This is a genomic window from Methylobacterium sp. 13MFTsu3.1M2 (assembly GCF_900112625.1).
Taxonomy (GTDB): domain Bacteria; phylum Pseudomonadota; class Alphaproteobacteria; order Rhizobiales; family Beijerinckiaceae; genus Methylobacterium.
In genome coordinates this window covers 1-54597 of record NZ_FOMM01000018.1, presented here as the reverse complement: position 1 = coordinate 54597, position 54597 = coordinate 1, and the positions used below count along the sequence as shown (strand labels likewise).

The 54597-nt window shown below is 73.1% G+C and carries 57 protein-coding genes (1 of these 57 only partly in view); 37 read left to right on the top strand and 20 right to left on the bottom strand.

Annotation, left to right across the window (positions count from 1 at the left end):
- Positions 1–747: the 3' portion of an RluA family pseudouridine synthase gene (locus tag BM314_RS18625; protein ID WP_091979458.1), read on the top strand. Its footprint begins 654 nt before the window's first position; 747 of the gene's 1401 nt are visible here — the last part of the coding sequence; the start codon falls outside the window, past its left edge; it ends in the stop codon at positions 745–747.
- Here BM314_RS18625 and BM314_RS18620 read toward each other — a convergent pair.
- A complete protein-coding gene (locus BM314_RS18620) occupies positions 714–1427 on the bottom strand; it encodes an alpha/beta fold hydrolase (RefSeq protein WP_091979457.1) in 714 nt (237 codons plus the stop codon). The genes BM314_RS18625 and BM314_RS18620 overlap by 34 nt on opposite strands.
- A 201-nt stretch (positions 1428–1628) precedes the next feature.
- On the opposite strand from BM314_RS18620, the gene BM314_RS18615 reads away from it, so the two are divergent.
- The 4 genes from BM314_RS18615 (at position 1629) to BM314_RS29995 (ending at position 4066) form a co-directional block, all read left to right on the top strand.
- Complete coding sequence (locus BM314_RS18615) at positions 1629–2009, top strand: hypothetical protein (RefSeq protein WP_020093661.1); 381 nt, start codon at positions 1629–1631, stop codon at positions 2007–2009.
- 94 nt (positions 2010–2103) lie between these two features.
- Positions 2104–2769 (top strand): HAD-IA family hydrolase, encoded by a 666-nt coding sequence (locus BM314_RS18610; RefSeq protein WP_020093660.1) that lies wholly within the window; start codon positions 2104–2106, stop codon positions 2767–2769.
- A gap of 46 nt (positions 2770–2815) precedes the next feature.
- Positions 2816–3607, top strand: a complete 792-nt coding sequence (locus BM314_RS18605; RefSeq protein WP_091979455.1) for an ATP12 family chaperone protein — start codon at positions 2816–2818, stop codon at positions 3605–3607.
- A 138-nt stretch (positions 3608–3745) separates the two neighbouring features.
- Positions 3746–4066, top strand: coding sequence for a hypothetical protein (locus BM314_RS29995; protein WP_139237842.1), 321 nt, complete (start codon positions 3746–3748; stop codon positions 4064–4066).
- Positions 4067–4078: 12 nt separating this feature from the next.
- Here BM314_RS29995 and BM314_RS18600 read toward each other — a convergent pair whose 3' ends face one another.
- Complete coding sequence (locus BM314_RS18600; RefSeq protein ID WP_091681331.1) at positions 4079–4570, bottom strand: glutathione peroxidase; 492 nt, start codon at positions 4568–4570, stop codon at positions 4079–4081.
- Between the two features lie 225 nt (positions 4571–4795).
- Between BM314_RS18600 and BM314_RS18595 the strand changes: the two genes are divergently transcribed.
- On the top strand, positions 4796–5056 hold the full coding sequence (locus BM314_RS18595; protein WP_091979454.1) for a DUF6894 family protein: 261 nt from the start codon (positions 4796–4798) through the stop codon (positions 5054–5056).
- Positions 5057–5086: 30 nt separating this feature from the next.
- Here the strand turns inward: BM314_RS18595 and BM314_RS18590 are convergent, their stop codons facing one another.
- Positions 5087–5620, bottom strand: a complete 534-nt coding sequence (locus BM314_RS18590) for a hypothetical protein (RefSeq protein WP_042671766.1) — start codon at positions 5618–5620, stop codon at positions 5087–5089.
- 146 nt (positions 5621–5766) lie between these two features.
- Here BM314_RS18590 and BM314_RS18585 point away from each other — a divergent pair, with 146 nt between their 5' ends.
- Positions 5767–7155, top strand: coding sequence for an aminotransferase (locus BM314_RS18585; protein ID WP_091979452.1), 1389 nt, complete (start codon positions 5767–5769; stop codon positions 7153–7155).
- A 63-nt stretch (positions 7156–7218) separates the two neighbouring features.
- Here BM314_RS18585 and BM314_RS18580 read toward each other — a convergent pair whose 3' ends face one another.
- Both BM314_RS18580 and BM314_RS18575 read right to left on the bottom strand, forming a co-directional pair.
- A complete protein-coding gene (locus BM314_RS18580; protein ID WP_091681339.1) occupies positions 7219–8541 on the bottom strand; it encodes an HlyC/CorC family transporter in 1323 nt (440 codons plus the stop codon).
- A gap of 60 nt (positions 8542–8601) precedes the next feature.
- Positions 8602–10191, bottom strand: coding sequence for a hypothetical protein (locus tag BM314_RS18575; protein WP_091979450.1), 1590 nt, complete (start codon positions 10189–10191; stop codon positions 8602–8604).
- Positions 10192–10383: 192 nt separating this feature from the next.
- On the opposite strand from BM314_RS18575, the gene BM314_RS18570 reads away from it, so the two are divergent.
- From BM314_RS18570 to BM314_RS18540, 7 genes are all read left to right on the top strand, one after another.
- The gene (locus BM314_RS18570; RefSeq protein WP_091979449.1) at positions 10384–10782 is read left to right on the top strand and encodes a DUF3775 domain-containing protein; all 399 of its coding nucleotides are present in this window, start codon (positions 10384–10386) and stop codon (positions 10780–10782) included.
- Positions 10783–10806: 24 nt separating this feature from the next.
- Positions 10807–12096, top strand: a complete 1290-nt coding sequence (locus BM314_RS18565; protein ID WP_091979447.1) for an App1 family protein — start codon at positions 10807–10809, stop codon at positions 12094–12096.
- Between the two features lie 124 nt (positions 12097–12220).
- Complete coding sequence (locus tag BM314_RS18560; RefSeq protein WP_091979445.1) at positions 12221–13333, top strand: alpha/beta hydrolase; 1113 nt, start codon at positions 12221–12223, stop codon at positions 13331–13333.
- Positions 13334–13482: 149 nt separating this feature from the next.
- Positions 13483–13740, top strand: a complete 258-nt coding sequence (locus BM314_RS18555) for a hypothetical protein (protein ID WP_020093648.1) — start codon at positions 13483–13485, stop codon at positions 13738–13740.
- 55 nt (positions 13741–13795) lie between these two features.
- Positions 13796–14965: an MFS transporter gene (locus BM314_RS18550; protein ID WP_091979444.1), complete on the top strand. Its 1170-nt coding sequence runs from the start codon at positions 13796–13798 to the stop codon at positions 14963–14965.
- Between the two features lie 65 nt (positions 14966–15030).
- The gene (locus BM314_RS18545) at positions 15031–17220 is read left to right on the top strand and encodes a primosomal protein N' (RefSeq protein WP_042671779.1); all 2190 of its coding nucleotides are present in this window, start codon (positions 15031–15033) and stop codon (positions 17218–17220) included.
- 177 nt (positions 17221–17397) lie between these two features.
- Positions 17398–17760 (top strand): SpoIIAA family protein, encoded by a 363-nt coding sequence (locus tag BM314_RS18540; protein ID WP_020093645.1) that lies wholly within the window; start codon positions 17398–17400, stop codon positions 17758–17760.
- 6 nt (positions 17761–17766) lie between these two features.
- Here the strand turns inward: BM314_RS18540 and BM314_RS18535 are convergent, their stop codons facing one another.
- From BM314_RS18535 to BM314_RS18510, 6 genes are all read right to left on the bottom strand, one after another.
- Positions 17767–18156: a hypothetical protein gene (locus tag BM314_RS18535; RefSeq protein WP_020093644.1), complete on the bottom strand. Its 390-nt coding sequence runs from the start codon at positions 18154–18156 to the stop codon at positions 17767–17769.
- 500 nt (positions 18157–18656) lie between these two features.
- Positions 18657–18863: a Trm112 family protein gene (locus BM314_RS18530; RefSeq protein WP_020093643.1), complete on the bottom strand. Its 207-nt coding sequence runs from the start codon at positions 18861–18863 to the stop codon at positions 18657–18659.
- Between the two features lie 12 nt (positions 18864–18875).
- Positions 18876–19541, bottom strand: coding sequence for an LON peptidase substrate-binding domain-containing protein (locus BM314_RS18525; protein ID WP_020093642.1), 666 nt, complete (start codon positions 19539–19541; stop codon positions 18876–18878).
- A gap of 49 nt (positions 19542–19590) precedes the next feature.
- Entirely contained in the window at positions 19591–20505 is a 915-nt protein-coding gene (gene trxA / locus BM314_RS18520) for a thioredoxin (protein WP_020093641.1), read from the bottom strand.
- Between the two features lie 82 nt (positions 20506–20587).
- Positions 20588–21055 carry a hypothetical protein gene (locus BM314_RS18515; RefSeq protein WP_091979442.1) on the bottom strand — a complete coding sequence of 156 codons (468 nt, stop codon included), beginning with the start codon at positions 21053–21055 and terminating at the stop codon, positions 20588–20590.
- Between the two features lie 165 nt (positions 21056–21220).
- Positions 21221–22198 (bottom strand): glutathione S-transferase family protein, encoded by a 978-nt coding sequence (locus tag BM314_RS18510; protein WP_091979441.1) that lies wholly within the window; start codon positions 22196–22198, stop codon positions 21221–21223.
- A gap of 213 nt (positions 22199–22411) precedes the next feature.
- On the opposite strand from BM314_RS18510, the gene BM314_RS18505 reads away from it, so the two are divergent.
- A complete protein-coding gene (locus tag BM314_RS18505; protein ID WP_042671783.1) occupies positions 22412–22636 on the top strand; it encodes a hypothetical protein in 225 nt (74 codons plus the stop codon).
- Here the strand turns inward: BM314_RS18505 and BM314_RS18500 are convergent.
- Positions 22630–23598, bottom strand: a complete 969-nt coding sequence (locus BM314_RS18500) for an alginate O-acetyltransferase AlgX-related protein (RefSeq protein ID WP_091979439.1) — start codon at positions 23596–23598, stop codon at positions 22630–22632. The two genes, BM314_RS18505 and BM314_RS18500, sit on opposite strands and share 7 nt — an antisense overlap.
- Before the next feature lie 72 nt (positions 23599–23670).
- Between BM314_RS18500 and BM314_RS18495 the strand changes: the two genes are divergently transcribed.
- The 5 genes from BM314_RS18495 (at position 23671) to BM314_RS18475 (ending at position 28005) form a co-directional block, all read left to right on the top strand.
- Entirely contained in the window at positions 23671–24804 is a 1134-nt protein-coding gene (locus tag BM314_RS18495; protein WP_348272737.1) for an SPL family radical SAM protein, read from the top strand.
- Positions 24805–24830: 26 nt separating this feature from the next.
- The gene (locus BM314_RS18490; RefSeq protein ID WP_091979437.1) at positions 24831–25349 is read left to right on the top strand and encodes a 2'-5' RNA ligase family protein; all 519 of its coding nucleotides are present in this window, start codon (positions 24831–24833) and stop codon (positions 25347–25349) included.
- A gap of 31 nt (positions 25350–25380) precedes the next feature.
- Entirely contained in the window at positions 25381–26139 is a 759-nt protein-coding gene (locus BM314_RS18485; RefSeq protein WP_020093634.1) for a phosphatase PAP2 family protein, read from the top strand.
- Positions 26140–26241: 102 nt separating this feature from the next.
- A complete protein-coding gene (locus BM314_RS18480; protein ID WP_091979436.1) occupies positions 26242–26610 on the top strand; it encodes a PilZ domain-containing protein in 369 nt (122 codons plus the stop codon).
- An 84-nt stretch (positions 26611–26694) separates the two neighbouring features.
- Positions 26695–28005, top strand: a complete 1311-nt coding sequence (locus BM314_RS18475; protein ID WP_091924915.1) for a Gfo/Idh/MocA family protein — start codon at positions 26695–26697, stop codon at positions 28003–28005.
- A 6-nt stretch (positions 28006–28011) separates the two neighbouring features.
- On the opposite strand, the gene flgH is transcribed toward BM314_RS18475, so the two are convergent.
- From flgH to flgF, 4 genes are read right to left on the bottom strand one after another with little or no spacing between them, the layout of a single operon-like run.
- The gene (flgH, locus tag BM314_RS18470) at positions 28012–28761 is read right to left on the bottom strand and encodes a flagellar basal body L-ring protein FlgH (protein ID WP_020093631.1); all 750 of its coding nucleotides are present in this window, start codon (positions 28759–28761) and stop codon (positions 28012–28014) included.
- A gap of 36 nt (positions 28762–28797) precedes the next feature.
- Positions 28798–29940, bottom strand: a complete 1143-nt coding sequence (flgA, locus tag BM314_RS18465; RefSeq protein WP_170868142.1) for a flagellar basal body P-ring formation chaperone FlgA — start codon at positions 29938–29940, stop codon at positions 28798–28800.
- Positions 29941–29975: 35 nt separating this feature from the next.
- Complete coding sequence (flgG, locus tag BM314_RS18460) at positions 29976–30767, bottom strand: flagellar basal-body rod protein FlgG (RefSeq protein WP_020093629.1); 792 nt, start codon at positions 30765–30767, stop codon at positions 29976–29978.
- Between the two features lie 13 nt (positions 30768–30780).
- Positions 30781–31521 (bottom strand): flagellar basal-body rod protein FlgF, encoded by a 741-nt coding sequence (gene flgF, locus BM314_RS18455; protein WP_042671790.1) that lies wholly within the window; start codon positions 31519–31521, stop codon positions 30781–30783.
- A 255-nt stretch (positions 31522–31776) separates the two neighbouring features.
- Here flgF and fliL point away from each other — a divergent pair, with 255 nt between their 5' ends.
- From fliL to BM314_RS18415, 8 genes are all read left to right on the top strand, one after another.
- Positions 31777–32331 carry a flagellar basal body-associated protein FliL gene (gene fliL / locus BM314_RS18450; protein WP_020093627.1) on the top strand — a complete coding sequence of 185 codons (555 nt, stop codon included), beginning with the start codon at positions 31777–31779 and terminating at the stop codon, positions 32329–32331.
- 64 nt (positions 32332–32395) lie between these two features.
- Positions 32396–33613: a flagellar motor switch protein FliM gene (gene fliM / locus BM314_RS18445; protein WP_091681367.1), complete on the top strand. Its 1218-nt coding sequence runs from the start codon at positions 32396–32398 to the stop codon at positions 33611–33613.
- Between the two features lie 19 nt (positions 33614–33632).
- A complete protein-coding gene (locus BM314_RS18440; protein ID WP_020093625.1) occupies positions 33633–34163 on the top strand; it encodes a DUF6468 domain-containing protein in 531 nt (176 codons plus the stop codon).
- Positions 34160–35026: a MotE family protein gene (locus BM314_RS18435; protein ID WP_244539974.1), complete on the top strand. Its 867-nt coding sequence runs from the start codon at positions 34160–34162 to the stop codon at positions 35024–35026. Before BM314_RS18440 ends, BM314_RS18435 begins: the two co-directional genes overlap by 4 nt.
- A 133-nt stretch (positions 35027–35159) precedes the next feature.
- Complete coding sequence (locus BM314_RS18430; protein WP_091979434.1) at positions 35160–36797, top strand: ABC transporter ATP-binding protein; 1638 nt, start codon at positions 35160–35162, stop codon at positions 36795–36797.
- A gap of 2 nt (positions 36798–36799) precedes the next feature.
- On the top strand, positions 36800–38020 hold the full coding sequence (locus tag BM314_RS18425) for a phosphopentomutase (RefSeq protein WP_091979432.1): 1221 nt from the start codon (positions 36800–36802) through the stop codon (positions 38018–38020).
- A 12-nt stretch (positions 38021–38032) separates the two neighbouring features.
- Positions 38033–38224 carry a DUF1192 domain-containing protein gene (locus BM314_RS18420; protein ID WP_012317818.1) on the top strand — a complete coding sequence of 64 codons (192 nt, stop codon included), beginning with the start codon at positions 38033–38035 and terminating at the stop codon, positions 38222–38224.
- 3 nt (positions 38225–38227) lie between these two features.
- Positions 38228–39526 (top strand): leucine-rich repeat-containing protein kinase family protein, encoded by a 1299-nt coding sequence (locus tag BM314_RS18415; protein WP_091979431.1) that lies wholly within the window; start codon positions 38228–38230, stop codon positions 39524–39526.
- A 39-nt stretch (positions 39527–39565) separates the two neighbouring features.
- On the opposite strand, the gene BM314_RS18410 is transcribed toward BM314_RS18415, so the two are convergent.
- On the bottom strand, positions 39566–40165 hold the full coding sequence (locus BM314_RS18410) for a cysteine hydrolase family protein (protein WP_091979430.1): 600 nt from the start codon (positions 40163–40165) through the stop codon (positions 39566–39568).
- Between the two features lie 171 nt (positions 40166–40336).
- On the opposite strand from BM314_RS18410, the gene BM314_RS18405 reads away from it, so the two are divergent.
- From BM314_RS18405 to BM314_RS18395, 3 genes are all read left to right on the top strand, one after another.
- Positions 40337–41323, top strand: coding sequence for a lytic transglycosylase domain-containing protein (locus BM314_RS18405; protein ID WP_091979428.1), 987 nt, complete (start codon positions 40337–40339; stop codon positions 41321–41323).
- Between the two features lie 83 nt (positions 41324–41406).
- Entirely contained in the window at positions 41407–42309 is a 903-nt protein-coding gene (locus BM314_RS18400; RefSeq protein ID WP_091979427.1) for an alpha/beta hydrolase, read from the top strand.
- Positions 42310–42435: 126 nt separating this feature from the next.
- On the top strand, positions 42436–43761 hold the full coding sequence (locus BM314_RS18395; protein WP_091979425.1) for an O-antigen ligase family protein: 1326 nt from the start codon (positions 42436–42438) through the stop codon (positions 43759–43761).
- A gap of 362 nt (positions 43762–44123) precedes the next feature.
- On the opposite strand, the gene BM314_RS18390 is transcribed toward BM314_RS18395, so the two are convergent.
- Complete coding sequence (locus tag BM314_RS18390) at positions 44124–45857, bottom strand: pyrroloquinoline quinone-dependent dehydrogenase (RefSeq protein WP_244539978.1); 1734 nt, start codon at positions 45855–45857, stop codon at positions 44124–44126.
- An 83-nt stretch (positions 45858–45940) separates the two neighbouring features.
- Complete coding sequence (locus BM314_RS18385) at positions 45941–46474, bottom strand: ankyrin repeat domain-containing protein (RefSeq protein WP_091979421.1); 534 nt, start codon at positions 46472–46474, stop codon at positions 45941–45943.
- A gap of 134 nt (positions 46475–46608) precedes the next feature.
- Here BM314_RS18385 and BM314_RS18380 point away from each other — a divergent pair, with 134 nt between their 5' ends.
- Complete coding sequence (locus tag BM314_RS18380; RefSeq protein ID WP_042674712.1) at positions 46609–46827, top strand: hypothetical protein; 219 nt, start codon at positions 46609–46611, stop codon at positions 46825–46827.
- Between the two features lie 16 nt (positions 46828–46843).
- On the opposite strand, the gene uvrB is transcribed toward BM314_RS18380, so the two are convergent.
- Complete coding sequence (uvrB, locus tag BM314_RS18375) at positions 46844–49597, bottom strand: excinuclease ABC subunit UvrB (RefSeq protein ID WP_091979419.1); 2754 nt, start codon at positions 49595–49597, stop codon at positions 46844–46846.
- Between the two features lie 301 nt (positions 49598–49898).
- Between uvrB and BM314_RS18370 the strand changes: the two genes are divergently transcribed.
- The 5 genes from BM314_RS18370 to BM314_RS18350 form a co-directional block, all read left to right on the top strand.
- Positions 49899–50516: a hypothetical protein gene (locus BM314_RS18370; RefSeq protein ID WP_020093612.1), complete on the top strand. Its 618-nt coding sequence runs from the start codon at positions 49899–49901 to the stop codon at positions 50514–50516.
- Positions 50503–50892 carry a transcriptional regulator gene (locus BM314_RS18365; RefSeq protein ID WP_020093611.1) on the top strand — a complete coding sequence of 130 codons (390 nt, stop codon included), beginning with the start codon at positions 50503–50505 and terminating at the stop codon, positions 50890–50892. The genes BM314_RS18370 and BM314_RS18365 overlap by 14 nt, the downstream gene beginning before the upstream one ends.
- A gap of 76 nt (positions 50893–50968) precedes the next feature.
- A complete protein-coding gene (locus tag BM314_RS18360; RefSeq protein ID WP_091979417.1) occupies positions 50969–51691 on the top strand; it encodes a di-trans,poly-cis-decaprenylcistransferase in 723 nt (240 codons plus the stop codon).
- Between the two features lie 43 nt (positions 51692–51734).
- On the top strand, positions 51735–52958 hold the full coding sequence (gene coaBC / locus BM314_RS18355; RefSeq protein WP_091979415.1) for a bifunctional phosphopantothenoylcysteine decarboxylase/phosphopantothenate--cysteine ligase CoaBC: 1224 nt from the start codon (positions 51735–51737) through the stop codon (positions 52956–52958).
- A gap of 303 nt (positions 52959–53261) precedes the next feature.
- Positions 53262–54597 (top strand): HAMP domain-containing protein (locus BM314_RS18350; protein ID WP_139237841.1); only part of this gene is annotated, 1336 nt, incomplete at its 3' end.

Here is a 54597-nt window from a genome sequence, read left to right as displayed (position 1 = left end):
GACGCCGCCTTCATCCGGTCGCTGATCCTCTACGAGGATGCCGACATGATGATCCTCAACAAGCCCTTCGGCCTCGCGGTCCAGGGCGGTTCGGGGACGGTCCGGCACGTGGACGGCCTGCTCGCCGCCCTCACGGGTTCGGACGGCCAGAAGCCGCGCCTCGTCCACCGGCTGGACAAGGACACGGCCGGGTGCCTGATCATCGCCAAGACCCGGCTCGCCGCCGCGACGCTGGCCAAGAGCTTCCGGTCCCGGGCGGCGCGGAAGATCTACTGGGCGCTCACCGCGGGCGTGCCGCGGGTCCGGCAGGGGCGCGTCTCGACCTACCTCGCCAAGGAGGAGCCCACCGACGCGGACGCGCGGATGCGGGTCGCCAAGCACGGCGACGAGGGCGCGAGCCACGCGCTGACCTACTACGCGATGGTCGATCAGGCGGCCCAGAAGCTGTCCTGGCTGTCGTTCAAGCCGGTCACCGGCCGCACGCACCAGCTGCGCGCCCACGCGGCCCATATCGGCCACCCGATCGTGGGCGACCCGAAATACTTCTCCGTCGAGAACTGGGAGCTGCCGGGCGGCATCCAGAACCGCCTCCACCTGCTCGCCCGGCGGATCGTCATCCCGCACCCGCGGACCGGCAAGCCGGTCGACGTGAGCGCGCCGCTCCCGCCCCACATGGCGCAGAGCTGGAACCTCCTGGGCTTCGACGCCGCCCGCTACGACCCGATCGTCGAGGCTCCGGAGGCCTGAGCCCGCAGCCAGGGCACGATCGCGTCCGCCATCGCGTCCGGGCCCTCGAGCGGCAGCATGTGGCCCGACCCGTCGATCACCCTCAGCGTCGCGCCCGGGATGCCATCGCGGAGCTCCCGCGCCTCGTCGAGGCTGCGCAGGGCGTCCTGGGCCGCCGCCACGACCAGGGTCGGGCAGCCGATCGCGCCGAGGCGGTCGCCATCGGATTCGCGCGCCTGCCCGGCCTGGCGCAGGAAGACCTCTCCGCCGAGCCGGTCGCCCATCTGCCGGATCCGGCTCAGGAGGGCGCCGTCGCCGGCGCGGTCCGGGTGCACCGACTGGAGGATCGCCGACCGGCTGAGGCCCCGGTAGCCCTGCTGGCGGATATGGGCGACGGCGGCGGCCTTCCGGCGCGCCTGGGCCGGCGTGTCGGCCCGCGACGAGGTGGCGACGAGGACCAGCGCCTCCACCCGGTCCGGCACGAGCCGGGCGACCGCGCGGGCGACGTAGCCGCCCATGGAGAAGCCCACGAGCCCGAAGCGCGGCGGCGCCTCCGCGACGACGCGGCGCGCCATGTCGGCGATGGCGGCGTCCCGCGCGAGGTCGCCGTGCGTGATCGGACCCACCTCGGCGAGGCGCGCGACCACGTCCGACCAGAGGTCGGCATCGGTCATGAAGCCGGGCAGCAGCACGAGGTTCATCGCCGGATCATCCTTCCCGTCCCCCAGATAACCGTCACGCGAGCGCCCGTCAGCGCCGCGGCATCTCCGGTGAAAGTCGGGTGCGGTCCGGGCGTCCCGCGCGGCGCATGCCTTGGCAACCGGCCGCGCCGCCTCATATGCTGCCCCGCGCCCCGCCGATCCGCCGCGGGGCCTGTTCCCGGCGGTTCGAGACCCTGACACATGAAGCTCGCGATGCTGGCCTGCCTCGCCGCCCTGTGCCTCACCGGGCCGATCGCGCATGCCGCGCCGGGCGAGACGACCAGGGCGGCGCCGACGGCGAACGGCACCCACCCCCCCGAGACGGCGACCCCGCATCCGGCCCCGGCGCCCGCCCCGGGCGCGGCGCCCGCGCAGGCCGCCCCGCGTACCGCCAACAGTGCCCGCGCGGAGCGCCGGCGGCGCTCCTACGCGGCCTGCAACCGCGCCTCGCATCAGCGCGGGTTGCGCGGCGGCAAGCGCCGGCGCTTCCTGATCCGGTGCCGGCTCGGCTACGAGCGGACCCGGATCCCCGGCGGCCAGCCCGCCGCGGCCGCGCCGGCCCAGCCGGGCCGGAAGCCGTGACGGGGACCCGCCTCCTTTCACCCGCGCCGTCGGGGCGGCTCGCGGCGCGACTACCGGCGCGACTACCGGCGCGACTTCCGGCGCGTCAGTCGCGATGAGGCTCGTCGTCTTCGACGTCGACGGCACCCTCGTCGACAGCCAGCACCTGATCGTGGCGGCCCAGGAGGTGGCGTTCGCGGAGAACGGCCTGCCGGCGCCCGGGCGACGGGAGGCCCTGTCGGTGGTCGGCCTGTCGCTGCCGCAAGCCTTCCGGCGCCTCGTCGGCGAGGACGGCCCGGTCGCGGAACTCTCGGAGAGCTACAAGCAGGCCTACAACCGCCTGCGGCTCGACCCCGCCCACGAGGAGCCCCTGTTCCCCGGCATGGCCGACCTGCTGACCCGGCTGCACGGGCGCTCCGACGTGCTGATCGGCCTCGCCACCGGGAAGTCGCGGCGCGGTGTCGACCGGCTGATCGCGCATTACGGCTGGGCGGACTGGTTCGCCACGACCCAGAGCGCCGACGACGCGCCGTCGAAGCCGGATCCGACCATGCTGCAGCAGGCGATCCGCGAGGCCGGCTGCGAGCCCGAGGCCACCGTGATGGTCGGCGACACCACCTTCGACATCGCCATGGGCGTGGCGGCCGGTGCGACGGCCGTCGGGGTCGCCTGGGGCTACCATCCGCCGGACGCGCTCTACGGGGCCGGGGCCGTGACTGTGGTCCCGAGTGCCGCCGCGCTGGAGGCGCTGCTTCTCGAGGGGCTCGCGACCGGCTCCTGATCGCGGGAGGCTCGCGCGCGGGGCCGGAAGCGCCTATCTCGCCTCCATGAGCGATGAGACGACAGACTGGCTCGGGCAACCGAGCGACGGTGACAGGCCCGATCCGGTCCGGGCCGCCCGCGGCCACGCCAAGCCGGCCCTGCCCCACCGCTTCTACAAGGAGGCCGGCTTCTCCGAGGATGCCGACGGGTTCCGGCTGACCCTCGACGGACGTCCGGCCAACACGCCGGCCCGCAACCCGCTGCGTCTCCCCAGCCGGACCCTGGCCGAGCGCGTCGCGGCGGAGTGGCAGGCCCAGGACACGGCGATCGACCCCGCGCGGATGCCCCTGACCCGGCTGGCCAACACGGCGATCGACGGCGTCACGCCCCGCCTCGCCGAAGTCGCTGCGGATCTCTGCGCCTACGCGGGCACCGATCTCGTGGCCTACCGCGCCGGGGATCCGGAGCGCCTCGTGGCGGCCCAGGCGGAGGCCTGGGATCCGATCCTCGCCTGGGCACGGGACGCGTTCGGTGCGCGGGTGATCCTGAGCGAGGGCGTCATGCACGTCGCGCAGCCGGCCGACACGATCCAGGCGCTCTCCGCTGCGGTGAACGCGGTGACCGACCCGTTCCGGCTGGCGGGCCTGCACACCCTGACGACGCTGACCGGCTCCCTGCTGATCGCCCTGGCGGTTCTCGAGGGCCGGCTGACACCGGCTGAGGCTTGGTCCGCGGCCCACGTGGACGAGACCTATCAGGCCGCCGTCTGGGGGCGCGACGCCGAGGCGGAGGCCCGCCTCGAGGCGCGCCGGACGGAGTTCGAGGCGGCCGCCGCGTTCGTCGCGGCCGGCGGCTGAGCCCGGGCCGCGGTCCGGCGCGGTCGCGCAGATGCAATTGCGCAACAATCCCGCATTCGCGGCGCCCGCCGCGCGTCGGCGGCTGACAAAGCGCGAACACTGTTTTAGGGTTCGACGCACATTGTGTTCGAGTCGACGATGCGTTCCGATCAGCCTGTCCGTTGCAGTTTTGAAGGCGAACTGGCCAATCTGATCGCGTCGAAACAGTCTTGCCGGGATCTCGACGGGCGCTACGCGCTGTTCGACGCCCTCTCGGACCTCGAGCGCCGAGCACAGGGCGCCGGAGCGCCCGATCTGACCTTGCGCAAGATTGCCGAGATCCGGTTCCTGGCGGGGATCCTGCGCGAGTCGGTGCGCCCGTTCCCGATCGCGCCCCTGCGGACGGTGCTGCGCGTGCGCGAACGGATCGACGCGCGCCGCGCGGTCTCCGCCGAGGCCGCGGATCTCGACGCGGTCTGACGCGGGCGCGGCTCAGGCGGGCTCGGCCAGGGCAGCCTGGATCTTAGCCTCCAGGGCCGCGGGCTTCGTCCCGGGTGCGAACCGGGCGATGACCCGGCCGTCGCGTCCGACCAGGAATTTGGTGAAGTTCCACTTGACCGCCCGCGTGCCGAACAGCCCTGTGCGGGCGCGGGTGAGATGGGCGTAGAGCGGATCGGCGCCCGACCCGTTCACCGCGACCTTGGCGAGCACCGGGAAGCTCACGTCGTAGCGCAGCGCGCAGAAACTCGCGATCTCGGCGGCGTCGCCCGGCTCCTGCGCGCCGAACTGGTTGCAGGGGAATCCCAGGATCGTCAGGCCCGCATCCCGGTGCCGGCGCCAGAGCGCCTCGAGCCCCTCGTATTGCGGGGTGAAGCCGCAGCGGGAGGCCGTGTTCACGATGAGCAGCACCTGACCGCGATGCTGCGCGAGCGGGTACGGCGTTCCGTCGGCCGCGGAGACGCTGAAATCGTGAACGGTCGTCATGCCCGATCACTCGGGCAAACCGGCCGGATCCGCAAGGCTCGCGCGTCGCGACATGGCGTCGGCGCCGCGACGCGGTCCCGCGATCCCGACCGCGACTCTAACCCCGTATATGGCCGAGCCGGCGGGCGTGGCGTAACGAGTCCGTCACTCGCGGCGACGAGACTCGGCACGGCCGCGAGTGAGGGGTACCCGCATCCCCCGCCTGGACCCGACCGGGACGTGTGGATGCCGCGCTATCACTTCAACGTCCACGATGGATCCTCGATCCTGGACGGCGCGGGAACGGAGCTGCCGGACTGGCAATCCGCCCGGCTCGAAGCCGTCCGGCGCGCCGGCGACATCCTGAAGCAGGACGCCCAGCGCATCGCCCTCGGCGAGGATTGGCGGATCGAGGTGACGGACCAGACGGGGCTGATCCTGTTCCAGATGACGTTCCTGGTGATCGAATCCCCGGTCATGCGGCGGCATTCCGGCACCGAGCGCTGAGCCGGCCCCGGGTCCGGCCGGTCGCCCGGTTCAGGCCGGCACTTTCCGGACGTCGAAGCTCGGGCCCTGGGGCGTCATCCGGTCGGTGGTGACGATGCGCTCGTCGGCGCCGACGATCCCGAGGCTGACGTCGCGGTCCGGCAGGATGACGGTGGTGCTTTTGTTGACGTGGACCAGCACGTGCCGGCGCAGGGGCACCGAGGCCACGGCCCAGCGCCTGAGCTGCCCGTAATAGGGCTCGCGCCGCCACGCGTTCGCCTGTCCGGGATCGACCTGCACGTTCATGTTGCGGGTGAGCGGATCGAGGCTCAGCACCATCTTGGCGCGGTCCGGCTTCCATTCCGGGCCGAGCCATCCCTCCGTCATCCAGAGGCAGTGGAAGGCCCGGCAATGGTCCGGGCGGGTGGCGTGGATGGCGCAGCCCTGGCCGGCCTTCGTATGGCGGCACCACTGGCCCGCGACGCTCTCGACCGCGGGCACGTCGTAGACCTTGCAGCACAGCGTGCAGGCGCCGCAGGCGCGGCCGGGAGCGGGTTGGGCGACGTAGGCTTCCGGGTTGAGCATCGGTCGGGCGCGGCGAGGGGCGGTGCTGGAGTAGCGCTGGCGGCATGCGTCCGGCAACGGCCGGACGCGGATCCTCCGGGCTACCTGACGGGGCATCGGGTCGGTAGTGTGGCGGCGGTCACCCGCGCACGAGGACCTTGCGAACCATGCTCTCGAACCTCGCGACCCGCGACGTCGAAACCCTCCTCCATCCCTACACCAACCTGTCGACGCACCGACAGACCGGCCCGCTGGTGCTGGAACGGGGCGAGGGCGTGCATGTCTACGACACCGAGGGACGCTCCTACATCGAGGGCATGTCCGGCCTGTGGTGCACGGCGCTGGGCTACTCCAACGCGGAGCTCGTGGAGGCGGCCCGGGCGCAGATGGCGCGCATGCCCTTCACGCACCTGTTCTCCGGCCGCAGCCACGATCCGGGCATCGAGCTCGCCGAGACGCTGAAGGAGCTGATGCCGGTCCCGACCTCGAAGATCTTCTTCACCTCCTCGGGGTCGGAGGCCAACGACACGCAGGTCAAGCTGACCTGGTACTACAACAACGCCCTGGGGCGGCCGCAGAAGAAGAAGATCATCGCCCGCCAGAAGGGCTACCACGGCGTCACGGTCGCGAGCGCCTCGATGACCGGGCTCGCCGCGAACCACGCCGACTGGGACCTGCCGCTGCCGGGCTTCCTGCACGTCTCGCCCGCGCACCACTACCGGGGCGCCGAGCCGGGCGAGACCGAGGAGGCCTACTCGGCGCGCCTCGCCGCCGAGCTGGAGGAGACGATCCTGCGCGAGGGGCCGGAGACGGTCGCGGCCTTCATCGCCGAGCCGGTGATGGGCGCGGGCGGCGCGATCGTGCCGCCGCGGGGGTACTTCGCGGCGATCCAGGCGGTGCTGGCCAAGTACGACGTCCGCTTCATCGCCGACGAGGTGATCTGCGGCTTCGGCCGGCTCGGCACGTGGTTCGGCAGCGAGGCGCTGGGGGCCCGGCCCGATTCGATCTCCTTCGCCAAGGCCCTGACCTCGGCCTACATGCCGCTCGGCGGCGTGAGCATCGACGAACCGCTCTACGAGGCGCTGATCGGCCAGAGCGAGAAGATCGGCACCTTCGGCCACGGCACCACCTATTCCGGGCACCCGGTGGCCGCCGCGGTGGCCCTGAAGGCGATCGAGATCTACCGCCGCGACCGGGTGATCGAGGGCGCGGCCGAGAAGGCGCCGCAGTTCCAGCGCCGTCTGTCGGCGCTCGCCGGGCACGACATCGTGGGCGAGGCCGGCGGCCTCGGGCTGATCGGCGGCCTGGAGATCGTCGCCGACAAGGCCAGCAAGCGGCAGTACGACCCGAAGAAGGGCGTGGCCGCCCGCTGCGTCGCCTTCGCGCAGGGCGAGGGGCTGATCGTGCGGGCGCTCGCCGGGGACCGCGTCGCCGTCTGCCCGCCGCTGATCATCGCGCCGGACGAGATCGACGCCCTGTTCGACCGGCTCGGACGGGCCCTGGACCGGACCCGCGACTGGATCCGCGCCGAGGGGCTGGAGGCGATGCCGGGCTGAGGACCGCCCCGCGCGCGTCGCGGCGCGGGCGCGGACCCCGGCCGCGGCGGTCGCCTGCCGCCGTCACACCGCGTCGCGCGGCGCGTCCGGCAGCGCGGCCGCCTGGAGCCCCGCCGCGGTCAGCGGCGTGATGCGGAGCGTGGTGATCCGGTTCTTGGCCTTCCGCAGCACCTGGAAGCGGAAGCCGTGGAAGTTGAAGGCGGTGCCCTGGTCCGGGATGGTCCGCGCCTCGTGGATGACGAGGCCGGCGATGGTGGTCGCCTCCTCGTCGGGCAGGTCCCAGTCCATGGCCCGGTTCAGGTCGCGGATCGGCACGCCGCCGTCCACGTTCACCGACCCGTCCCCCTGCGGGCGCACGCCCGAGACGGTGACGTCGTGCTCGTCGGCGATGTCGCCGACGATCTCCTCCAGGATGTCCTCCAGGGTCACGAGCCCCATCACCTCGCCGTACTCGTCGACCACGAGGGCGAAGTGGGTCTTCTTGGTCAGGAAGGCCTTGAGCTGGGCGCGCAGCGACGTCGTGCCCGGCACGAACCACGTCTCCAGGGCCAGCGCCTCGACCTTGAGGCCGGAGGCGTCGCCGCCCGCGGCGTCGAGCGCCCGCAGCAGGTCCTTGGCGTGGAGGACGCCGACGATGTTCTCGGGCGTGCCGCGCCACAGCGGCATGCGGGTGTAGGGCGAGGCCAGCACCGCCCGGACGATGTCCTCGGAGGGCTGGTCGGCGTCGATCGCCCGCATCTTCGTGCGGTGGACCATCACGTCGGAGACCGACAGGTCCGACAGGTCGAGGAGGCCGCCCAGCATGTCGCGCTCGGCCTTGGCGACGCCGCCCTCCCGGTGCATCAGCGCCACCTGCCCGCGCAGCTCCTCGGCGGCGGTGAGGATCGACTGGTGCTCGCCGATGGTGACGCCGAACGGTTTCAGCATCACCCGCACGACGTGCTCGATGGCGATGGCCAGCGGGCCCATCAGCGCCACCGCGAAGGCCACCGGGCGGGCGGTGAGCAGGGCGGCCTTGTCGGGTTTGGAGATCGCCAGCGTCTTCGGCAGCACCTCGGCGAAGACGATGACAAGCACCGACATGCCGACCGTCGCGTAGATTACGCCGCTCTTGCCGAACAGCGCCGTGAGCACGCTGGTGGTGAAGGCCGAGGCGCCGATCGCCACGATGTTGTAGCCGATCAGCATCGCGCCGATGAAGCGCTCGCGGATCGCCAGGATGCGGTTGACGATCGCGGCGCGCGGGTCGCCCGCCTGCTCCAAGGCGTGCATTCGGGCCCGCGAGGCGGCGGTGAAGGCCGTCTCCGCGCCCGCGAAGAAGGCCGAGAGCAGCAGCGAGATCGCCACGATGCTCGCGGCGAACCACAGGTCGATATGGGTTTCCATCGGGTCCGTCAGGCACGCCTCGCGCGGCTTGTCGGCCGCCCATATAGCGCCTCCTGCGACTTATTGCGCGCCGATCGGGCGCACCGTCCACGTTCCCCAGTAGACGGGCCGCCCGTACAGGCTCGACGCGTCGCGCCCGGAGGCGGTCGGGGCGAGCCGGTCGAGCCAGGTCAGGAAGCCCGCTTTGTTCGGGTAGATCGCCGGCGTGTCGAGGTTGCCCTCCGCGTCGGTCATCCAGAAATGCGCGCTCCGGTCGTACCGGCCGCTGCCGTCGCCCCCCGAGCGCAGCCCGAGATAGGCGGCGGAGCGGCCCGCCTCCACCGGATCGGCGTAGAGTTTGAGGGCGCCGATCCCGTCGAGGTTCAGGTCGGCCGTGTATTGCAGGCAGATATCCGCCACCGGGCCGCCCGGGGCGTTGGCGGGCCGCTGGCACGTGTAGGAGACCGCCCAGCGCTGCATGCCCTTGGCGCGGGCCACCCGCACGAGGGTTCCGGGCGGCAGCGGCCCGGCAAGCTTGCGCGCCGTCGACCAGACCTTCGGCCCCGACAGGTCCTGCGCGGTGCGCAGGAACAGCCCGGTGCGGCGCTTCTCAGGGGCGAGGCCGCAATCCTCGGGCAGCACGTCGGTGTAGACGTAGTGATAGGTGCGGTCGACGACGCTGATCGAGCCGGCGAGCCCGTGGGTCTCGAAGGCCGGCGCCGTGCAGGCCGACGTGACCGGCTTGCCCGCCTCGTCGACCACCGCGGCGGGGACGGGCGGGTCGGCGCGCCGGCCGCGGCCGGCGCCCGCTTCGAACGGCGTCCAGGCCAGCCCGTAGCCGTCGGCGGTGCGGGTCCGGATCTCGAAGGTCTGGAAGTCGAGGGTGCGCGCCTCGATCTGGACGCGGCGCCGGACGTCGGCCGGGCCCGTCGCCGGCGCGTCCGGCTCCGCCCGCCGGCGCCGACGCCGGCCGCGGCGCTCGGGCTCGGCCGCGTCGCCGCCGGCGACGCCCACGCGCTCCTGCCCGAGCAGGAAGACGTAGCTGTAGGCCTCGCCGGCCCAGGTCCGGCCCGTCACGGCGATGGGGTCGCGCGGGCCGATGCCCTCCGCGGACGGCGTCGGCTCGGACCAGCCGCGCGTCCGCGCGCGCTCCTCCGGCAGGTCGACCCAGAACCGGTCGGCCGAGGGCGGCAGCGTCGTGACCAGGGCCTCGAAGGTGCGGCCGGTGCGCAGGGCGCCGCCGTCGCGGCTGTCGGTGGCGCGCCGCTCCGGGCACGGCTCGTCCCGGCGGGACGCTACCGGTGTCTGGCCCTGGAACACGGCCTGGAGCGGGCCGGGCGCCTCGGAGCGGGCGAGCCGCAGGATCTGCACGCCGCGCACGAAGGCGCAGGGCGCCGGCGCGATCAGGACGCCCTCGGCCTCCGAGCCCTCGCGGCAGATCTCGAGCGCGCCGCCGCCGGTCAGGAAGCAGCTCGGCGCGCTGCCCTCGTAGCCCGCGGACCGGGCCTCGGCGGACCGCGTCCCGATCAGCGCCGATCCGGCCAGGGCCGACAGGCCCGCCAGGGCGACGAGGCGCCAGCGGCGCCCGCCCGGGCCGCGGGAGGCGCCGTCGCGTGCACAGGGAATGACGGTATCGGCAGGCGATGTCCGGGCAGTCTTTGTAGAAACCACGTCTATCGCCAATGTCGATCCAGATGTCGGAACAGTCTCGAAGCCTCTATCTCACGGTCGCGGAGCCGGAAAGTGGCGCGGACCACGCAACCCGCCTTCGATGGGGATGGGGCGAACCCGGCGCCCGCTCGCCCGTTGTCGCGGCTTGAGGGCCCCGCTTGCCCGACCCCGTCAGCGTCCGGAGATCAGCGCATGGATATCGCCGTCGAGACCGTCACCGACATCGTCATGCGGCTGCGCGCCATCGAGGTGAAGGAGGGCAACACCGACCCGGATTCGGGCTCGAACCCGATCGACGACGGCGCCACCGACGTCCTGGTCTCCGGCACCGACGACGCGACGGAATCCGAGGTCCGGGGCCTGATCGCCGGGCTCGACGACGATTCCCGGGCCGAGCTGCTCGCCCTCCTCTACGTCGGTCGCGGCGACATGGAGCCGGAGGAGTGGAGCGAGGCGGTGCGCTTCGCCCGCGAGCGCGAGGCCGCCGGCGAAGGGGCCGTGCGGGAGCTGCTCGGCAGCCCCGACGCCGGCGATCTCCTGGAGGAGGGCCTCGACGCGATGGGGCTCAGCCCCGAACTGCCGCAGGCCTGAGCGCCCGGACGGGGGCCGGTCGCCATGGCCTCGCGCGCGCGCAGGGGCGCCACGAAGGCGCTGCGGGTCCTCACGCGGCCGGTCCGCCGCGCGCAGGGCCATGGCGGCAAGGGCCGCGGCGGGCTCGTGGTCGAGCCCTACCGCGGCTACGGGTCACGGGACGAGGTGTTCCTGATCGGCCGGGTCTTCCGGCAGTCGCCGGGGATACCCGGCGAGGATCCCGAATCCCTGCGGGCGCAGTGGCGCGACCTGCGCCGCCGCATCGCCCGGCGGACGATCGCCGGCGCGGGCATCACCGCCCGGTTCGGCGACGATGCCGTGCGGGTCGAGACCGACCGGGACGGCTATTTCCGCGTGCACCTGCACCCGCGCTCGCCTCCGGCCGAGACGGGTGACTGGCACGCGGTCGAACTCCGCCTCGAGGCCGATCCGCCGATCCCCGCCGAGGGCGCGGTGTTCATCCCGCCCGACCGCTGCCGCTGCGTCGTGGTCAGCGACATCGACGACACGGTCATGCGCACCGGCGTCGCCAACAAGCTCAAGATGCTCTGGCGCCTGTTCGTGGAGGATGCCGAGAGCCGGGTCGCCTTCCCGGGCGTCGCCGCCCTCTACCGCGCCCTCCACGCGGGCGCCGGCGGCGACGAGGGCAACCCGATGCTCTACGTGTCCCGCGCGCCCTGGGGCCTCTACGAGATGCTGTCGGAGTTCTTCCAGCGCCACGGCATCCCGGCGGGGCCCGTGCTCTTCCTGCGGGAATGGGGCCTCTCCTGGACCCACCCGCTGCCGCGCCGGGCCACCGACCACAAGCACGCGCTGATCCGGCACATGCTCGCCCTCTACCGCGACCTGCCCTTCGTGCTGATCGGCGACAGCGGCCAGCACGACCCGGAGGTCTACGCGCAGATCGTCGAGGAGAATCCCGGGCGGGTGCTGGCGGTCTACATCCGCAACGTGTCCCGCGGCTCCGCGCGGGTGGAGGAGATCGTCCGGCTCGCCGGCGCCGTCGCCCGGGCCGGATCGAGCCTCGTGCTCGCCGCCGACAGCGTCGCCATGGCCGAGCACGCGGCCGCCATCGGGCTGATCGCGCCCGGGGCGGTGACCGGCGTCGCCGACGAGCACGCGGCGGCGGCCGAGACCGGGCCGCGCCGGGAGACCGCCCGGATCACGCCGGAGCCGTCGGGCGTCGCCGGCGCGGCCGAGGACCCGATCGGGCCGGAGGCGATCGCCGAGGCCCTCGCCGGCGACGGCGCCGTGCCGGCGACCCTGGTGGTCGAGCCGGAGACGCCGGCCGCGCTCCCGCGGCTCGGTGCGTGAACGCGCGGCCGCGATCGTCACCCGGGCGGCTGTCGCGGGCCGCCCGCTCCGATAGGTATCGGCCGAGCGCGGCCGGCACCCGCCGAGACGGGTCGCGGAACGGGCTGCCGTGGGAGGAATCGAGATGCGCCTGAGCCTGTCCGCGCTGCTGATGATCGCCTGCGGCACCCAGGCCGCCTTCGGGCAGGCCGCGCCCGCGGAGCGGGCCGTACCGCGCTTCGCCCAGCTGGAGGCCGAGATGGGCGCGGCCAACGCCGCTCCGGGACCGCGGACGGTGCCGGCCAAGGTCGTGCCGGTCCCCGACACGACGAGCCCGCAATTCCGCACCGCGGTGGCGGCGCCCTACCGGGTGCCGGCCTGGAACGCGAACCCGCCGGACGCCGCGGCCTGGAAGGCGCTGGTCGACAAGCTCGCTGCCGCCGGAGCCGCCACCCTGCCGGCGCTCCGCGAGAAGCTGGGCGTCACCAGCGAGGCCGCGGTGATCGGCGGCGTGAAGGCCTTCGTGATCCAGCCCCGGCAGATCCCCGAAGCCAACCGCGACCGGCTCCTCCTGCACATCCACGGGGGCGGCTACGTCTACAATCCCGGCGAGGCCGGAACGCTGGAGGCGATCCTGATGGCCGGCCTCGGCGGCTACAAGGTCATCTCGGTGGATTACCGCATGCCGCCGGACGCGCCCTACCCGGCCGCCATGGACGACGCGACCGCCGTGTGGCGGGCCATGCTGTCCATGCAGAAGCCGCGGAACATGGCGGTGTTCGGCACCTCAACGGGCGGCGGCATGACCCTGGCGCTGATGCTCCGCGCCAAGGCCGAGGGGCTGGCGCTGCCCGCGGCGATCGGCCTCGGGACGCCCTGGTCGGACATGACCGAGACTGGCGACAGCTACCGGACCAACGAGTGGCTCGACAACGTGCTCGTCAGCTATTCCGGCTACCTGACGCCGGCCGCCAAGCTCTATGCCGCCGGCCGCGACCTGAAGGACCCGCAGCTCTCGCCGATCTACGGCGACTTCGCCGGCCTCCCGCCCGCGATCCTGGTCACCGGCACCCGCGACCTGTTCCTGTCGAACACGGTGCGCACCCACCGGAAGCTGCGCGCCGCCGGGATCGAGGCGTCGCTGCAGGTGTTCGAGGGCATGTCCCACGCCCAGTACCTGTTCACGCCGGACGCGCCCGAAACCAGGGAAGTTTTCGGAGAAATGGCGCACTTCTTCGACGATCATCTGGGTCGCTGAGGCGCGGCGGCGCGGGCTCGCGCGGAGTTCGTGCTCACGAAATGGTGCAATGCAGCATCTCGGTGGTGAGGGTTCACATCCGGGCCGCGATGCCTAGGTTCGGCCCCTCGCAGCCGGTCCACGCTCCTCGAGCCTCCTGGAGGCTATCCGTGCAAACCTACACCCTCGCCATCGCCGACGGCGTCCTGTTCGCCTGCCTGCCCGACGAGGCCGACATCTCGGCCGCGATCACCGACGCGACCGCGACCAATTACGGGTTCGGCCTCAGCCTCGACATCGTCCGCGGGGCGACCCTGACCGACGCGGCCCGTCCCGAGGACGAGGTCGTGTGGCAGGAAGGGCCGGACAGCGAGCTGCTCGACGCGCAGGGACGGCGCTACCGCTACGCCGTCCGCCGACCCTGCTGACGAAAGCCCGGCGCGGACCTGACACCGGGACGCGCGCCGGTGCTACGCTCCGCCGATGGAGCGGCAGGCGACAGGGGCGGGACGGTGGGGCGGGCTCGCCCGATTCCTCGTCCTCTACGCGGCGCTCTACGGCGCCTACGGGGTGCTGTCGCCGGTCCTGCCGGGCTTCCTCGCCGCGCGCGGCCTGACGCCCGGCGAGATCGGCCTCCTCCTCGCCGCCGCCGGTGCCCTGCGCCTCGCGGTCGGTCCCCTGGCCGGCGCCTTCGCCGACCGCCACCGGGCCGGCCGATCCGTCCTGGCGGCGAGCCTCGCGCTGGCCGGGCTCAGCGCCCTGGCGCACCTGCCCGGCGCCGGGCTGGCGCAGCTGATCGGGCCGGCGCTCCTCTACGCGGCGGGCACCGCGGCCCCGGCGCCCCTCGCCGACGCGCTGGCCCTGGCCGCCGCGCGCGGCGGCGCGGCGTTCCAGTACGGCTGGGTCCGCGGCGCGGGCTCGGCCGCGTTCATCGTCGGCACCGCCGCGGCCGGCTGGCTGATCGGCCTCCACGGCCTCGCCGCCGCCCTCGTGGCGAGCGGCGGCCTGTTCCTGGCCGCCGGCGCGGCCGCCCTGGCCCTGCCCGCCGCTCCTCCGTGCGGCGCGGCCGAGGCCGGGGCGCGGTGGCGGGGCTTCGCCGCCCTGGTGGCCCTGCCGCGCTTCCGCCGCACGGTGCTGGTCGCCGCCCTGGTGATCGGCGCGCACGCGATGCACGACGGCTTCGCCATGATCCTGTGGCGGTCCGCCGGGATCGCGGCGACCACCGCCGGCCTGCTCTGGTCGGTCTCGGTGGCCGCGGAGGTCCTGGTCTTCCTGCTGGTCGGCCCGCCCCTGCTGGCGCGGATCGGCCCGGCGACCGGCGTCGCGGTGGCGGCCTGCGCGGGGGGCCTGCGCTGGGCGATGCTGGCATCCACGACCGCGCTTCCCTGGCTCGCCGCCGCCGAATCCCTGCACGGGCTGAGCTTCGCCCTCCTGCACCTCGCCTGCCTCAGCCTCATCGAGGCGTCGACGCCGGCCGATCTCCGGACGACCGCGCTGGCGCTCTACGGCACGCTGGGCCTCGGCCTGTCGGGCGTCGCCGCGACCCTCGCCTCCGGGGCGCTCTACGGGGCGTTCGGCGCATCGGCCTTCTGGGCGATGGCGGCGCTGAGCCTCGCGGCCCTGCCGCTCGTGCCGGCGCTGCGGGATCGCTGAAGCGGCGGGTTCTTTTCCCGCGCCTATGGTACGGACCCGGAACGGACCCGCCCGAAAAGCCCCGCATGCCCGCCGTCGCCGAGATCCTGATCCCGCTCGCCCTCGATACGCCCTACAGCTACGTGGCGCCGGCCGGGCTCGACCTCGCCCCGGGCGACGTGGTGCAGGTGCCCCTCGGCCCGCGCGAGATCGTCGGGGTGGTCTGGGGCGTCGCCGAGACGCCCGGCGGCTCGAACCTGCGGCCCGTGACCGGCCGCCTGCCCTACCCGCCCCTGTCGGAGCCGCTGCGCAGCCTCGTCGACTGGATCGCCCGCTACACGCTGGCGCCGAAGGGCTCGGCGCTCGCCATGGTCCTGCGGCTGCCCGACGAGGCGGCCGCCGGCGAGACCGCCCGCGTCGCCGTGCGACTCACCGACAAGCCCCCGTCCCGGCCGACCCCGGCCCGCACCAAGGTGCTCGCCGCGGCGGCCGACGGCGCCCTGCGCGGCAAGAGCGCGCTCGCCAAGGAGGCCGGCGTCTCGCTCTCGGTGGTCGACGGGCTGATCGACGACGGCGTCCTCGAGACCGTCGCGGTCGAGCCGGAGCCGGTCGCGCCGCGGCCCGACCCGGACTTCCCGCGGGCGCCGCTCTCGCCCGCCCAGGCCGAGGCGGTGGCGGCCCTCGTCGCCCCCTTCCCGTGGGACCGGCCGCAGCCGCGGGAATCCGACGATCTCCGCCCGGTCCTGCTGGAGGGCGTCACCGGCTCGGGCAAGACCGAGGTCTATTTCGAGGCGGTGGCCGCCTGCGTCCGGGCCGGGCGGCAGGCGCTGATCCTGATGCCCGAGATCGCCCTGACGGCGCAGTTCCTCGACCGGTTCGCCGCCCGGTTCGGGGTCCGGCCGGCGGCGTGGCATTCCGGGATCGGCGGCAAGCGGCGCGAGCGCCTGCGCGCCGCCGTGGCCGAGGGCGAGGCGCTCGTGGTGGTCGGCGCGCGCTCCGCCCTGTTCCTGCCCTTCGCGCGGCTCGGCCTGATCGTGGTCGATGAGGAGCACGAGACCGCCTACAAGCAGGAGGACGGCGTCCATTACCACGCCCGCGACATGGCGGTGGTGCGCGGGCGCCTCGAGGGCTGCCCGGTCGTCCTGACCTCGGCGACGCCCGCGATCGAGACCCGCGTCAACGCCGCGCGGGGGCGCTACCGGCACGTCCTGCTCCCCGAGCGCTTCGGCGGCCGGCGCCTGCCCGACATCGCCGCGATCGACATGCGCCTCGACCAGCCCGAGCGCGGCCGCTTCCTCAGCCCGCCGCTGGTCAACGCGGTGAAGAGCACCCTGGAGCGCGGCGAGCAGGCGCTGCTGTTCCTCAACCGCCGGGGCTACGCGCCGCTGACCCTCTGCCGCGCCTGCGGCCACCGCTACCAGTGCAAGAACTGCTCGACCTGGCTCGTGGAGCACCGGTTCCGCCGGGCGCTGGTCTGCCACCAGTGCGGCTACGCGGAGCGCCGGCCGGAGGCCTGCACCGAGTGCGGGACCTTCGACAACCTCACCGCCTGCGGGCCCGGCGTCGAGCGGATCGCCGAGGAGGCGGCCGAGATGTTCCCGGACCGGCGCATCGTCGTCCTGTCGAGCGACTTTCCCGGCGGCGCCGAGCGTCTGCGCCAGGAACTCGAGGCGGTGGCGGCCGGCGCGTGCGACGTCGTGATCGGCACGCAACTCGTGGCCAAGGGCCACAACTTCCCGTTCCTGACGCTGGTCGGCGTGCTCGACGCCGATATCGGCCTGACCTCGGGCGACCCGCGGGCGGCGGAGCGCACCTTCCAGTTGCTCCAGCAGGTCACCGGGCGCGCCGGACGCGGCGAGAAGCCCGGGCGCGCCCTGGTCCAGACCTACCAGCCGGACCACCCGGTGATCGCGGCGCTCCTCTCGGGCGACGCCGAGCGCTTCTACGCGGAGGAGATCCAGGCCCGCGAGGCGGCCGGCCTGCCGCCGTTCGGGCGGCTCGCGGCCCTGATCGTCTCGGCGAGCGAGCGCGAGGTCGCGGAGGCGCACGGGCAGGCGCTCGCCCGGGCCGCCGAGCCGCCGGAGGGCGTGATGGTCCTGGGCCCCGCCGAGGCGCCCCTCGCCCTGGTGCGCGGCCGCTACCGGTTCCGGCTGCTCGTGAAGACCGAGCGCAACGTCGATCTCCAGGCCTACCTGCGCGCCTGGATCGCCCGGGGACCGAAGGTGCGGGGCAACGTCCGGGTCGCCATCGATGTCGACCCGCAGAGCTTTTTGTAGGAGACTTCGTGGGCCTCCCGGTCTCGTGAACGCCGGTTCGCCGTCGGGAGGCATGTCAGAGCGAGGGTCCGGAGCCATACCGGTTCGTCCCGCGATCGGGTATGGCTCAGGTCACGGGCGGCGGACCCTGGTCGGAGACCGGCTACGGGACGCATGCGGTTCCCGGAGGAGCGATCAGTGCTGACCTACACCAAGACGCCGGATTCGAATGTCGCCGAGATCGTGGTCGACGGGAAGATCACCGACGAGGAGATGAACGCGGCGATGACCGCGATGAAGGCCGACCTCGACAAGGGCGGCAAGATCAAGCTGCTCGAGGATATCCGCGCCTTCGAGGGCATGGAGCCCGCGGCCTTCTTCAAGGACCCGCGCTTCGGCATCTCGATGATGAAGAGCATCAGCCACGTCGCCCTGGTGACGGACGCGCCCTGGCTGAAGGCGCTGGCCGAGACCTTCAACTTCGTGTCGCCGACCCAGATCAAGGTGTTCGAGCGCGCCCGCATCGACGAGGCGCGGAGCTGGCTCGCCGCGGCCGCCTGAGCGACCTCAGTCGGCCTGCGCGGTGCGGGTGTCGCTGCGCCGCGCGGTCCAGTGGCCCGAGCACAGGGAGGAGACCTTCCAGGTGCCGGCGCCGCTGCCGGCCTGGAGCCGGCCGGTGCCGGTGCCGCTCGCCGTCCCGTTGCTGACCGTGATGCCGACGCTGCCGTCGGGCCGCACGTGGCCGTTGACCTGCGCCCCGGCGCTGCCGGAAATGAGCTGCACCTGCCCCTCGCGGATCGCGAGCGCGTAGGTGTAGCGGGCGCTGCACAGGCCGCTCTCCGTCACCAGCTCCACCGACCACCGCCCGTTATGCGCGCTCGGCCCCGCGCTGGCGGGCAGGCACGTCGGGAGGAGAAGGCCGGCGGCGAGGGCCGCGACCGCGGTCAGCTTGGTCATGCGATGCAATCTTTCAGCGAAGCGGACACCGCCGGAAGCGGCGTGCACGGTCAGAATCATCGATCGAGGATGACTCGACGCTGAACGATGGAAGCGGCAAGAGTATGGCTGCCTCCCGCCTGTTCAAGATAGATTACGGCCGACAGTCTCCCGGCCAATAGTCAAGCTCGTTGCGGACGATGCTGTGGACTGATCTGCCGACCGGAGCGTCCAAGTCTCCGCTCATCACGGAGGAGACGGAGGCGGCCGAGGTCCTGCACGCGCCTGTCGAGGATCGCCGGGCCCGCGGGAAAGCGCCCGCGAGACCGCGGCCGAACCTGCCCGCGCGGGAGAGCCTCGGGCGCCTCGGGGCGGGCCGGCGATTGAGCAACCGGCCTCGATCGGGCCGGGCGGGATCCATGATCGGATCCGTCGGCGGGCGCGGGCAGCCGACCAGCGCGCCGCGCCGCCCTCGCGGGTTGTGACGGGCCGCGCGGGACGGCCGGAGCGACTCGCGGCGCTCAGTCGGTCAGCGGCCGGGCTTCCTCGGGAAGCATGATCGGGATCCCGTCGCGGATCGGGTAGGCGAGCTTCGCCGAGCGGCTGATCAGCTCCTGCCGGGCCGAATCGTATTCCAGGGTGCCCTTGGTCAGCGGGCAGACCAGGATCTCCAGGAGCTTCGGGTCGACGCGGGTCGCCTCGACGGGGGCGGTGAGATCGTTGGACATCGGTGGGGCAACCTATTGCATCGGCGACTCGGGACCCGAGCCGCGAACCAGTTCCATCTGCGTGACCGCGATCAGGATCTCGGCCCGGGTCTTCAGGTCGGGAGCCTCCAGCATCGCCTGCTTCTCGCGCACGCCGAACGGGCTCATCATGCACAGGGCGTTGACCAGCGCCTCGTCGGGCGCCTCGTCGATCCCGGCCCAGTCCACCTTGAGGTCGTTCGACTCCACGAAATCGCGCAGCGCCTTGAGGACGCCCTCGCGGTCGACCTGCTCCTCGCCCGCCCGCGGCTCGAAGTCCACCGCGAACTCGTCGTAGGAGACGTGGCAGCGGCGATAGGGGCCGATCGAGGCCAGCTCGCTCTCGACCCGGAACCGGGTGACGCCGGTGAGCGAGATCAGGTACCGGCCGTCGCCGGTCTCGGCGTACTGGGTGACGCGGCCCGCGCAGCCGACGCGGTAGAGCTTCGGATTCGATCCGCCCGACCCTTCCGGGTCGGGCTGGATCATCCCGATGATCCGGTCCGTCCGCATGGCATCGTCGACCATCGCGAGGTAGCGCGGCTCGAAGATGTTGAGCGGCATCTGTCCCCGGGGCAGCAGCAGCGCGCCGGACAGCGGGAAGACCGGGATCACGGCCGGGCAATCCGCGGGGCCCTTGTAGCTCGCATGGGTGCTCATGGCGCCTCCCAGAGGGGCCGATCGGTGGGTCGGCGCGCGAGCCGGTGCCTCACGAGAACAGAAGTGCCGAGAGCTTGCGCCGGCCGCGGATCGTGTCGGGGTCCATCACGCCCCAGGCCTCGAAGAACTGCAGCAGCTGCTTGCGCGCACCGTCCTCGTTCCAGTCCTTGTCGCGCTTGCGCAGCTCGATCAGGTGATCGACCGCCTGGCCGCGCTCGCCCCGGGCCGCGAGCCCGAGCGCGAGGTCGAACCGCGCCTGATGGGCGTCCGGGTTGGCCTCGACTTCGCGCTGCAGGCCCGCGAGGTCGCCCAGCGACGCCGCCTGCTCGGCGAGTTCCAGGGCGGCGCGGATGCCGACGAGCGCCGGGTCGCCGGCCTTCGCCTCCGGAACCATCGCCAGGACGCGCTTGGCGTTCTCGATCTCGCCCGCGTCGAGCTGCATCTTGGCGAGGCCGGCCAGCGCGGTGACGTTGTCGGGCTGCTGCTCTAGCACGGCCGCGTAGATCTCGGCGGCGCCGGCGAGGTCGCCTTCCTGGATCAGGGCCGCCGCGTCGGCGAGGGCCGCCTCCAGCGGGTCCTGCTGCGGACCGGCCACGCGCGCGATCAGCTCCTTGATCTGGCTCTCCGGGACCGCGCCCATGAAGCCGTCGACCGGCTGGCCCTTCTGGAAGACGATGACTGCCGGGATCGACTGGATGCCGAGCTGACCGGCGATCGAGGGATGCTCGTCGATGTTCATCTTCGCGAGGACGACCGCGCCCGCGGCTTCCCGGACGACCTTCTCCAGGACCGGCGTGAGCTGCTTGCAGGGCCCGCACCAGGGCGCCCAGAAATCGACCAGGACCGGCCGGTTCATCGACTCGGCGATGACATCCTGACGGAAGCTCGCGGTGGTCGTGTCCTTGATGAGGGAGCCGGTGTCGCCGGCCGGGGTACCGCCCGCGGCGAGGGTGTCGTTGAGCATCGGTCTGGCTTCGGAACCTTTTTCGTGGAGCGCCTTAAATGGGGCTTCCGCCCCGGTCTGACCAGCCCGGAGGGCCGGATCCTCAGCGCGGCGGCGCGGCGGCCGGCGCGCCCGCCGCCGCCTTGGCGGCGGTCACGAAGGTGCCGGCGAACGGACGCCCGTCGGCGGTGCTGGCCTCGCAGGTGATCGCGGTGCGCCCGGCTTCCGGGGTCGAGAAGCGGCAGGCGCCGATCGCGAGGATCGGGGCGCCGTCCTTGCCCGTGGTGACGACGTTGATCGGCTGCAGCGGATCGGTCTCCTCGGTGGCCTCCTGCTGGGCGCCGTTGCCGCTGAAGCTGAGGATCTGACCGTCGGAGGTCGTGAAGTCGAAGCTCGTGCGGTTGCGGCTCACCGCGTTCGTCAGGACGTTGCTGCAGGCCGCGCTCAGGTCCTGCGTGCCGATGACGAGCTTCTCGCAGGTCCCTTCCAGCCGCAGCGCCGCCTGGGCGCGGGCCGCGGAGGGCAGGCTGACGAGGGCGCAGAGCAGCGCGAGGCGCAGGCTGTTGGTCATGGCGTGTCGGGCATCCTCCGGTTGAGAGCCGAACTAGGCGCGCCGCGCACGCCGTCGAGGGGCACGGCCCCCGGACCGGCGCGACGGGAGGTGTGTCGCGGACGCGCCGGACGCCCTCAACCCTACCCGCACGGGCGCGGAAGGGACGCCGGGCGGGGCGGCCCGCTAGCCCGCGAACCGCAGGGCCCGGTCGTTCGGCGCGGCGAGGTCGAGGTCCGGCCCGAGGGGCACGATCCCCGTCGGATTGATGGTCGGATGGCTCTCGTAATAGTGCCGCTTGATGTGGGTGAGGTTCACGGTCGGCGCGACGCCCGGCAGCGCGTAGAGGTCGCGGAGGTAGTTCGACAGGTTCGGGTAGTCGGCGATCCGGCGCCTGTTGCACTTGAAGTGCCCGACATAGACCGCGTCGAACCGCATCAGCGTCGTAAACAGCCGGATGTCGGCCTCGGTCAGCCGGTCCCCGCAGAGGTAGCGGCTCCGGTCGAGGCGCGCCTCGAGCGCGTCGAGTTCCGCGAACAGGGCCTCGAAGGCCTGGGCGTAGGCCTCCTGCGTGGTCGCGAAGCCCGCCTTGTAGACGCCGTTGTTCACGCGGTCGTAGACGCGGCCGTTCACGGCGTCGATCTCGGCGCGCAGGTCCGGGGGATAGAGGTCGGGGCCGGTGCCCCCGAAGGCGTCGTTCAGCATCCGCAGGATCTCGGCGGATTCGTTCGACACGATGGTGGCGCGCTCCCGGTCCCAGAGGGTGGGGACGGTGACCCGGCCGCTGTAGGACGGGTCCGCGGCCAGATAGACCTCGTAGAGGCGCCGGGCGCCGTGGATCGGGTCGGGCGTCGCGCCCGGCGTGTCGCCGAAGACCCAGCCCTCCGCGCCCATGTGCGGGTCGACCACCGAGACGGAGATCGCGTCCTCCAGCCCCTTCAGGGTCCGGCCGATGAGCGTGCGGTGCGCCCACGGACAGGCCAGGGACACGTAGAGATGGTAGCGCCCCGGCTCGCCGCGGAAGCCGCCCGCGCCGGAGGGGCCCGCCGACCCGTCGGCGGTGACCCAGTTGCGGAAGGCCGAGGCCTTGCGCTCGAAGCGGCCGCCCGTCGCGGCGGTGTCGTACCACTGGTCGCGCCAGATGCCGTCTACGAGGAGGCCCATCGTCGTCTCCGCCTGTCCGAGAGGTCCGACCGAGATGGGCCTCGCGCGGTCGGTGTGAAGGGACGCGTCCGCCCGCGAACGCCACGCAAGGCAGGCCTGCGCCCGCCTGTCTGTTGCGGTGCAGCAAAGTCCGCCATGTCTCGCGTCACCCACCCGTCGCCGTGCGCGTGCCGCAGCTGCCCGACCCGGTGGGGGATCGATGGAGGTGAAGTGATGTCGTTCGCGCTGGTGCCCGTCGCCGAGGCGGCCCTGTTCACGTTCGGGTGCCTGGTGATCCACGCCCTGCGGCGCCACGCCGACGTGGTCACCGCAACGCTCGCGTGCCTCGCGACGCTCCTCGTCCTGATGATCGGCATCGCCTGCGCGCCAGAATCCTTCGCGAAGTATCAGGCGGCGAGCGTCGCCGACTTTGCCCGCCTGGATCAGGCGATCTACTGAGGCGTCGCCCCGCGGCCGACGGCGTCGAGGCCGCCGGCCCGGAGCTTCGCGAGGCGCCCGCCGGTCCCGCGCTGGCCGGCGACGGCCACGTCGAAATCGTCCTTCGGGAGCTTGGCGAGGAAGCGCTCGGCGATCTCGAACAGCAGGATGTCGGCGCGGACGCGCTCGATATAGGCCCAGTCGAGGCTCGACGACCAGACGAAGTGCACCTCGCTGAAGCTCTCGGCGAGCAGCCCGGTCAGCAGGAACGGGTCGAAATGGGCGCAGGAATCGCCGAACAGGACGAGCCGGCGCGGATCGGCCGCCGGTGACGCGTTCCGGTAGACGACATGCGCGCCGACATGCACCTCCCGGTCGCGCCCTTCCGCCTCGTAGGCGGCGAGCAGCGGCCCGGTCTCGACCCGCGACGCGTCGCGCTGCAGCATGAACCGTTCCAGGCGCTCGCGTGGCCGCTCCGGCAACTTCTCGCCGAGATCCATGAGCTGGTCCGAGACGATGCCCGGACGCGCGCCGATGTCGGCCGGCGGGATCGCCCCGAGCGCCCGCATGATCGCGCGGTAGGCCAGCAGGCAGCCCTGCGCGGTCCAGTGCGTGTCGGTGCGCAGGTAGAGCGGCACCGGCCCGTTCCGGGCGGCGCGGAGCGGGGCGAGAAGGTCGAGATAGGCCGGATGCCGGGCGAGGCTGCGGGCCAGCCGCCGGGTCGAGGCCTTGCCGGGGGCGTAGCGCAGGCCGTCGGTCTTGTCGTCGTAGACCGACAGCTTCTCCGGCACGATCACGTGCAGGCAGCGGATGCCGAGGCTCTCGGCCCGCCGCGCGCGGGCCTTGATCAGCCGTGTCCAGCCGCGCAGCAGCAGCCAGTGCCGCAGGCCGCCGCGATACCGGTCCATGACCCGGTTGGTCCCCCCCGTGAGGAATAACCAGCCGTCGCGGCCGACATGTACGCTCTCCCTGCCTGCAGACATGACGGTGCTTTAGCCGCACCGCGAGCGGGCGACTAGGCCGGACCCGGCACCGGGACCGCGCGTTCGTCAGGCATGACGCCCTCCCCTGCCCCGGCCGTCCAGACCCGCGATCGCCCGGAGCTGCCCGGCGGCCCGGAGCCCATCCGCCCGGCGCGGCTGTGGCGCCCGCGCCGCGTGCTGGTCATGCCCGCCGCCCTGGAGCACGCCCACGGGCGCGCCATGCTGGCCCGCGCCGAAGCGCTGGGCCTGCCGGTGGAGCGGCTGGCGTCCAACCGCCTGCCGAGCCCGCGCGAGCCGGATCCTCGGCGCGCCTACGCGGCCGCCAAGGCGACCCTCGCGCTGACAGTCGCCCCGCCGACCAAGCTGCGACTGCAGCCGATCCCCCCCTCGGCCGACTGGCGCTTCGATCTCGCCGAGGGCTGCCCGGCCCATTGCCAGTACTGCTACCTCGCGGGCTCTCTGTCCGGGCCGCCGGTGACCCGCGCCTACGCCAATCTGGCGGCGATCCTCGACAACCTCGCGGACTATGCGGGGCGCGGCGCGGTGACGTCGGCCTCCGCCGAGCGGGCGCGGGAGGGGACCACCTTCGAGGCGTCCTGCTACACCGACCCCCTCGGCATCGAGCACCTGACCGGCTCGCTCTCGGCGGCGATTCGGCATTTCGGCGCCTGGGACGCTCCGGTGCAACTGCGCTTCACCACCAAGTTCGCCGCGGTCGAACCGCTCCTCGACCTGCCGCACAACCGGCGCACGCGCATCCGCTTCTCGGTCAATCCGCGGGCGGCCGCGCATTACGAGGGCGGCACCGATTCCCTCGACGCGCGGCTCGCCGCCCTGGCGGCGGCGGCGCGGGCCGGCTACCCGGTCGGCCTGACCGTCGCGCCGATCCTGCCGGTCCCGGACTGGGAGGACGCCTATGCCGGGCTGGTCCGCGCCGCCGCCGACGCGCTGGCCGGCGTGCCCGATCTCGACCTCACCGCCGAACTCATCACCCACCGGTTCACGCCGGGCTCGAAGGCGGTGCTGCGCGGCTGGTATCCCGGCTCGGACCTGCCGCTGGACGAGGCGGAGCGCGTCGAGAAGCGCACCAAGTTCGGCTCGGTGAAGCACGTTTTCCCGAAGCCCCTGATGCAGGCGATGCGCGCCCATCTCACCGCCTGCCTCGCTCGCGACCTGCCGGCCGCGCGGATCCTGTACTGGACCTGAGCGCCCGCGGGCGCCATCTGGCCCCGATGACCGACACGGACCCCCTGATCCTGACGCTCGCCTTCGACGAACCGACTTTCGCGCGGTTCGACGGCGAGCGGCGCCGCCACTTCCCGGAAGCCCTGAACCGCATCCCGGCGCACGCGACCCTGTTCCACCACCTGCAGGGCGACCGGGAGCGGGGCGTGATCGAGGCGATCACCGCCCTCGCCCGCACGGTGCCGCCGCCGGAGGTCGCGGTGACCGGCCTGCGCTTCACCGGCCGCGGCGTCGCCTACGCGCTCGACTCCGACGCGCTGGCGCGCTTCCGGGGCCGCCTCGCGCAGGAATTCGCGGCCCACCTCACCGCCCAGGACCGGCAGGGCTGGCGCCCGCACGTCACGGTGCAGAACAAGGTGTCGCCGGACACGGCCCGGGCGCTGCACGCCGACCTCTCGGCGGGGTTCGTGCCGTTCCGGTTCACCGCCCCCGGCACCCTGCTCTGGCGCTACCGCGGCGGCCCCTGGGACGCCGTCGCCCGCCTGCCCTTCGGAGAGAATGCCTGATGGATGTCGACGCGCACCGGGAGACCGCGCCATGAGGGCGCCGGGCAACCTGCGGCAGAACCGGCTGATCGAGCCCGCGATGGCGGTCTGGCTGCGGTTGCGCCTGAACGAGGTCGGTCCCCTCGTCGCCCTGCTCTGCCTGAGCATCCTCGGCTACGGGTTCTTCTACCTCGCCCACGAGGTCGGCGAGGGCTCCACCGCGGCCCTCGACCGGCGGATCCTGCTCGCCCTGCGCAACCCCGCCGATCTCGCCGACCCGATCGGGCCGCCCTGGCTCGAGGAGGCGATGCGCGACATCACCGGGCTCGGCAGCGTCTTCACCGTGCTGTTCCTGACCTGCGCGGTGGCGGCCTATCTCGGCGTGTCCGGGCGCCGACGCATCGGTCTCTACGTCCTCGCCGCGGTGGGGAGCGGCGAGCTGGTCTCGACGGTGCTGAAGATCTTCTACCATCGGCCCCGGCCGGACCTCGTGCCCCACGGCATGGAGGTGTTCACGGCGAGCTTCCCGAGCGGCCACGCCACCATGTCGGCGATCGCCTACCTGACCCTGGCGACCCTGATCGCCCGGATCGAGCGCAACCGCCGCGCCAAGGCGCTGGTCCTGGCGCTCGGGGTGAGCGTGACGCTGCTCGTCGGCATCAGCCGCATCTATCTCGGCGTGCACTGGCCGAGCGACGTCCTGGCCGGCTGGTGCATCGGCGCCGCCTGGGCGTCCCTGTGCTGGTTCGTCGCCCTGCAGCTGCAGCGCCGCGGCGAGGTCGAGGCGCCCGACCCGCCGCCGCCCGCCTGAGGCCGCCGTTAAGGTAAACAGACGGTTAAGGTGGACGGGCGGGGGCGGTCCGGGCTGGATGGCGGTTGTCCCCGCAACCGAAACCGTCAGGGTCAGACGATCGTGGTCGAGCGCCGCCGCACTGCCCGACGCCGCGTCTGCCTGGGCGGGCGGCTGCGCGTCGCGGCCTTCCTCCCGGAGATCGACTGCACGGTCCGCGACGTGTCCCTCGACGGGGCGCGGGTCCGGCTGCCGGCGGAGGCCGTGCTCCCCGACTGCGTCGAGCTGTTCATCCCCTGTCGCGGCGAGATCCGGCGCGCCTTCGTGGCCTGGCGCGCGGGCGAGTCGGTCGGCCTCGGCTTCGCCGAGACCCGCGCGGCGACGGAGCCCGAGGCGGTCGCGCGCCGGCTCGCCGCCAGCGAGGCGGAGGTGGCGCGTCTGCGCGCCGCGCTCCTCGACGGAAACAGCCCGGAGCCGGGTCGCGTTCACTGAGGGCGCGGTCCCGCCATCCGGCGGCTCCCGGCGCGGGCGGCGCCCCAGGCGCGGCCCTCCCGATCCGGCGACACGGCGAGGCACATGGCGGACGACACCCGGCTCTCACGACGCACTCTTCTCGCGGCCGGGGGCGCCCTGGCCGGCGCCGCGGCCGGCGGCGGCGCGCAGGCCGCCCCGCCGGCCGCCCCGCCGGCCCCTTCGGTCCCGGCCGATACCGGCGCCGTGCAGGGCGGAAAGGTGATGTTCCCGAACTGGCGCGGGCCGGGCGACCGGCCGCCCGCCCCGAGCCCGGCGCCGCAGCCGCCGGGCCAGCGCGTCGGCTACTGCGTGGTGGGTCTCGGGCGCCTGAGCCTCGACGAGATCCTGCCGGCGTTCGGCGAGAGCAAGCGCGCCCGTCTCGCGGCGGTGATGTCGGGCTCGCCCGACAAGGCGAAGCTCGTGGCGCGGCAGTACGGGCTGCCGGACGACGCCGTCTACGGCTACGACGCGTGGGATCGGCTGAAGGCCAACCCCGACGTCCAGGCGGTCTACATCGTCACGCCGAACGGCGTGCACCGGGACAACGTCGTGGCGGCCGCCGCGGCCGGCAAGCAGGTGCTCTGCGAGAAGCCGATGGCGGTGACCTCGGACGAGTGCCGGGAGATGATCGCGGCCTGCGCGAAGGCCGGCGTCAAGCTGATGATCGCCTACCGGTGCCAGTACGAGCCCCACAACCGGGCCGTGATCAAGCTCGCGCGTTCGGGCGAGTTCGGCCGGCCCCGGCTGATCCAGGCCTTCAACGGCCAGACCACCGGACTGCCGGAGCAGTGGCGCCTGCGCAAGGCGCTGGCGGGCGGCGGCTCGCTGCCGGATATCGGGCTCTACTGCCTGAACACCGCCCGCGCGGTTCTCGGCGAGGAGCCGAACCTGATCCAGGCCCAGATCTACGCGCCGCCGGACGATCCCAAGTACCGCGAGGTCGAGGAGACAGCGAGCTTCACCCTCCACTTCCCGTCCGGCGTGATCGCCCAGTGCCTGACGAGCTACGGGGTCTACGAGGCGCGGAGCCTGACCCTGCACACCGGGACAGCCTCCGTCGATCTCCAGAACGCCTTCGCCTATCAGGGCCAGCGTCTCTACATCGGCCACCGCGACGGCAGGAACGCCGCCCGGGACGAGAAGGTCCTGAGCCCGAAGAACCAGTTCGCCCTGGAGCTGGACCACTTCGCGCGGTGCATCCAGGAGAACCTGCGGCCCCGCACCCCCGGCGAGGAGGGGCTTCAGGACCAGGTCCTGATGGAGGCGATCTACGAGGCCGCCCGCACCGGCGCGCCGGTCAAGGTCGGACCGCCCCCCGGCGCGGGCTCCGGCCTCGACGTGACGCGCGGGCCGGAGCCGGAGGAGCCGTCCTGAGGTGCCTCAGAACGGCAGCAGGATGTCGACGAGCTGCTGGCCGTAGCGCGGCTGCTGCACGTCGGTGATCTGGCCCCGGCCGCCGTAGGCGATGCGTGCCTGGGCGATCTTGGCTGAGTCGATGGTGTTGTCGGACTCGATATCCTCCGGCCGCACCACGCCTGCGACGATCATCTCGCGCACCTCGAAATTGACCCGGATCTCCTGCTTGCCCTCGACCACGAGGTTGCCGTTGGGCAGGACCTGGGTCACCACCGCGGCGACGTTCGTCAGGACGGACTCGGTGCGCTGGACCGAGCCGGCCCCGTCATTGGCCATGGCCGAGGTGGCGGAGAGCAGCGCGGTGCTTCCGACGCCGAAGGACTTGCCGACCGCGTTGTTCTCCAGGCCCAGGGCGTTGGGCAGGCCGAAGCTCTCGGTGTTGGCCCGGGAGCGCTTGGTCTCGTTGCTGATGTTGGCCTGGTCGGTGACCTTGACCTTCACGGTCAGGATGTCGCCGAGCTTGGCGGCGCGCTGGTCCTTGAAGAAGGCGCGGGAGCCGGTGCGCCACAGCGAGTTCGGCGCGTACGAGACCGGCTGCACGTCCGGCATCGGCATCCGCACCGGCTTGTAGCCCGGCTGCGCGGTCGGGTCCTCGATCGCCGACAGCGCCGGGGTCAGGCCGACCTGCGAGAGGCGGTCGGCGGTGTTGCAGGCGCCGAGCGCGCCGGCGATCAGGGCGGCGGCGAGCGGGTTCAGGACGGTGCGACGGGCCATCGGGCTATCACTCTTCGACGCGTGCGGGGCGGGCGGTCAGCGCAGGGAGGCGGTCGCCTGGACGGGGGCGGCGCCGGCGGCCTGCCGGGCCGCAGGGCTGGGGCTCACCGAGACCCGGCCGGGGCCGATCACGGTGGCCTGCAGGACCTTCTTGGAGGCGACGTTGACGACGTTGACGACGGCGCCCATGCGGCCGGAATCGTTCGACAGGCCGCGCATCGACAGGCTGATGCTCGGCGTCTCGTACACGATGGTCACGTTCTCGCCGCGGGCGACCAGGTCGGGCGGGGCCGTGTCGGTGACCCGCAGCACGGTGCCGGCCGTGAGGGTGTTCTGCGCGACTTCGCCGAGGATGGTCGTGGCGCTGCCCTGCGCGTCGGGGGCGACGGATTCGCGCGGGCGCCGCTCCAGGGCGACGTCGCCCTCTCTGACCGGCTCGCCGCGGTTGAGGTTCCGGGTGAGCACCGCCACCTCGCGCAGCTCCACGACCACGCCGGAGACGCGCAGCGAGACCTGCCGCTCGCCGAGGGTGACGAGGCCCGCGACGCGGCGCGTCCGCGGATCGTAGGTCAGGTCCAGGGCCGCGGCCTGCCCTTCGAGGTCCAGCGGCGCCAGCAGGGTCGGTCCGTCGCCGTCGAGGCGGACCGCGATGTTCTGGGCGTTGAGCCCGTAGCCGGTCTCGAGGCCGCGCTTGAGCGCCGCCTCGATCTCCGGCGGCCCGAGGCGGCGGGCGGCGCGCTGCACGGCGATCTGCAGCCGGCCGCCGGTCTCCAGGCCGCTGAGGCCCAGGGCGGAGGCCGCGTCGAGGATGCGGCGGGTCTGGATCGTCCCGGTGGCGCCGAGGCTGGGCGCGCGGAACAGCGGGCGCGTGGCCAGGCGCTCGGGCGCGCCCTCGACGAGATCGGCGAGCGTCAGGACGTCGCCGCGGGCGGTGACGTCGCCGCGCAGCCGCAGGCCCTCCGCCCGCGCCATGGCGGGGATCGCCAGGGCGCCGAGGGCCGCGAAGGTGAGGAAGGCCAGCAGCGCGCGCAGGATGACGGCGGCGCCGAGGGGCATCACCCGCCGCGGGACGCGCCGCACGATCGGGCTGATGTCGTCCCCGGCCCCCGCGGCGATGCGGGGCAGGTCGAGGGTCCCGAAGTCGGGATCGAGCGGGTCGGGATGCATGCCGGCATACATGTTCAGGGACCTGAAGCGGGGTGCGGGTCGCGCGGTTAGCTGCGGAACATCTGCGTGGTGGTGGAGAGCATCTGGTCGGCGGCGGTGACGACCTTCGAGTTCATCTCGTAGGCGCGCTGCGCGGCGATCAGGGACGAGATCTCCGTGACGGCGTTCACGTTCGCCTCCTCCAGGTAGCTCTGCTGGAGGTTGCCGAAGCCGTCGGCGCCCGGCAGGCCGCTGATCGCCTGCCCGGAGGCGGCGGTCTCGACGAACAGGTTGTCGCCGATCGACTCGAGGCCGACCTTGTTGACGAAGCGCGAGAGCTGGAACTGGCCCAGCGCCTGCGGCGCCGTCTGGCCCGGGATGTTCGCCTGCACGACGCCCGTGGCGCTGATCGTCACGGACGTCGCGTTCTGCGGCACGGTGATCGCCGGATCGAGCAGGTAGCCGTCGCGGGTGACGAGCTGGCCCTGGGCCGAGAGGTCGAAGGAGCCGTCGCGGGAATAGGCGGTCCGGCCGTCCGGCAGCGTCACCCGGAAGAATCCGTCGCCGCGGATCGCGACGTCGTAATCCTTCTCGGTCGAGGACAGCGTCCCCTGCGACATCACCCGGGCCGTCGAGGTGGTCTTCACGCCCGAGCCGAGGCTGAGGCCCGCCGGGAGCTGGGTGTTCTGCTGCGAGGTCGAGGCGCCGGCCCGGCGCATGTTCTGGTAGAGCAGATCCTGGAAGTGCACCTGCTGGCGCTTGTAGCCGGTGGTGCGCAGGTTCGCGATATTGTTGGAGATGACCTGGACGTTGAGTTCCTGGGCCGCCATGCCGGTGGCGGCGGAGTAGAGGGCGCGCATCGGTCAGGCCTCCTCAGGCGACGTCGGCGAGGCGGCGGATCGCCGTGCCCCGCAGGTCGTCGAGGCGCGAGATCATGCTCGACACCATGGCGTAGGTCCGGTTCACGTCCATGAGCCGGGTCATCTCGATCACCGGGCGGACGTTGGAGCGCTCCAGCGACTCGGGTTCCAGGCGCCCGTCGATCCCGGCGGGGCGGGCGGGCTCCGGCGAGGCGTAGAGGTTGGTCCCCTCGTTGGTCAGCCGCTGCGGGTTGGCGAAGGTGACGAGCTTGATCCGCCCGCGGATGCCGAGGTTGGTCGACACGGTGCCGTCGGGGCCGATGGCGAGGCCGGTCTCCTGCGGGTTGATGCTGATCGGGCCGCCCTCGCCCACGACCTTGTAGCCGTCGCTGGTGACGAGCGTGCCCTGCGCGTCGAGCTCGAAGGCGCCGTTCCGGGTGTAGCGCTCGCCCTGGGGCGACTGCACGGCGATGAAGGCCGAGCCCTTGACCGCCACGTTGAGCGGGTTGCCGGTCTGCTCGATCGGGCCCTGCCCGAGGTCGAGGCTGGTGCCCTGGTCGATGACGTAGGACAGGCGCCGGTCTGGCCGGGCGAACGAATCCGCGCTCGCCACCGGCATCAGGTATTCCTCGAAGCGGGTGCTCCGCGCCTTGAAGCCCGTGGTCGAGACGTTCGCCATGTTGTTGGCGATCACGTCCAGCTCCCGCTGGAGCGCCATCTGGCTCGACACGCCGACGAAGAGGGCATTCTGCATCGTGGACTCTGGGACTCGCGGGCCGCGGAGGCGGCAACGATCCATTCAGCATCCGCTGTGCCAAACCCGTCTGCGGCAAATTTTAGCGGTGTGACAGGGACTTGGTTAGCGACGCTCGCGTGTCGCGGCGGCGCGGGGGCTGCGCCGCGGCAAACCTGACCCGGCAGGAATTGCCTCCTTAACGGCGCGTTAACCGTGATGCTCCGATATCCAGGTGTACCTGGCGCGCGGTCTCCCGCGAGAGAGCATTATTCCATGGCCAAGACGCCGAAAAAGGCCTCCGCCGAGGACGGCGAGGCCAAAGCCGAGGGCGCCCCGAAGGGCAAGAAGAAGCTCATGATCATGGTGGCCCTCGCGGTCCTGATCGCGGGCGGCGGCGCGGGCGCCTTCCTGATGATGCGCGGCGGCGGCCAGGGCGACGGCAAGGAAGCCGCGCAGGGCGGCGGCCATGGCGGCGGGCACGGCGACGCCAAGGGCGCCGGCCCAGACGCCAAGAAGGCCGTGGTCTTCGTCGACGTGCGCGAGATGCTCCTGAACCTCTCTCCCGAGCTGCCCCAGGACAAGGCCAAGTACGCGAAGGTCCGGATCTCGCTGGAGCTGAAGGACGCCAAGGTCGAGGAGGAGGTGAAGCCCCTGATGCCGCGGGTCGAGGACGCGCTGCAGGTCTACATGCGCGAGCTGCGCGCCAGCGACATCACCAACTCGATGGGCCTGTTCCGGCTGCGCGAGGAGCTTCTGCGCCGGATCAACATCGCCCTGTACCCCGCCAAGGTCGACGCGGTGCTGTTCAAGGACGTGATCGTCCAGTGAGCGCGCCCGCGACCCTGCCCCGTCCTTCGCGCGCCGCGCCGCGCCGGGCCCCGATCGAGCACGCCTGATGGAACCCGAGGACGAACTCCCCGAGGACGACTGGTCGGCAGCCCTCCTGGAGCAGGGGGCCGAGGGCGGCGACACGTCGCTGGCCGAGGAGTGGGGCGCGGCGCTCGCCGAGCAGGGCACCACGCGCAACGCGGGCGACGTCGCCGCCGAATGGGCGACGATGATCGAGGACGGGGAGAGCGACAACCTCCCCGAGCTCGCCGGCAACGACCGGGTGCTCAACCAGGACGAGATCGACGGCGTCCTCGGCTTCTCCATGCGCGAGCTCTCGGCCTCCGGGGCCGGGGGCGTGCAGGCCATCGTCGATTCGGGCGTCGTCCAGTACGAACGCCTGCCGATGCTGGAGATCGTCTTCGACCGGATGATCCGGTTGCTGTCGACCTCCCTGCGCAACCTGTTCCAGGACAACGTCGAGGTGACCCTCGACAACATCACCTCGGTGCGCTTCGGCGACTACCTGAACGCGATCCCGCTGCCGACGCTGCTGGGCGTGTTCCGGGCCGAGCAGTGGGAGAATTCCGGCCTCGTCACGGTCGACTCGAACCTCGCCTACGCGACCTTCGACCTGCTGCTCGGCGGCAAGCGCGGCGGCTCGTCGAGCCGTCTCGACGGCCGGCCCTTCACCGCCATCGAGATGACGCTGGTGCGCCGCCTCGTCGAGATCGTGCTGGGCGATCTCGAGATGTCGTTCCAGCCGCTCTCGCCCGTGAGCTTCGGCATCGACCGGATCGAGACCAACCCCCGCTTCGCCACCATCACGCGGCCCGGGAACGCCGCGATCCTGATCAGCCTGCGCCTCGACGTCGACGGGCGCGGCGGCATGCTGCAGATCCTGTTCCCGTACGCGACGATCGAGCCGATCCGGGAGCTGCTGACCCAGAGCTTCATGGGCGAGAAGCTCGGCCGCGACCACGTCTGGGAGGGCCATCTCGCCACCGAGATCTGGCAGGCCGACGTGACCATGGACGCGGTGCTGCACGAGATGATGCTGCCGCTGAAGCAGGTCATGAGCCTGAAGGTCGGCGAGACGCTGATGTTCGAGGCCAAGCCCTCGGACCTCATCACCGTGCGCTGCGGCGACTGGGCGCTGACGCAGGGGCGGATCGGCCGGGTCGACGGCCACATCGCCGTCCAGGTCACCCGGCCGCTGCGCCGCTCGCGCACGACGATCCAGGCCTACGAGGCCTCGATGAACAACCGCTCGGACAACTAGTGCCGATGAGGGTCCGGTCATGAGTCTCTTCGTCACCCTCGCGGCCGACATCCTGGTCGCCGTCCTCCTGGCGGCGACCATCGTCACGTCTCTCCGGCTCTCGCGCCGCATCGGCCAGATGAAGGGCGACGAGGCCGCCCTCCGCCAGACCATCGGCGACCTGATGGTCGCGACCGGCACGGCCGAGCGGGCCATCGCGGGCCTGCGGGCGGCGATCGACGAGGGCGACCGCACCCTGAACGCGAGCCTGGAGACCGCCACGATCCGCGCCGGCGAGCTGCGGCTGCAGGTCGAGGCCGGCGAGGGCGTGATCACCCGCATCGGGGCCATCGTGGCGCAGATGCGCGCCGTGCCGGTCCGTCCCGAGCCCGCGCCCGAGCCGAGGCCCGCGCCGCAGGCGGTCCCCGAGCCGACGCGCGCGCCGGAGATCCCGGCCGAGCGCCGGCCGGAGCACGCCAGTCCGAACGGGGAGCGCCTCGGCGTGGCGGCCGCGGCGGCGCTCGCCATGAGCGAGCGCGCCCTCGCCCGCGTCCGGGCGCGCGCCGCGTGACCGGGGTCAAGGCCCCGAAGATCCCGCCGCCGAAGCCGGATCCCGAGGAGCGGATACGCCGCGCCGCGACGCCCGAGCGGCGCGCGCGCCGGAAGCCCGTCCGGCAGTTTCGGCTCCGCCTCATCGACGCCGTGGCGCTCGCGGCCGGTGGGCTGCTCGTGCTCAAGCTGCTCAGCCTGCTGCAGGCCGGCCTGCCGGAGAGCGCGGCGCTGCCGGAATACGGGCGCGCGGTCGCCCGGGCGCGCACCGGCTTCGAGCCCTTCGATCCGGTGACGACCGGTTCGGTGGGCGCCAAGGAGGCGCCGGCAGCCGCGCCCGAGCAGCCGTCGGCCCCTCCCCTGGCCCCGGCCCAGTCCGCACCGCCCGCGGCCGGGAGCTCGGCCTCGCCCACCGAGCGCCTGCTCCTGGAGAAGCTCGGTGCCCGGCGCGACGCCCTGCGTCAGAAGAGCGACGAGCTCGAGCTGCGCGAGAAGATGCTGGGTGAGGCCGAGCGCAAGCTCGAGACCGGGCTCGGCGACCTCAAGAAGGCCGAGGACAAGGTCGACGCCGTCGCGAAGGCGAAGGAGGATGCCGAGAAGCAGGCCCTGAAGAACATCGTCACGATGTACGAGGCGATGAAGCCCAAGGACGCAGCCCGGGTCTTCGACCGGCTCGGGCTCGACGTGCTGGTCCCGATCGTGCTGGCCATGAACCCCCGCAAGATGTCCGAGGTCCTGGCGGTGATGCAGCCCGAGACCGCCGAGCGCCTGACCGTCGCCCTCGCCAACCGCGCCCGCGGCGCGGCCGGACCGCAGGCCCAGGCGGGAACGGGGCTCCCGGCGAACGAGCTGCCGGCGATCGATCCCGGGGCGCCGATCCGCTAGGTCCGGGCCCGGCCGGACGCAGGGTCGACCTTCCGGGACCGCCGGCCGGCCCGTCCGGCCGCGTCGTGCCGGCCCGCCCCGTGCGGCGTCCGCGCGGGCTAGGGTCCGGGGCCGGGCGCGCTATAAGGGGTCCATGTCAGAGGCCGATCCCCAGCCGCTCCTCGCCGTCGAGGACCTCTCCGTGGCGTTCCGCGCGCGGGAGGGCGAGACCGTGGCGGTCGACGGCGTCTCCTTCACCATCCGCCGCGGCGAGACCGTCGCGCTCGTGGGCGAATCGGGGTCCGGCAAGTCGGTGACCGCGCTGGCGATCCTGCGCCTCCTCGACCCCGCGGCCCGCCAGGACGGGCGGATCCTGTTCGCGGGCCGCGACCTCGCGCGGCTGCCCGAGCGGGCGATGCGGGACGTGCGCGGCGCCGACATCACCATGGTGTTCCAGGAGCCGATGACCTCGTTGAACCCGCTCCACACGATCGAGCGGCAGATCGGCGAGGTGCTCGGCCTGCACCGCGGCCTCGCCGGCAAGGCGGCCCGCCGCCGGATCCTGGAGCTTCTGGAACTCGTGGGCCTGCGCGACGCCGAGCGGCGCATGGGCGCCTACCCGCACGAGCTCTCCGGAGGCCAGCGCCAGCGCGTGATGATCGCCATGGCGCTCGCCTGCGAGCCGGAACTCCTGGTCGCCGACGAGCCGACCACGGCCCTCGACGTGACCGTGCAGGCGCAGATCCTGGCGCTGCTCGCCGACCTGCAGAAGCGCCTCGGCATGGCGATGCTGTTCATCACCCACGATCTCGGCATCGTCGAGCGGATCGCCGACCGCGTCTGCGTGATGCTGAAGGGCAAGATCGTGGAGGCCGGCGCCACCAAGGCGGTCTTCGCGGATCCGCAGGACGCCTACACGCGCCGCCTGATCGCCTCCGAGCCGAAGGGCCGGGCCAACCCCGTCCCGGCCGACGCCGCCCCGCTCCTGGAGGCCGGCCCCCTGAAGGTCTGGTTCCCGCTGAAGTCGGGCCTGCTCCGGCGCGTCACCGGCCATGTCAGGGCCGTGGACGGCGTCTCCCTGCGGGTCCGGACCGGCGAGACCATCGGCGTCGTCGGCGAGTCCGGCTCGGGAAAGACAACCCTCGGCCTCGCCCTCCTGCGGCTCACCGGCTCGGAGGGCCCGATCGTCTTCCTCGGCAAGGCGATCGACGGCTACGGCGCGGCGCAGATGCGCCCGCTGCGGAAGGACATGCAGGTCGTCTTCCAGGATCCCTACGGCTCCCTGTCGCCGCGCATGTCGGTGGCCGACATCGTCGCCGAGGGACTGGTGGTCCAGGGCACGGCGCGCTCCCGGGCGGAGCGCCGGGCCGTGGTCGCCAAGGCGCTCACCGATGTCGGGCTCGATCCGGCCGCCATGGACCGCTACCCGCACGAGTTCTCCGGCGGCCAGCGCCAGCGCATCGCCATCGCGCGGGCGATGGTGCTCAATCCCCGCTTCGTCGTCCTCGACGAGCCGACCTCGGCCCTCGACCGCTCGGTCCAGGCGCAGATCGTGACCCTGCTGCGCGACCTCCAGCGCGAGCGCGGCCTCGCCTACCTGTTCATCAGCCACGACCTGAAGGTGGTGCGGGCGCTCGCCAACTACGTGATCGTCATGCAGAACGGCCGCGTGGTCGAGGAGGGCGCCGCGGAGACGATCTTCGCGAACCCCCAGACCCCCTACACCCGCGCCCTGTTCAAGGCCGCCTTCGCCCTCGAGAGCGACGCCCCCGCCGAGCTGGAGCCCGCCTGACCGTGGCGCGGGCGCTCATCATCGTCCTCGATTCCGTGGGCATCGGCGGGGCCCCGGACGCGGACACGTATGGCGATGCCGGGTCCGACACGCTGGGGCACATCGCCGAGCGCTGCGCGGAGGGCCGCGGCGACCGGGCGGGGCTGCGCGCGGGCCCCCTGCGCCTGCCCCACCTCGCTGAACTCGGGCTCGGCCTGGCGGCCGCCGGGGCCTCGGGCCGGATCCCGCCGCACCTCGCCCCGGCCGGCCCGCCGCGCGGCGCCTACGGCCACGCGGTGGAGACGGCCGCCGGCAAGGACACGCCCTCCGGCCACTGGGAGATCGCCGGCCTGCCCTTGACCGAGCCCTGGGGGCATTTCCCCGATACCCGGCCGGCCTTCCCGCCGGAGCTGGTCCGCGCGCTCGTCGCCGAGGGCGGCCTCCCGGGCATCCTGGGCGACTGCCACGCGCCCGGGGTCGCGATCATCGACGCGCTGGGCGCCGAGCATCTCCGGACCGGCCGGCCGATCTGCTACACCTCGGCCGACAGCGTGTTCCAGATCGCCGCCCACGAGGAGGCGTTCGGGCTGGAGCGGCTCTACGACCTGTGCCGGGTGGCGCGCCGCCTGTGCGACCCCTACCGCGTCTGCCGGGTGATCGCCCGGCCCTTCGTCGGCGCGCCGGAGACCGGCTTCCGCCGGACCGGCAACCGCAAGGATCTCGCCGTCGCCCCGCCCGGGCGCACGCTGCTCGACCGCGCCGAGGCGGCCGGCCGCGCGGTCGTGAGCGTCGGCAAAATCGGCGACATCTTCGCCCACCGCGCCACCGGGCGCGAGATCAGGCCGGGCCCGAACGCGGCCTGCGTGACCGCGGGCCTCGACGCGCTGGCGACGCTGCCGGAGGGCGGCCTGATCTTCGTCAACCTCGTCGATTTCGACACGGAGCACGGCCACCGCCGCGACGTGCCGGGCTACGCCGCGGAGCTGGAGGCGTTCGACGCGCGGATCCCCGAGATCCTGGCGGCGCTGGCACCGGGCGACCTCGCGGTGATCACGGCCGACCACGGCAACGATCCGACCTGGACCGGGACCGACCACACCCGCGAGCAGGTCCCGGTGCTGGCCTTCGGCCCCGGCGTGGCCGGCCGGCCGATCGGCCGGCGGGAGACCTTCGCGGATATCGGCGCCACCGTGGCGGCCCATCTCGGCCTCGCCTGGGACGGGGCCGGAACACCGTTCCTGTAGGGAGGACACGACGTGCGGGACGACGACGACCGGCCGCGCAAGGCCGTTGCCCACGAGATCGGGCAGCCCCTCGACACGCTCTCGCTCGGGGATCTCGACGAGCGCGTCGCGCTCCTGCGCGCCGAGATCGCCCGGCTCGAGGCGGCGCGGGCCGCCAAGCAGGCGGCGCAGGGCGCGGCCGACGCGTTCTTCAAGCGGGGCTGAGGCTTGGACCGGCGCGAAACCCTCGCCGCCCTGCGGCGCGGCGATCTCGGCGGCGCGCGCGAGCTGCGGCTGCCCGACGGCCTGACGGAGGTGCCGCGCGAGGTCTTCGCCCTCGCCGACACCCTCGAGGTGCTCGATCTCGGCCGGGGCAGCCTCACCGACCTGCCGGACGATCTCGGCCGCCTGCACCGTCTGCGCGTGCTGTTCTGCTCCGGCAACCCGTTCCCGCGCCTGCCGCCGGTGCTCGGCGCCTGCCCGGCGCTGAGCCAGCTGGGCTTCCGCGGCTGCGGCATCCGCGAGGTCCCGGCGGAGTCGCTGCCGCGCGACCTGCGCTGGCTGACCCTGACCGACAACGCGATCGCGAAGCTGCCCGCCGCCCTCGGCGAGCGGCCGCGCCTGCAGAAGCTGATGCTGGCGGGCAACCGGCTCACGGCGCTGCCCGACAGCCTGTCGGGGGCGGGCGACCTCGAGCTGATCCGGCTCGCCTGCAACCGTCTCGCGGCACTCCCGCCCTGGCTCGCGCGCCTGCCCCGCCTCGCCTGGATCGCCTACGCCGGCAACCCCGCCGAGCCGGCGACGGCGCCGGTCGCGGCCCCCGCGGTGCCGTGGGCCGACCTCGCCGTCGGCGACCTGCTCGGCGAGGGCGCCTCGGGGCGGGTCCACCGGGCGCGGTGGCGCGATCCCGGTGGAGGGCAGGACGTGGCCCTGAAGCTGTTCAAGGGCGCGATGACCAGCGACGGCCTGCCCGAGCGGGAGATGGAGGCCTGCCTCGCCGCCGGGACGCACCCGGCCCTCACGGGCGCGCTCGGCCGGCTCGAGGGCCATCCCGACGGTGCCCGCGGCCTGCTGCTCCGGCTCCTGCCGGCGCACTGGCGCGCGCTCGCCGGGCCGCCGAGCCTCGCGAGCTGCAGCCGCGACGTCTACGACCCGGACCTGCGCCTCGGCGCCGACACGGTCCTGCGGATCGCCCGCGCCGTGGCCGAGGCGGTGGCGCACCTGCACGGGCGGGGCCTGCTGCACGGCGACGTCTACGCCCACAACACGCTCTGGGATGCCGGGACCGGCGCGGCCGTGCTCAGCGACTTCGGCGCCGCCTCGGCCCTGCCGGACGGGCCGCTCGGCGCGGCGCTGGCGCGGGTCGAGGTCCGCGCCGTCGGCATCCTGATCGGCGAGCTGCTCGACCGATGCGCGGCGCCGCCGGACTCCCTGCGCGCCCTGGCGCAGGCCTGCACCGGGCCGGATCCCGACGGGCGGCCGAGCCTCGGGGCGGTGATCGCCGAGATCGGGCGGCTCCAGGCCTGATCGCGCGGCCTCGACCGGTGCCGGGAGCGGTCCGCTGTCTCAGTCGGGGATATCGCCCTGCCCGCGCGCGACCACGGCGAACAGGTCGCCGAGGGCCGCGAGGCTCGCGGCCTGGAGCTGGGCCGCCGGCACCACGGCGCCGTCCGGCCCGGGCAGGTCCCGCGTCGCCGTGGCGGCCGCCACGACGGTGGGGCGGAATCCGAGGTTGAAGGCGCTCCGGGCGGTGGAGTTGACGCACATATGCGTCATGAAGCCCGCCAGGACGACGTCCTTCACGCCGGCCTGCTCGAGCCGCGCCTGGAGGTCGGTGCCCACGAAGGAACTCGGATAGGCCTTGGTGATCACCGGCTCGTCGCCCTGCGGCGCCACCTCCGGGCTGATCTGGCCGATCGGGGCGGTCACGTCGTAGGGCGAGCCCGGCCCGGCATCGTGGCGGACATGGATCACCGGGATCCCGGCCTCGCGCGCCCGTCGCAGGAGCGCCGCCGCCTCTTGGAGCGCGGGCTCGACGCCGTCGAGCTGCATCACGCCCTCCCGGTAGGTCTGCTGCAGGTCGATCATCACGAGCGCCGAGCCCCTGAGCGGGGCCGGCGCGGGGCTCAGGCCGGACAGGCCGCGCAGGGTTGCCGGATCGGACATCGGCGGTTCCTCCCATCGGGCCGCGTCGGAGGCGGCTCTCTGAGTCCGGGACGCTACGACGGCGCGGCCCGGTCGCGCCAGTGTGCAAAGGTGCAAGGCTCGTGCGCCGGGGCCGGATGTTCCCCCAGGAAGGTTGGCCGCGCGGATTGATCCTACCCCGCGCGTCGCTACATGCGCGGCGTGACCGTCCCGCCCCTGCGCCTCGGCGCGCTGCTCCTCGCCCTCGCCTGCGCGCAGCCGGCCGCGGCCGCCCCGTCCGAGGGGGCGACCGAGACCGTCGAGCAGGCCCTGTGCCGCCTCATCGACGACTCGGCCAAGGCCCGCGGCCTGCCGGTGCCGTTCCTGACGCGCCTGATCTGGCGCGAGAGCAGTTTTCGCGTCGGGGTGGTGAGTCCGGCCGGCGCGCAGGGCGTCGCGCAGTTCATGCCCGGGACCGCCCGGGAGCGCGGCCTCCTCGACCCGTTCGATCCCGAGCAGGCGATCCCGCACGCGGCCCACCTGCTCGCCGACCTGAGGACCCAGTTCGGCAATCTGGGCCTCGCCGCCGCGGCCTATAACGGCGGCGCCGCGCGGGTGAGCAAGTGGCTCGCCGGCGACGGCGGCCTGCCCGCCGAGACGCGGGCCTACGTGGCCAACATCACGGGCCAGCCGGTGGACGACTGGCGGACCGGCCCCGGCAAGGCGATCGAGTTCCCGGAGGGCGGCGCGCCCGCCAAGTCCGACGGCAAGTCCGAGAGCAAGTCCGAGGCGAAGGGTCAGAAGGACGCGACGGACCAGGAGGCCAAGGGGGAGGCCAAGAGGGAGACCAAGCCGGAAGCGCCGCAGACCTGCCTGCAGGTCACCGCCAGCCTGCGCGTCCCGTCGCGCGGCGACCGCTTCGCCCTCGGCCTCAACGAGGGGCCGGCCGCCCCCTGGGGCATCCAGCTCGCCGGCAACTTCTCCAAGGCTCTGGCGCTGCAGAGCTTCAACCGCGCGCGGAGCGCCTACGCGGGGGTGATCGGCGAGGTGCGGCCGATGATCATCGGCACGCGCCTGCGCAACCGCGGGACCCGCGCCTTCTACCGGATCCGCATCCCGGCTCAGAGCCGGCAGGCGGCCGACGACCTGTGCGGCCGCATCCGCAAGGTCGGCGGCGCCTGCTTCGTGCTGCGGACCTGATTTTTCGTGATCCGCCCCGAGAGCGTCATCAATCCGCCCCGAGGGCGGTGCGGTATGGCCCGGTCGGGACAACCGGATGGGATATGACACGTCTCCTCACCGCGCTCGCTAGCCTCCTCTGCCTCGGGCTCGCCGCGTTCGGCTTCACCGCTGCCTCGCCGCTCGCGCTGTTCGACGCGATCGGCCCGCGCGATCCGGGGGGGCGGCTCGCCGCGAAGGACCAGCCCTTCGGCGAGGGTCCGCGGCGGCGGCTCGACGTCTACGTTCCCACCGCGGGCGCCGAGAACGCGCCGGTCCTGGTGTTCTTCTACGGCGGCTCCTGGCAGAGCGGCGCCAAGGACGACTACGCCTTCGTCGGGCACGCCCTCGCGGCGCAGGGCTTCGTCACGGTGCTGCCCGATTACCGGCTCTACCCGGAGGCGCCGTTCCCCGGCTTCCTCGAGGACGGCGCCGAGGCCATCGCGTGGGTGCGCGACAACATCGCCGGATACGGCGGCGACCCGCGCCGCATCGTGCTCGCCGGCCACTCGGCGGGCGCCTACAACGCCGTGATGCTCGGCCTCGACCCGCGCTACGTGATCGCCGCCGGGGTCGATCCCAAGGCGATCAAGGCCGTCGCCGGCCTGTCCGGCCCCTACGACTTCCTGCCGTTCGACCAGGACACCACCGTCAAGGTGTTCGGCAAGGCGCCCGATCCGGAGGCCACGCAGCCCGTCGCCTTCGTGGGCCCTCTCTCGCCCCCCGCCTTCCTGGCGACCGGCGACGCCGACACCGTGGTGAAGCCGCGGCACACGGTCAGCCTCGCCGCCAAGCTGCGGGCCGAGCACGTCCCGGTCCAGGAGCGGCTCTACCCGGGCCTCGACCACAAAGACACGCTGCTGGCGCTGTCCGTCACCTTCCGCTCGAAGGCGCCGGAACTGGCCGAGATGGCGTCCTTCCTGATGCGGCAATCCGCCGGCCGCTCGCAGTACACGATGCGGCGCTGACCCCGCCTGGATCGCGTCAAGGTTATCGCGCGATCGCGGGGTGCAACATCTGATTTTCCATCGCCCCGCACCTGCGGGCCGCTAGAATGGTCTCGGCCGCGCGGCGCGGCCTCGCGGTGGGACGGCATGGCTTCTGCGGACGCGGCGATCGGGATCCCGGCCGACGGGCGGCAGCGCGGCGTCGCGGGCCGCGACGTGCCGGACGTTCTGCGCGTCCTCCTGAACGGGGCCGTCTTCGTCCTGCTCTGGAACCACGTCTGGCTGAAGGACCTGTCCGACCGGTCGATGCTCGCGGCCTCCGAGGACGGCAGCCTGCTGACGCAGATCCTGTTCCTCAGCGCCGGCGCCGCCATGGCGGCGGCAATCCACCGGATCGGCGTGCGCCACCTCCGCCCCCTGGTGACCCGCCCCCTCGTCCTCTGCGCCCTCTGGCTCGGGGCGACGGCGCTGCTCTCTGTCGAGCCGAGCCTGTCGCTGCGGCGGCTCGCGCTCTTCGCCATCGCGGCGATGCTCTCGGCGGGCGTGCTGATCGTGGCCCGCTCGCCTCGCCAACTGGCGCTGACCATGGCCGGGTCCGCCCTGGTCATCGTGCTCGCCTCCTACCTCGCGGTCGCCTTCGTGCCGAACCTCGCGATCCACTCGGCCTTCGACGTCAATTCCGATCCGAGCCATCCGGGCCTATGGCGCGGGATCTTCCCGCAGAAGAACGAGGCCGGCGCCGCCATGGTGATCCTGGTGATCGTGGGCCTCTACGTCGCCAGGGTGGCGAGCCGCGTCCTCGGCTGGGCGATCGTGCTCCTGGCGGCCGGGTTCCTGGTGGCGAGCGGCTCCAAGACCGCGATCCTGCTCCTGCCGGTGATCCTCGCCGTGACCGGCCTGTGCCAGGTCCTGACCGGCGGGTTCCTGCGCCGCCTGCTGCTCCTCGGCCCGGTGATCGGGTTCTCGCTGATCTCGATCGGCTCGGTGCTGGCGCCGCCGATCCAGGAGGCGGTGGGGTCGCTGCTCACCGACGCGACCTTCACGGGCCGCAGCGAGATCTGGCAGTTCGCCATCGACAACATCATGATCCGGCCCTGGCGCGGCTGGGGGATCGGCGCCTTCTGGATGACTGAGCGGACCATGTATGCCGGCTCCGAGGCGCTGACCTGGGTCAACACCGTCGACCACGCCCACAACGCCTATCTCGACACCGCGCTGATCGGCGGCCTGCCGTTCCTCGCCCTGACCGTGGTGGCCTTCGTGCTCGCCCCGGTGCGCGACCTGCAGCGCGTGGCCGGCGGGACGCGCCTCGACGCGGAGACCATGCTGTTCCTGAGGCTGTGGTTCCTCGGGCTGGTCTCGGCCTCCTTCGAGACGGTGCTCTACAACGGCAACAACGCCACCTGCTGCATGTTCATGATGGCGGTGTTCGGCCTGCGCCTGCGCACCCGCTACGCCGTCGCGGCGGGCTGAAGCGACACGGGCGCCCGGACATCACGCGCCGGCCGCGGAAGGCCGCGCGTCGTGAGCGTACCCGTCCCGGCCTGTCTCCTCGAACGTTTCCGGCCACCGTCCGCGAGGCTTCTGTCCGGTAGCGGACGGCAACAACTTGTCCGGGAATTTGTTGGTCGGTATTCGCGCGGAGATTCTGCATGCCTGGCAGGGCTCGTTTCGCTTGGACCGACGTGACGTTCGCGCTGGGCGCGAGTGCCCTGTGCGCGCTGTCCCTCTTCGTGGCCCACTAGCCACGGGGCCGCGCCGGGGCGTCCCGTCCCGCCGCAGCGTCGAGAGTCCGGCGCGCCGCGACATTCGTCCGCGCTGTGGGCCGGCCGCGGTCAATCGGGCAGTGCGAAGACCAGCAGCGCGTCGCCGGTGCCGAAGCCCGACGCCCTGGTGAACGAGGCGCCGCCCGCCGCCACCGCGACGTACTGCTTGCCGTCCAGCGCGTAGGTCATCGCCGGCCCGCTGATGCCGGCCCCGCACTGGAAGCGCCAGAGAATCCGGCCATCCCGCGCGTCGTGGGCGTCGAGATGGCCGTCCTCCTCGCCCGAGAAGACGAGCCCGCCGGCGGTCGCCAGGGTGCCCCCGGAGAGGCGGCTCGCGCCGCGCACCGACCACGCGATCCGGCCGCCGTCCGCGAGATCGACGGCCGTGAGCGTGCTGAAGGACGGCTCGCCCCTGGCCTCCCCGGTCTCCGTGTAGCGGATCTCCGGACGCCCCGCGGCGGCCGGCACGGTCTTCACCGTGTAGGTCGTCGCTCCGTGGCGGACCTGCACGTAGGCGCGCGTCCCGTCATAGGCGGTGGGCGGCCACGAGACCGCGCCGAGCGGGCCGGGCGCCACCACGGTGCCCTGCGGGGTCGGCGGCGCGAACAGGTTCTTCTGCTCGATCAGCGGGGCCGAGCGCGCGAGCAGCTTCCCCGTGGCGCGGTCGTGGACGTAGATCCAGCCGGTCTTGCTCGCCGAGGCCACCGCCCTGGCGCCGCCCGGCATGTCCAGCAGGAAGGGCGGCGCGGCGACGTCGTAGCCCCACTCGTCGTGCGGCACCTGCTGGTAGTACCAGCGCAGCTTCCCGGTCTTCACGTCGAGGGCGACGAGGCACATCGTGTAGAGATTGTCCCCCGGGCGCGACAGGCCGAAATTCTGCGGCGCCGGGTTGCCGGTGCCGAGGAAGATCAGGCCGAGATCGGGGTCGTAGGCGGGCGTCATCCAGAGGGAGCCGCCGCCCACCCGCCAGGCGTCGCGGTTGGCGGGCGCCGCCGCCTGCTCGGCGGCGATGTCGCGGTGGAGCGGCGTGCCGTCGGCGGTCTTCTCCACGAAGCCGCCCTCCCAGCCCTCCGAGGGCGTCACGTACCAGCGCCATCGTTCCTCGCCGGTCCTCGCGTCGTAGGCCGCGAGCCAGCCGCGCCGCCCGTATCCGCCCTCGATGCCGACCACCGAGCCGCCGTCGAGGCCGCCCGCCTCGTCCTCGATGTGGAGGCCGTAGCCGGCGCCGGTGACGCCGACGATGACGAGCCCGTCGGCGACGAGCGGCGGCATCTTGAAGCCGAGGCGGCTCGAACCCTGGACGGGCTTGCCGCCGAGGGTCGCGGCGAGGCCCGAGGCGGTCTCGGTCTCGCCCTCCTCCGGGCGCACCGCCTCCTTCTCCCAGACGATCCGGCCGGTCCTGGCGTCCAGGGCGATCAGCTGCCCGTCCATGGTCGCCTCGAAGACGAGGCCCCCCGACACCGCGACCCCGCGGTTGGAGGGCGGGCCGAAGATCTTCTCGGTGCGCGGCTTGTGGGTGTAGGTCCAGAGGGGCTTGCCGGTCTTCGCGTCGAGGGCGGCGACGTTGTTCTGCGTCGTGGAGACGTAGAGGGTGCCGTCCACCATCACCGGCTGGGCCTGGAAGTAGCCGGTGACCCCGGTCTGGAAGATCCAGGCGGGACGCAGCCGGCCGACCGTGTCGCGGTTGATCTGGGTCAGCTCGGAGAAGTTGCGGTTGCTCGGGTCGTGTCCGAAGGCCGGCCAGGGCGTCTCGGCGGCCGAGGCCGTACCGAGGGAGGCGGTTCCGGCAAGGCAGGCCAGCAGGGCGGCCCCGATCCATCGCGACAAAGCTGTGCTCCCGTGTGCGGCGCCCGTCGCGCCCGAACAGGTCTTCTCGCGACGCGGCCTCACGCCTGCCGCCGGGGCGCCCCGTCGAGCTGCGCCGGCGTCGCCTGGGCGCCCATCGCCCGGGCCATGTCGGCGGCGCTCTGGCCGGAGGCGTCGCGGCGATCCGGGTCGGCGCCGTGCCGCAGGAGCAGGTCGACCATCTCGGTGCGGTCGAACATGGCGGCGGTCATCAGCGCCGTGCGGGTGCCGTCGCCGGTCCCGTCCACCGCGGCCCCGTGCCGGAGCAGGAGCTGCGCGACGGCGAGGTCGTTCTTGAAGGCCGCGCCGGCGAGCGGCGTCTGGCCGCGGTCGTTGGCGAGTTCCGGGTCGCCGCCGGCCTCCAGGATCACCCGGGCGGCCTCCGCCTGACCGTTATAGGCGGCGAGCATCAGCAGGCTGTCGCCCTTGTCGTTGCGCAGGTTCGCCGGCAGCCCCTGCCCGAACAGGTCGGCGAGCTCCTCGGCGTGGCCCATCCGCGCGTACTGGAAGACCCGGCCCGCGAAGGCCAGGGTCTCGTCGTCGAGGGTCGGGGGCGGGTTCGTCTCTGAGGCCATCGCGTGCTCGTCACTCATCGCGGCTGATCTGGGCCGCTGCGGCATCGACGTCCAGCGGCCGGGGGAACAGTTTCGTCGCCCGGCTCGTTCCAGCCGCCTATCCGGGCCAGGCCCGGCGTCTCCGGAGCGCGACGATGCCCCGACCGTTTGAGCCCTACGCCGACGCGCTGCGCACCGCCCGCGAGATCGTGCGCGAGCAGGCGGGGACCGTCGTTGAGGCGGCGGTCCGCGCGGATTCCCACGCCTACGACGAGGCCTGCCACGTCCTCGTGGTCCGGATCGCGCAGGCCATCGTCGATGCCGGCGAGGCCGGGTCGGGACACGGCCTCGGCCGCGGCAGCGAGGCCGCCTGAGGTCCCGGCGGCCGGGTCAGCCCCGCCGTCGCCCACCGCCGCCCTTGTATTTGGGCTTCTGACCGCCGAGCCCCTGCGTCGAGCGCGGCTTCGGCCGCTCCTGCCAGACCGGCGCCGCGCCGCCCACCGGCAGCTCCCGGTCCGTCCCCGGGCCCATATTGTCGAGGTCGGGCCTGGCGATGCGGCTGCCCCCGCGCGGCGGCTTCCGGCCGAACTTGCCGGCCTCGCGCTCCACGTCGCCCTGTCGGGCCATCGGGTCGTCCGAGACCAGCAGCTCGGTCGCCTGGAGCCGCTTCAGCTCGTCGCGCAGCCGCGCCGCCTCCTCGAAGTCGAGGTCGGCGGCGGCCGCCCGCATGCGCTTCTCGAGGTCCGCCATCACGGCCTTGAGATTGTGGCCGACCGTGATGGCGTCCTTGGCGAGCCCGGTATCGACCTGCACGTGGTCGCGCTCGAACACGCTGCTCAGGATGTCGGCGATGCCGCGCTTCACGCTCTGCGGCGTGATCCCGTGCTCGGCGTTGTAGGCGAGCTGCTTGGCGCGGCGGCGCTCGGTTTCGGCCATCGCCCGCTCCATCGAGCCGGTGATATTGTCCGCGTAGAGGATGCAGCGCGCGTCGGCGTTGCGGGCGGCGCGGCCGATCGTCTGGATCAGCGAGGTCTCCGAGCGGAGGAAGCCCTCCTTGTCGGCGTCGAGGATCGCCACCAGGGCGCATTCCGGGATGTCGAGGCCCTCGCGCAGCAGGTTGATGCCGATCAGGACGTCGAAGGCCCCGAGCCGCAGGTCGCGGATGATCTCGATCCGCTCCAGCGTGTCGATGTCGGAGTGCATGTAGCGCACCCGCACGCTGTTCTCGTGCAGGTACTCGGTGAGGTCCTCGGCCATGCGCTTGGTCAGCGTGGTCACGAGGGTCCGGTAGCCGGCCTGCGCCACCTCCCGGACCTCGCCCAGCAGGTCGTCCACCTGGCTGCGGGCGGGGCGCACCTCGATCACCGGGTCGACCAGGCCGGTCGGGCGGATGACCTGCTCGGCGAAGACGCCGCCGGTCTGCTCCATCTCCCACTTGCCGGGCGTCGCCGAGACGTGGACCGTCATCGGCCGCATCGCGTCCCACTCCTCGAAGCGCAGCGGTCGGTTGTCGAGGCAGGAGGGCAGCCGGAAGCCGTACTCCGCGAGCGTCGCCTTTCGGCGGAAGTCGCCCCGGTACATGCCGCCGATCTGCGGCACGGTGACGTGGCTCTCGTCGGTGAAGACCAGGGCGTTGTCGGGCAGGTACTCGAACAGGGTCGGCGGCGGCTCGCCCGGCTTCCGGCCGGTGAGGTAGCGCGAGTAGTTCTCGATGCCGTTGCAGGCGCCGGTCGCCTCGATCATCTCGATGTCGAAGGTGCAGCGCTGGTCGATCCGCTGCGCCTCGATCAGCCGGCCCATCTTGGTCAGCTCCTCGATCCGGCCCTTCAGCTCGTGCTTGATGCCCTTGATCGCCTGCTGCAGCGTCGGGCGCGGCGTGACGTAGTGCGAGTTGGCGTAGACCTTCACGAATTTCAGCTCGGAGATCGTCTTGCCGGTGAGCGGGTCGAACTCGACGATGCTCTCGACCTCGTCGCCGAACAGGCCGATCCGCCAGCCGCGATCCTCCAGGTGGGCCGGCCAAAGCTCGATCGAGTCGCCCCGCACCCGGAAGGTGCCGCGGGCGAAGTCGGACTGGATCCGCTTGTACTGCAGGGCCACGAGGTCGGCGATGAGCTGGCGCTGCTCGATCCGCTCCCCGAGCGAGACCGTGAACGACATCGCCGTGTAGGTCTCGACCGAGCCGATGCCGTAGATGCACGAGACCGAGGCGACGATGATGACGTCGTCCCGCTCCAGCAGGGCGCGGGTCGCGGCGTGGCGCATCCGGTCGATCTGCTCGTTGATCGAGGATTCTTTCTCGATGAACGTGTCGGAGCGCGGGACATAGGCCTCGGGCTGGTAGTAGTCGTAGTAGGAGACGAAGTACTCGACCGCGTTGTCGGGGAAAAAAGCCTTGAACTCCCCGTAGAGCTGCGCGGCCAGCGTCTTGTTGGGCGCGAGGATCAGCGCCGGGCGCTGCGTCTCCTCGATGATCTTGGCCATCGTGAAGGTCTTGCCCGAGCCGGTGACGCCGAGCAGCACCTGGTCGCGCTCCAGCGCCTGCACGCCGCCGACGAGCTCGGCGATCGCCCGGGGCTGGTCGCCGGCCGGCGTGAATTCCGACTTGAGCGTGAACCGGACGCCGCCCTCGGATTTCTGCGGCCGCTCCGGCCGGTGGGGCGTCCAGGTCTTGCCGTCCTTGAACAGCGGGTTGCCCTCGGTGAGCAGCCGCTCCAGCGCGCTCACCGTCGCCGAGGCGCCGCCGTCGCCGCCGGGATCCGGCAGGTCGGCGCCCTCCGGCGCGGGGCCGTCCTCGGGCGGCGTCAGGCCGAGCGCCTGCGCCAGACGGGGGTCGACATCGGCCGCGTCGCCGATCGCGTAGCCGGCCTGGGGGGCCTCCGCGAAGCCGTCGCGGGCGATCTCGGCCCTCCGGGTGGCGGCCGCGGGCACCCCGTCCTTCGGGTTGCCCTTCCTGCCCCCCGCCTTGCGGCCCGGCCGTGCCGGCGCCTCGGGGGGCGGCTCGACGGTGGCCGGACGGTTCCGGTTGAGCGCCGGGTTCAGAAGCTCCGCCAGATAGGTGTCCAGGGGCTTCAGCTCGGGCTTCGACGCCTTGGCGGACGTGGCCGTCACGGAGGCGGCGCGCGGTTTCTTCGGTGCGGGCATGAGAACAATATGGGCCCGGATCGCGCTCCGAGAAACCCTGCGCGGGTGCGGTTTGACGGCTTTCGTCCGCCGCCGGCCATGCCGAGGACCGGCCGCGGAGCGCCGTGGCGTTCCACTAAAGACGGTGTGGCGAATACAACCGATAGGTAGAATTCACCCGGGGGCGAACTCGACCGCGGTCCCGGATGCTGAGAAGATCGGCAGGCGCGCGCGGAAATCGGCTTGCGGTGGGCCGACCCCGTCGATACTTTGCGGTGCAAAGTGGGGTGTGCGGCATGCTGCGGCCGGGGGCTTGAGGCACATGCAGGACCTGGACAAGGCGCTGGCCGACATCGTGGCCATCCGCTCGCAGATCGCCCGCGACACGGCGTTCCGCGGCTTGGGCGCGGCGACGGTCGCCGGGACCGGCGGCCTCGCGCTCGCCTGCGCGGCGGGGCAGGCGCTGTGGCTCGGCGATCCCGCGGCGCGGCCGGGCCTGTTCTTCGGCCTCTGGATCGCGGCGGCCCTCGCGGCCTTCGCGATGATCGGCGTCGAGGCGGTCCGGCGCAGCCGGCGCCTGCATTCCGGCCTCGCCGACGCGATGGTGTGGAACGCCATCGAGGTGTTCCTGCCGGCCGCGGGCGCGGGGGCCTGCCTCGCCCTGGTCATCGCCCGCTTCGCCCCCGGCGAGGTCTGGATGCTGCCGGGTCTCTGGCAGGTGCTGGTCGGCCTCGGCCTGTTCGCCTCGGCGCGGATCCTGCCCCGGGCGGTTCAGGGCGTCGGGGCTTGGTACCTGCTCGCCGGGCTCGCCGTGCTGGCGGTCTCGGCCGAGACGCGGGCCCTGTCGCCCTGGACGATGGGCCTGCCCTTCCTGTTCGGCCAGGCGTGGCTGGCCGGGATCATCCATCACGGGGCCCGGGCCTTCGATGACGACCGCTGACCGTTCCGAGGGGCGCTTCTCCTACGAGGGGCTCGACAGGATCATCCACGAGCGGGCGCGCCTGAGCGTGCTGACATCCCTGGTGGCGCACCCGAAGGGGCTGCCCTTCCCGGATCTCAAGCGGCTGTGCGGGCTGACCGACGGCAATCTCAGCCGCCACCTGGCCGTTCTGAGCGAGGCGGATCTGGTGAGCCTCGAGAAGCGCTTCGCGCAGAACCGGTCGCAGACGATCTGCCGCCTCACGGCGGTTGGGCGTCGGCGCTTCATCGGCTATCTCGGCGTGCTGGAGCAGGTGGTGCGGGACGCCGCGGAGGCGGCCGAGCGCGGCCCCGAATCCGGTGTCCGCGGCCTCGATCCGGCCACGAAAACGGCGTGAGACCGCCCGTCCCGCCGGGAATGTTAATCCCGTTTCGATAGACCTCTACGCCACGCCCATGCCGGGAGACTTTACGATGCAAAGCGAAGCGGTGCCGGGAGCCCTGCACGCCGCGATCATCATGGACGGCAACGGGCGCTGGGCGACGCAGCGCGGCCTGCCGCGGCTGGCCGGCCACCACCGGGGCGTCGAGGCGATCCGCCGCACCGCCGAGGCGTGCCCGGATCACGGCATCGGCACGCTCACGCTGTACGCCTTCTCGGCGGACAACTGGCAGCGGCCGGCCGAGGAAGTCGGCGGCCTGATGCGGCTCCTGCGCTCGTACCTGCGCAACGAGACCCAGCGCCTCGCCCGCACCGGCACCCGTCTCAGCGTCGTCGGTCGGCGCGACCGTCTGCCCGACGGCATCCCACAGGCGATCGCGGCCGCCGAAGCCGCCACGGCGGCGGGGACCCGGCTGCATCTGCGGATCTGCGTCGACTACTCGGCCCGCGACGCGATCATCGCGGCGGCGCAGCGCCTCGCCGGCGAGGAGCCGACGCGCGAGAGCTTCGGCAAGCTGGTGGCCGGTCCGATGCACGGCTCGCCGGTGGATGTCGACCTGCTGATCCGCACCGGCGGCGAGCGCCGCCTCTCCGACTTCATGCTGTGGGAGGCGGCCTACGCCGAGCTGCTGTTCACCGAGCGGATGTGGCCCGATTTCGGACCCGACGACCTCGCCGAGGCCGTGGACGAGTTCGGCCGCCGGGAGCGCCGATTCGGCGGCCTGAAGGCGCCGGCCGTCCCGGCCGCCGCCTGAGGCCGCTTGACGCGCGCGCGCCGGCGCGCAGAGGGTCGGCGGCATGACCGAGACCCTCGCCCATCGCCGCGTCCTCCTCGTCATCGGCGGCGGCATCGCGGCCTACAAGGCCCTCGACCTGATCCGGCGGCTGCGCGAGCGGGGCGCCAGCGTCTGCCCAGTCCTGACCGCGGGGGCCCAGGAATTCGTGACGCCGCTGGCGGCGGCCGCGCTCGCGGGTGAGCGGGCGCATACCGACCTGTTCGACCGGGCCTCCGAGGCCGAGATCGGCCACATCAAGCTCGCCCGGCAGGCGGACGCCGTCGTGGTGGCGCCCGCGACCGCCAACCTGATGGCCCGCATGGCCGGCGGTCACGCGGCCGACCTCGCGACCACGATCCTGCTGGCCACGACCCTGCCGATCCTGATCGCGCCGGCCATGAACGTCCAGATGTGGGCGCACCCCGCCACCCGCCGGAACCGCGCGGTCCTGGAGGGCGACGGCGTCCGGATCGTCGGGCCGAATGCCGGCCGGATGGCCGAGCCCGAATCCGGGCCCGGCCGGATGGCCGAGCCCAACGAGATCGCCGACGCGCTGGAGCGGATGCTCGGCACCCCGAGCGGGGACAGGCCCCTGGCCGGCCGGCGCGTGCTCGTGACCTCGGGCCCCACCCACGAGCCGATCGACCCCGTCCGCTACATCGCCAACCGCTCCTCGGGCCGCCAGGGCCACGCCATCGCGGCCGCCGCCGCCGCGGCCGGCGCCGCCGTGACCCTGGTCTCCGGGCCGGTGGCGCTCCCCGACCCGCCGGGCGTCGCCGTCGTGCGGGTCGAGACCGCCCGGCAGATGCTGGCCGCCGTCGAGGCGGCGCTGCCGGCCGACATCGCGGTCTTCGCCGCCGCGGTCGCCGACTGGCGCCCGGAGCAGGAGGCGGGCAGCAAGAAGATCAAGAAGGACGGCACCGGGCCGGCGCCGATGCCGCTGGTCGAGAACCCCGACATCCTCGCCACGATCGCGCGCCGGCCGGCCGGGCGCCCGCCCCTCGTGGTCGGATTCGCGGCCGAGACAGACACGGTGGTCGAGCACGCCCGGGCGAAGATCGCCCGGAAGGGCTGCGACCTCATCGTGGCCAACGACGTGTCGGCCGAGGGCGGCGTCATGGGCGGCGTCGACAACGCGGTGCACCTGATCCGGCGGGACGGCGCCGTGGACACCTGGCCGCGCCTCGGCAAGGACGAGGTCGCCCGGCGGCTCGTCGCCCATTTCGCCGCGCTTCTGGCCGGCTGACGCGGCGCCTCCCGAGAGCGACGCGGGGCCCCTCGGACGGCGCGCCGTTCCGGGCGTCAACGTCGTTGCGCACAGGTAAATGGAAGTTTTTTTGCGCCCTATCCGCGCCTGATCAAGTGGTGACCAAAAATATCCGCGCGGATGTCCGGTCATTATCGGGACGTATTAAGGCATGATAGTGCGCAAGGTAGCGGTTGAAGGCAGGCGGGTGCCTGTGCCCGCTCTCGTTGTCACGGTTGTGCGGGGAAAAACTTGCTATGATCTGGTATGCCCGGCCGATCGGGCGACCGGAGCCGAGGCACGATGCGCGTAGGGGCCCTGTCCATCCGGACGACCATGAGCCTCGTCCTCGTCGTCATGGCGACGATCATGCTCGGCTTCGCGACGGGCACCGTGCGGGAGGCGCGGCAGCACGCCGCCGAGGCCGAGCGGGTCATCGCGCTGGTGCGGGCGAGCCGCGCCCTCCTCCAGACGCTGAACGTGACCCGGTTCGAGCGGGGCGCGACGCTGCAGTTCCTCGCCGCCGCCGAGCCCGTCGAGGCCGAGACCCGCGCGTCGCTCTACGCCGACCGGCAGCGGGCCATCGCGGGGCTCGCCGCGGCCCGGCCGCTCCTCGACGGTCTGGAAATGCCCGCCGTGGCGGCGACCCTCGGCCGGCTGCACGAGGCGAGCGGCCGCCTCGATCGCCTCCGGCCGCGGGTCGACGCCGCCCTGGACGTGCCGGGCGCGCGTCGCGACGGCGCGGTGACGGCGGAGGCCAGGGCCGCCCTCCAGGCCATGCTCGATGCCCTGATCGCCACGAGCGACGCCGTGGACGCCGCGATCCCGCTGTCCGACGGGCTCCTCCGGCGCGACCTCGCCCTGAAGCGGGCGGCGTGGGCGACGCGCATGGCCAACGGCGCCGTCGCGCTGCGCGTGCAGACATCCCTGGCGGCCGGGGCGTCCTGGTCGCTGGACGAGACCGTCGCGGCCGCCGAGGAGCGGGGACGGCTCGACGCGGCCTGGAACGCGGCGATCGAGGCCGCGGCCGAGGCGTCCGGGACGGTCCAGGCCGCGTTCCGGCGAGCCCGGGAGAACAATTTCGAGGGCGCCCCCCTCGCCCGCCGGCGCGCCGTGGCGCAGGCCCTGGCTCGCGGCGCGCCGCCGGGCCTGACGCTCGCCCAGGCGCGCAAGCTCGACACGCCCGAGCAGGTGACCCTCGTCGACCTCGCCTTCGTCTGCCTCGACGAGATGGTCGCGCGGGCCGAGGCCCTGTCGGGGGCGGCGCGGAGCACCCTGTGGCGCGACGGGGCGGCCCTGGTCGCGACCCTGCTGCTCGTCGCCCTCGGGCTGCTCGCCCTGTTCTGCGGCGTGCTCCGGCCGATCCGGCGGATCACCGCGGCCATGGAGGCCCTCGCGGCCGGGGATTCCGCCGTTGCCGTCCCGGGCCTCCGGCGGCGCAACGAGATCGGCGCCATGGCCCGCGCCGTGCAGGTGTTCAAGGACAACCTGATCCGCACTCGGCAGCTCGAGGCCGAGGCCGAGGCGGCCCGGCAGGACGCGGCGCGTCAGCGCGGCCTCGCGATGCGGCAGGTCGCCGACCGGTTCGCCGACGCCGTCGGCGGGATCGTCGCGCAGGTCTCGACCGCGGCGGCCGGCC

What these genes read in the sequence shown, in the direction of transcription:
- BM314_RS18620 (WP_091979457.1), bottom strand. Translation starts at nt 1,427, where the DNA reads ATGAACCTCGTGCTGCTGCCCGGCTTCATGACCGATGCCGACCTCTGG.
- BM314_RS18615 (WP_020093661.1), top strand. Translation starts at nt 1,629, where the DNA reads ATGAAGCTCGCGATGCTGGCCTGCCTCGCCGCCCTGTGCCTCACCGGG.
- BM314_RS18610 (WP_020093660.1), top strand. Translation starts at nt 2,104, where the DNA reads ATGAGGCTCGTCGTCTTCGACGTCGACGGCACCCTCGTCGACAGCCAG.
- BM314_RS18605 (WP_091979455.1), top strand. Translation starts at nt 2,816, where the DNA reads ATGAGCGATGAGACGACAGACTGGCTCGGGCAACCGAGCGACGGTGAC.
- BM314_RS29995 (WP_139237842.1), top strand. Translation starts at nt 3,746, where the DNA reads ATGCGTTCCGATCAGCCTGTCCGTTGCAGTTTTGAAGGCGAACTGGCC.
- BM314_RS18600 (WP_091681331.1), bottom strand. Translation starts at nt 4,570, where the DNA reads ATGACGACCGTTCACGATTTCAGCGTCTCCGCGGCCGACGGAACGCCG.
- BM314_RS18595 (WP_091979454.1), top strand. Translation starts at nt 4,796, where the DNA reads ATGCCGCGCTATCACTTCAACGTCCACGATGGATCCTCGATCCTGGAC.
- BM314_RS18590 (WP_042671766.1), bottom strand. Translation starts at nt 5,620, where the DNA reads ATGCTCAACCCGGAAGCCTACGTCGCCCAACCCGCTCCCGGCCGCGCC.
- BM314_RS18585 (WP_091979452.1), top strand. Translation starts at nt 5,767, where the DNA reads ATGCTCTCGAACCTCGCGACCCGCGACGTCGAAACCCTCCTCCATCCC.
- BM314_RS18580 (WP_091681339.1), bottom strand. Translation starts at nt 8,541, where the DNA reads ATGGAAACCCATATCGACCTGTGGTTCGCCGCGAGCATCGTGGCGATC.
- BM314_RS18570 (WP_091979449.1), top strand. Translation starts at nt 10,384, where the DNA reads ATGGATATCGCCGTCGAGACCGTCACCGACATCGTCATGCGGCTGCGC.
- BM314_RS18565 (WP_091979447.1), top strand. Translation starts at nt 10,807, where the DNA reads ATGGCCTCGCGCGCGCGCAGGGGCGCCACGAAGGCGCTGCGGGTCCTC.
- BM314_RS18560 (WP_091979445.1), top strand. Translation starts at nt 12,221, where the DNA reads ATGCGCCTGAGCCTGTCCGCGCTGCTGATGATCGCCTGCGGCACCCAG.
- BM314_RS18550 (WP_091979444.1), top strand. Translation starts at nt 13,796, where the DNA reads ATGGAGCGGCAGGCGACAGGGGCGGGACGGTGGGGCGGGCTCGCCCGA.
- BM314_RS18545 (WP_042671779.1), top strand. Translation starts at nt 15,031, where the DNA reads ATGCCCGCCGTCGCCGAGATCCTGATCCCGCTCGCCCTCGATACGCCC.
- BM314_RS18535 (WP_020093644.1), bottom strand. Translation starts at nt 18,156, where the DNA reads ATGACCAAGCTGACCGCGGTCGCGGCCCTCGCCGCCGGCCTTCTCCTC.
- BM314_RS18530 (WP_020093643.1), bottom strand. Translation starts at nt 18,863, where the DNA reads ATGTCCAACGATCTCACCGCCCCCGTCGAGGCGACCCGCGTCGACCCG.
- BM314_RS18525 (WP_020093642.1), bottom strand. Translation starts at nt 19,541, where the DNA reads ATGAGCACCCATGCGAGCTACAAGGGCCCCGCGGATTGCCCGGCCGTG.
- trxA (WP_020093641.1), bottom strand. Translation starts at nt 20,505, where the DNA reads ATGCTCAACGACACCCTCGCCGCGGGCGGTACCCCGGCCGGCGACACC.
- BM314_RS18515 (WP_091979442.1), bottom strand. Translation starts at nt 21,055, where the DNA reads ATGACCAACAGCCTGCGCCTCGCGCTGCTCTGCGCCCTCGTCAGCCTG.
- BM314_RS18510 (WP_091979441.1), bottom strand. Translation starts at nt 22,198, where the DNA reads ATGGGCCTCCTCGTAGACGGCATCTGGCGCGACCAGTGGTACGACACC.
- BM314_RS18505 (WP_042671783.1), top strand. Translation starts at nt 22,412, where the DNA reads ATGTCGTTCGCGCTGGTGCCCGTCGCCGAGGCGGCCCTGTTCACGTTC.
- BM314_RS18500 (WP_091979439.1), bottom strand. Translation starts at nt 23,598, where the DNA reads ATGTCTGCAGGCAGGGAGAGCGTACATGTCGGCCGCGACGGCTGGTTA.
- BM314_RS18495 (WP_348272737.1), top strand. Translation starts at nt 23,671, where the DNA reads ATGACGCCCTCCCCTGCCCCGGCCGTCCAGACCCGCGATCGCCCGGAG.
- BM314_RS18490 (WP_091979437.1), top strand. Translation starts at nt 24,831, where the DNA reads ATGACCGACACGGACCCCCTGATCCTGACGCTCGCCTTCGACGAACCG.
- BM314_RS18485 (WP_020093634.1), top strand. Translation starts at nt 25,381, where the DNA reads ATGAGGGCGCCGGGCAACCTGCGGCAGAACCGGCTGATCGAGCCCGCG.
- BM314_RS18475 (WP_091924915.1), top strand. Translation starts at nt 26,695, where the DNA reads ATGGCGGACGACACCCGGCTCTCACGACGCACTCTTCTCGCGGCCGGG.
- flgH (WP_020093631.1), bottom strand. Translation starts at nt 28,761, where the DNA reads ATGGCCCGTCGCACCGTCCTGAACCCGCTCGCCGCCGCCCTGATCGCC.
- flgA (WP_170868142.1), bottom strand. Translation starts at nt 29,940, where the DNA reads ATGTATGCCGGCATGCATCCCGACCCGCTCGATCCCGACTTCGGGACC.
- flgG (WP_020093629.1), bottom strand. Translation starts at nt 30,767, where the DNA reads ATGCGCGCCCTCTACTCCGCCGCCACCGGCATGGCGGCCCAGGAACTC.
- flgF (WP_042671790.1), bottom strand. Translation starts at nt 31,521, where the DNA reads ATGCAGAATGCCCTCTTCGTCGGCGTGTCGAGCCAGATGGCGCTCCAG.
- fliL (WP_020093627.1), top strand. Translation starts at nt 31,777, where the DNA reads ATGGCCAAGACGCCGAAAAAGGCCTCCGCCGAGGACGGCGAGGCCAAA.
- BM314_RS18440 (WP_020093625.1), top strand. Translation starts at nt 33,633, where the DNA reads ATGAGTCTCTTCGTCACCCTCGCGGCCGACATCCTGGTCGCCGTCCTC.
- BM314_RS18430 (WP_091979434.1), top strand. Translation starts at nt 35,160, where the DNA reads ATGTCAGAGGCCGATCCCCAGCCGCTCCTCGCCGTCGAGGACCTCTCC.
- BM314_RS18410 (WP_091979430.1), bottom strand. Translation starts at nt 40,165, where the DNA reads ATGTCCGATCCGGCAACCCTGCGCGGCCTGTCCGGCCTGAGCCCCGCG.
- BM314_RS18405 (WP_091979428.1), top strand. Translation starts at nt 40,337, where the DNA reads ATGCGCGGCGTGACCGTCCCGCCCCTGCGCCTCGGCGCGCTGCTCCTC.
- BM314_RS18400 (WP_091979427.1), top strand. Translation starts at nt 41,407, where the DNA reads ATGACACGTCTCCTCACCGCGCTCGCTAGCCTCCTCTGCCTCGGGCTC.
- BM314_RS18395 (WP_091979425.1), top strand. Translation starts at nt 42,436, where the DNA reads ATGGCTTCTGCGGACGCGGCGATCGGGATCCCGGCCGACGGGCGGCAG.
- BM314_RS18385 (WP_091979421.1), bottom strand. Translation starts at nt 46,474, where the DNA reads ATGGCCTCAGAGACGAACCCGCCCCCGACCCTCGACGACGAGACCCTG.
- BM314_RS18380 (WP_042674712.1), top strand. Translation starts at nt 46,609, where the DNA reads ATGCCCCGACCGTTTGAGCCCTACGCCGACGCGCTGCGCACCGCCCGC.
- uvrB (WP_091979419.1), bottom strand. Translation starts at nt 49,597, where the DNA reads ATGCCCGCACCGAAGAAACCGCGCGCCGCCTCCGTGACGGCCACGTCC.
- BM314_RS18370 (WP_020093612.1), top strand. Translation starts at nt 49,899, where the DNA reads ATGCAGGACCTGGACAAGGCGCTGGCCGACATCGTGGCCATCCGCTCG.
- BM314_RS18365 (WP_020093611.1), top strand. Translation starts at nt 50,503, where the DNA reads ATGACGACCGCTGACCGTTCCGAGGGGCGCTTCTCCTACGAGGGGCTC.
- BM314_RS18360 (WP_091979417.1), top strand. Translation starts at nt 50,969, where the DNA reads ATGCAAAGCGAAGCGGTGCCGGGAGCCCTGCACGCCGCGATCATCATG.
- coaBC (WP_091979415.1), top strand. Translation starts at nt 51,735, where the DNA reads ATGACCGAGACCCTCGCCCATCGCCGCGTCCTCCTCGTCATCGGCGGC.